55 protein-coding genes (2 of these 55 running past the window's edge) are annotated in these 56,818 nt (G+C 55.6%); 16 read left to right on the top strand and 39 right to left on the bottom strand.

Annotation, left to right across the window (positions count from 1 at the left end; translation table 11 throughout):
- The 7 genes from L6439_RS11605 to L6439_RS11575 all read right to left on the bottom strand — a co-directional run.
- Positions 1–508: the beginning of a glycoside hydrolase family 88 protein gene (locus tag L6439_RS11605; RefSeq protein ID WP_213471489.1), read on the bottom strand. The gene continues 689 nt to the left of window position 1, outside the view; 508 of the gene's 1,197 nt are visible here — the first part of the coding sequence; the start codon lies at positions 506–508; its stop codon lies off the left edge, out of view.
- The gene (locus tag L6439_RS11600; protein ID WP_168177960.1) at positions 505–2,895 is read right to left on the bottom strand and encodes a helix-turn-helix domain-containing protein; all 2,391 of its coding nucleotides are present in this window, start codon (positions 2,893–2,895) and stop codon (positions 505–507) included. Before L6439_RS11600 ends, L6439_RS11605 begins: the two co-directional genes overlap by 4 nt.
- A gap of 174 nt (positions 2,896–3,069) precedes the next feature.
- The gene (locus tag L6439_RS11595) at positions 3,070–3,894 is read right to left on the bottom strand and encodes a carbohydrate ABC transporter permease (RefSeq protein WP_213471529.1); all 825 of its coding nucleotides are present in this window, start codon (positions 3,892–3,894) and stop codon (positions 3,070–3,072) included.
- A 66-nt stretch (positions 3,895–3,960) separates the two neighbouring features.
- A complete protein-coding gene (locus L6439_RS11590; RefSeq protein WP_213471488.1) occupies positions 3,961–4,932 on the bottom strand; it encodes an ABC transporter permease in 972 nt (323 codons plus the stop codon).
- 63 nt (positions 4,933–4,995) lie between these two features.
- Positions 4,996–6,711: an extracellular solute-binding protein gene (locus L6439_RS11585; protein WP_237096829.1), complete on the bottom strand. Its 1,716-nt coding sequence runs from the start codon at positions 6,709–6,711 to the stop codon at positions 4,996–4,998.
- 129 nt (positions 6,712–6,840) lie between these two features.
- Positions 6,841–10,263, bottom strand: a complete 3,423-nt coding sequence (locus L6439_RS11580; protein WP_237096828.1) for a M60 family metallopeptidase — start codon at positions 10,261–10,263, stop codon at positions 6,841–6,843.
- A gap of 594 nt (positions 10,264–10,857) precedes the next feature.
- Complete coding sequence (locus tag L6439_RS11575; protein ID WP_213471487.1) at positions 10,858–11,568, bottom strand: alanyl-tRNA editing protein; 711 nt, start codon at positions 11,566–11,568, stop codon at positions 10,858–10,860.
- A gap of 348 nt (positions 11,569–11,916) precedes the next feature.
- On the opposite strand from L6439_RS11575, the gene L6439_RS11570 reads away from it, so the two are divergent.
- A complete protein-coding gene (locus tag L6439_RS11570; protein WP_213471486.1) occupies positions 11,917–13,134 on the top strand; it encodes a cytochrome P450 family protein in 1,218 nt (405 codons plus the stop codon).
- 380 nt (positions 13,135–13,514) lie between these two features.
- Here L6439_RS11570 and L6439_RS11565 read toward each other — a convergent pair whose 3' ends face one another.
- The 4 genes from L6439_RS11565 to L6439_RS11550 all read right to left on the bottom strand — a co-directional run bounded on the left by L6439_RS11565 (position 13,515) and on the right by L6439_RS11550 (position 18,560).
- Complete coding sequence (locus L6439_RS11565; RefSeq protein ID WP_213471485.1) at positions 13,515–16,037, bottom strand: ABC transporter permease; 2,523 nt, start codon at positions 16,035–16,037, stop codon at positions 13,515–13,517.
- Between the two features lie 6 nt (positions 16,038–16,043).
- Positions 16,044–16,730, bottom strand: a complete 687-nt coding sequence (locus L6439_RS11560) for an ABC transporter ATP-binding protein (RefSeq protein ID WP_168177965.1) — start codon at positions 16,728–16,730, stop codon at positions 16,044–16,046.
- A gap of 107 nt (positions 16,731–16,837) precedes the next feature.
- Positions 16,838–17,878 carry a sensor histidine kinase gene (locus L6439_RS11555; protein ID WP_168177966.1) on the bottom strand — a complete coding sequence of 347 codons (1,041 nt, stop codon included), beginning with the start codon at positions 17,876–17,878 and terminating at the stop codon, positions 16,838–16,840.
- Positions 17,871–18,560 carry a response regulator transcription factor gene (locus L6439_RS11550; RefSeq protein ID WP_213471484.1) on the bottom strand — a complete coding sequence of 230 codons (690 nt, stop codon included), beginning with the start codon at positions 18,558–18,560 and terminating at the stop codon, positions 17,871–17,873. The genes L6439_RS11555 and L6439_RS11550 overlap by 8 nt, the downstream gene beginning before the upstream one ends.
- A gap of 518 nt (positions 18,561–19,078) precedes the next feature.
- On the opposite strand from L6439_RS11550, the gene L6439_RS11545 reads away from it, so the two are divergent.
- A complete protein-coding gene (locus L6439_RS11545; RefSeq protein WP_172879205.1) occupies positions 19,079–19,399 on the top strand; it encodes a transposase in 321 nt (106 codons plus the stop codon).
- Positions 19,396–20,331 (top strand): IS3 family transposase, encoded by a 936-nt coding sequence (locus tag L6439_RS11540; RefSeq protein WP_213471791.1) that lies wholly within the window; start codon positions 19,396–19,398, stop codon positions 20,329–20,331. The genes L6439_RS11545 and L6439_RS11540 overlap by 4 nt, the downstream gene beginning before the upstream one ends.
- A 253-nt stretch (positions 20,332–20,584) precedes the next feature.
- Here L6439_RS11540 and L6439_RS11535 read toward each other — a convergent pair whose 3' ends face one another.
- The 7 genes from L6439_RS11535 to L6439_RS11505 form a co-directional block, all read right to left on the bottom strand.
- A complete protein-coding gene (locus L6439_RS11535; RefSeq protein ID WP_213469765.1) occupies positions 20,585–20,977 on the bottom strand; it encodes a GIY-YIG nuclease family protein in 393 nt (130 codons plus the stop codon).
- A gap of 54 nt (positions 20,978–21,031) precedes the next feature.
- Positions 21,032–21,511, bottom strand: a complete 480-nt coding sequence (locus tag L6439_RS11530) for a DUF6530 family protein (protein ID WP_168177969.1) — start codon at positions 21,509–21,511, stop codon at positions 21,032–21,034.
- Positions 21,512–21,983: 472 nt separating this feature from the next.
- A complete protein-coding gene (gene vanT / locus L6439_RS11525; RefSeq protein WP_213469764.1) occupies positions 21,984–23,462 on the bottom strand; it encodes a serine racemase VanT catalytic subunit in 1,479 nt (492 codons plus the stop codon).
- On the bottom strand, positions 23,452–24,306 hold the full coding sequence (locus tag L6439_RS11520; RefSeq protein WP_237096827.1) for a D-alanyl-D-alanine carboxypeptidase family protein: 855 nt from the start codon (positions 24,304–24,306) through the stop codon (positions 23,452–23,454). Before L6439_RS11520 ends, vanT begins: the two co-directional genes overlap by 11 nt.
- Positions 24,303–25,364 (bottom strand): D-alanine--D-serine ligase VanG, encoded by a 1,062-nt coding sequence (gene vanG, locus L6439_RS11515; RefSeq protein WP_168177999.1) that lies wholly within the window; start codon positions 25,362–25,364, stop codon positions 24,303–24,305. Before vanG ends, L6439_RS11520 begins: the two co-directional genes overlap by 4 nt.
- Before the next feature lie 657 nt (positions 25,365–26,021).
- Positions 26,022–26,390, bottom strand: a complete 369-nt coding sequence (locus tag L6439_RS11510; RefSeq protein WP_168177971.1) for an ArsR/SmtB family transcription factor — start codon at positions 26,388–26,390, stop codon at positions 26,022–26,024.
- Positions 26,391–26,825 (bottom strand): SRPBCC family protein, encoded by a 435-nt coding sequence (locus L6439_RS11505; RefSeq protein WP_168177972.1) that lies wholly within the window; start codon positions 26,823–26,825, stop codon positions 26,391–26,393.
- Between the two features lie 285 nt (positions 26,826–27,110).
- On the opposite strand from L6439_RS11505, the gene L6439_RS11500 reads away from it, so the two are divergent.
- Positions 27,111–27,818, top strand: a complete 708-nt coding sequence (locus L6439_RS11500; RefSeq protein WP_168177973.1) for a CPBP family intramembrane glutamic endopeptidase — start codon at positions 27,111–27,113, stop codon at positions 27,816–27,818.
- A 115-nt stretch (positions 27,819–27,933) separates the two neighbouring features.
- On the top strand, positions 27,934–28,368 hold the full coding sequence (locus L6439_RS11495) for a VOC family protein (protein WP_168177974.1): 435 nt from the start codon (positions 27,934–27,936) through the stop codon (positions 28,366–28,368).
- Between the two features lie 78 nt (positions 28,369–28,446).
- Here the strand turns inward: L6439_RS11495 and L6439_RS11490 are convergent, their stop codons facing one another.
- Entirely contained in the window at positions 28,447–28,614 is a 168-nt protein-coding gene (locus tag L6439_RS11490) for a thioredoxin family protein (protein ID WP_237096826.1), read from the bottom strand.
- 70 nt (positions 28,615–28,684) lie between these two features.
- Here L6439_RS11490 and L6439_RS29295 point away from each other — a divergent pair, with 70 nt between their 5' ends.
- A complete protein-coding gene (locus L6439_RS29295; RefSeq protein WP_269155984.1) occupies positions 28,685–28,813 on the top strand; it encodes a hypothetical protein in 129 nt (42 codons plus the stop codon).
- Here the strand turns inward: L6439_RS29295 and L6439_RS11485 are convergent.
- Both L6439_RS11485 and L6439_RS11480 read right to left on the bottom strand, forming a co-directional pair.
- Complete coding sequence (locus L6439_RS11485; protein ID WP_168178000.1) at positions 28,804–29,706, bottom strand: NAD(P)/FAD-dependent oxidoreductase; 903 nt, start codon at positions 29,704–29,706, stop codon at positions 28,804–28,806. The genes L6439_RS29295 and L6439_RS11485 overlap by 10 nt on opposite strands.
- Positions 29,707–29,825: 119 nt before the next feature.
- A complete protein-coding gene (locus L6439_RS11480) occupies positions 29,826–30,224 on the bottom strand; it encodes an Rrf2 family transcriptional regulator (RefSeq protein ID WP_168177976.1) in 399 nt (132 codons plus the stop codon).
- A 246-nt stretch (positions 30,225–30,470) separates the two neighbouring features.
- Here L6439_RS11480 and L6439_RS11475 point away from each other — a divergent pair, with 246 nt between their 5' ends.
- On the top strand, positions 30,471–31,082 hold the full coding sequence (locus L6439_RS11475; protein WP_168177977.1) for a C40 family peptidase: 612 nt from the start codon (positions 30,471–30,473) through the stop codon (positions 31,080–31,082).
- Positions 31,083–31,293: 211 nt separating this feature from the next.
- On the opposite strand, the gene L6439_RS11470 is transcribed toward L6439_RS11475, so the two are convergent.
- Positions 31,294–31,410, bottom strand: coding sequence for a YjcZ family sporulation protein (locus L6439_RS11470; RefSeq protein WP_210429263.1), 117 nt, complete (start codon positions 31,408–31,410; stop codon positions 31,294–31,296).
- Positions 31,411–31,623: 213 nt separating this feature from the next.
- Complete coding sequence (locus tag L6439_RS11465) at positions 31,624–32,007, bottom strand: DUF2642 domain-containing protein (protein ID WP_168177978.1); 384 nt, start codon at positions 32,005–32,007, stop codon at positions 31,624–31,626.
- 147 nt (positions 32,008–32,154) lie between these two features.
- Between L6439_RS11465 and L6439_RS11460 the strand changes: the two genes are divergently transcribed.
- A complete protein-coding gene (locus L6439_RS11460) occupies positions 32,155–33,708 on the top strand; it encodes an FAD-dependent oxidoreductase (protein WP_168177979.1) in 1,554 nt (517 codons plus the stop codon).
- Positions 33,709–33,867: 159 nt separating this feature from the next.
- Here L6439_RS11460 and L6439_RS11455 read toward each other — a convergent pair whose 3' ends face one another.
- Entirely contained in the window at positions 33,868–35,061 is a 1,194-nt protein-coding gene (locus tag L6439_RS11455; RefSeq protein ID WP_213469763.1) for an MFS transporter, read from the bottom strand.
- 15 nt (positions 35,062–35,076) lie between these two features.
- Positions 35,077–35,526 carry a MarR family winged helix-turn-helix transcriptional regulator gene (locus L6439_RS11450; protein WP_237096825.1) on the bottom strand — a complete coding sequence of 150 codons (450 nt, stop codon included), beginning with the start codon at positions 35,524–35,526 and terminating at the stop codon, positions 35,077–35,079.
- 186 nt (positions 35,527–35,712) lie between these two features.
- Here L6439_RS11450 and L6439_RS11445 point away from each other — a divergent pair, with 186 nt between their 5' ends.
- A complete protein-coding gene (locus L6439_RS11445) occupies positions 35,713–36,486 on the top strand; it encodes a MerR family transcriptional regulator (RefSeq protein WP_213469762.1) in 774 nt (257 codons plus the stop codon).
- Between the two features lie 49 nt (positions 36,487–36,535).
- Here the strand turns inward: L6439_RS11445 and L6439_RS11440 are convergent, their stop codons facing one another.
- From L6439_RS11440 to L6439_RS11420, 5 genes are all read right to left on the bottom strand, one after another.
- On the bottom strand, positions 36,536–36,859 hold the full coding sequence (locus tag L6439_RS11440) for an AzlD domain-containing protein (protein ID WP_168177982.1): 324 nt from the start codon (positions 36,857–36,859) through the stop codon (positions 36,536–36,538).
- Positions 36,850–37,572 (bottom strand): AzlC family ABC transporter permease, encoded by a 723-nt coding sequence (locus L6439_RS11435; protein ID WP_168177983.1) that lies wholly within the window; start codon positions 37,570–37,572, stop codon positions 36,850–36,852. The genes L6439_RS11440 and L6439_RS11435 overlap by 10 nt, the downstream gene beginning before the upstream one ends.
- The gene (locus tag L6439_RS11430; RefSeq protein WP_168177984.1) at positions 37,569–38,405 is read right to left on the bottom strand and encodes a TrmB family transcriptional regulator; all 837 of its coding nucleotides are present in this window, start codon (positions 38,403–38,405) and stop codon (positions 37,569–37,571) included. The genes L6439_RS11435 and L6439_RS11430 overlap by 4 nt, the downstream gene beginning before the upstream one ends.
- Positions 38,406–38,580: 175 nt before the next feature.
- A complete protein-coding gene (locus L6439_RS11425) occupies positions 38,581–39,087 on the bottom strand; it encodes a ferritin-like domain-containing protein (RefSeq protein WP_213469761.1) in 507 nt (168 codons plus the stop codon).
- Positions 39,088–39,304: 217 nt separating this feature from the next.
- Positions 39,305–40,060, bottom strand: coding sequence for a DUF1836 domain-containing protein (locus L6439_RS11420; RefSeq protein ID WP_168177986.1), 756 nt, complete (start codon positions 40,058–40,060; stop codon positions 39,305–39,307).
- A 235-nt stretch (positions 40,061–40,295) separates the two neighbouring features.
- Between L6439_RS11420 and L6439_RS11415 the strand changes: the two genes are divergently transcribed.
- Positions 40,296–41,615 (top strand): hemolysin family protein, encoded by a 1,320-nt coding sequence (locus L6439_RS11415; protein WP_168177987.1) that lies wholly within the window; start codon positions 40,296–40,298, stop codon positions 41,613–41,615.
- Between the two features lie 156 nt (positions 41,616–41,771).
- A complete protein-coding gene (locus tag L6439_RS11410) occupies positions 41,772–42,422 on the top strand; it encodes a TetR/AcrR family transcriptional regulator (RefSeq protein WP_213469760.1) in 651 nt (216 codons plus the stop codon).
- Between the two features lie 52 nt (positions 42,423–42,474).
- Here the strand turns inward: L6439_RS11410 and L6439_RS11405 are convergent, their stop codons facing one another.
- The 4 genes from L6439_RS11405 to L6439_RS11390 all read right to left on the bottom strand — a co-directional run bounded on the left by L6439_RS11405 (position 42,475) and on the right by L6439_RS11390 (position 47,174).
- Positions 42,475–43,575, bottom strand: coding sequence for an ABC transporter permease (locus tag L6439_RS11405; protein WP_213469759.1), 1,101 nt, complete (start codon positions 43,573–43,575; stop codon positions 42,475–42,477).
- A complete protein-coding gene (locus tag L6439_RS11400) occupies positions 43,572–44,294 on the bottom strand; it encodes an ABC transporter ATP-binding protein (RefSeq protein ID WP_168177990.1) in 723 nt (240 codons plus the stop codon). The genes L6439_RS11405 and L6439_RS11400 overlap by 4 nt, the downstream gene beginning before the upstream one ends.
- Positions 44,295–44,461: 167 nt before the next feature.
- Positions 44,462–45,946: an oligosaccharide flippase family protein gene (locus tag L6439_RS11395; RefSeq protein ID WP_213469758.1), complete on the bottom strand. Its 1,485-nt coding sequence runs from the start codon at positions 45,944–45,946 to the stop codon at positions 44,462–44,464.
- An 82-nt stretch (positions 45,947–46,028) separates the two neighbouring features.
- Positions 46,029–47,174 (bottom strand): amidase domain-containing protein, encoded by a 1,146-nt coding sequence (locus L6439_RS11390; RefSeq protein WP_168177992.1) that lies wholly within the window; start codon positions 47,172–47,174, stop codon positions 46,029–46,031.
- Between the two features lie 165 nt (positions 47,175–47,339).
- Here L6439_RS11390 and L6439_RS29470 point away from each other — a divergent pair, with 165 nt between their 5' ends.
- Together L6439_RS29470 and L6439_RS11385 are read left to right on the top strand one after the other, a co-directional pair.
- The gene (locus L6439_RS29470; RefSeq protein ID WP_306434360.1) at positions 47,340–47,543 is read left to right on the top strand and encodes a divergent polysaccharide deacetylase family protein; all 204 of its coding nucleotides are present in this window, start codon (positions 47,340–47,342) and stop codon (positions 47,541–47,543) included.
- Positions 47,540–48,133 (top strand): divergent polysaccharide deacetylase family protein, encoded by a 594-nt coding sequence (locus tag L6439_RS11385; protein WP_306434359.1) that lies wholly within the window; start codon positions 47,540–47,542, stop codon positions 48,131–48,133. The genes L6439_RS29470 and L6439_RS11385 overlap by 4 nt, the downstream gene beginning before the upstream one ends.
- Positions 48,134–48,229: 96 nt before the next feature.
- On the opposite strand, the gene L6439_RS11380 is transcribed toward L6439_RS11385, so the two are convergent.
- Positions 48,230–49,396, bottom strand: a complete 1,167-nt coding sequence (locus L6439_RS11380; RefSeq protein ID WP_213469757.1) for an AI-2E family transporter — start codon at positions 49,394–49,396, stop codon at positions 48,230–48,232.
- Positions 49,397–49,671: 275 nt separating this feature from the next.
- On the opposite strand from L6439_RS11380, the gene L6439_RS11375 reads away from it, so the two are divergent.
- A complete protein-coding gene (locus tag L6439_RS11375; protein WP_213469775.1) occupies positions 49,672–50,355 on the top strand; it encodes a response regulator transcription factor in 684 nt (227 codons plus the stop codon).
- Between the two features lie 57 nt (positions 50,356–50,412).
- Positions 50,413–51,837, top strand: coding sequence for a sensor histidine kinase (locus L6439_RS11370; protein WP_213469756.1), 1,425 nt, complete (start codon positions 50,413–50,415; stop codon positions 51,835–51,837).
- A 57-nt stretch (positions 51,838–51,894) separates the two neighbouring features.
- Here L6439_RS11370 and L6439_RS11365 read toward each other — a convergent pair whose 3' ends face one another.
- The 3 genes from L6439_RS11365 to L6439_RS11355 form a co-directional block, all read right to left on the bottom strand.
- Positions 51,895–52,317, bottom strand: coding sequence for a C40 family peptidase (locus L6439_RS11365; protein ID WP_237096906.1), 423 nt, complete (start codon positions 52,315–52,317; stop codon positions 51,895–51,897).
- Positions 52,318–52,936: 619 nt separating this feature from the next.
- Positions 52,937–53,512, bottom strand: a complete 576-nt coding sequence (gene clpP, locus L6439_RS11360) for an ATP-dependent Clp endopeptidase proteolytic subunit ClpP (protein ID WP_168180153.1) — start codon at positions 53,510–53,512, stop codon at positions 52,937–52,939.
- 16 nt (positions 53,513–53,528) lie between these two features.
- Positions 53,529–54,269, bottom strand: coding sequence for an RNA polymerase sigma factor (locus L6439_RS11355; RefSeq protein WP_213469754.1), 741 nt, complete (start codon positions 54,267–54,269; stop codon positions 53,529–53,531).
- A 226-nt stretch (positions 54,270–54,495) separates the two neighbouring features.
- Between L6439_RS11355 and cdaS the strand changes: the two genes are divergently transcribed.
- A complete protein-coding gene (cdaS, locus tag L6439_RS11350; RefSeq protein WP_168180151.1) occupies positions 54,496–55,128 on the top strand; it encodes a sporulation-specific diadenylate cyclase CdaS in 633 nt (210 codons plus the stop codon).
- Positions 55,129–56,399: 1,271 nt separating this feature from the next.
- On the opposite strand, the gene L6439_RS11345 is transcribed toward cdaS, so the two are convergent.
- On the bottom strand, positions 56,400–56,818 hold the 3' portion of the coding sequence (locus L6439_RS11345) for an alpha/beta hydrolase (RefSeq protein WP_168180150.1). 193 nt of this gene lie beyond the right edge of the window; 419 of the gene's 612 nt are visible here — the last part of the coding sequence; its start codon lies off the right edge, out of view — the gene reads right to left on this strand; the stop codon is at positions 56,400–56,402.

The raw sequence follows: 56,818 nt of genomic DNA, 5'->3' as shown, positions 1-56,818 counted from the left end.
GCTGGCCCGGATGATTCAGATTGCCCCATGCCTGAATGATGCCCGCCTTCTCGAAATAGCGCTCCATCAGCAGGTTCGCGGCCTCCAGCGCGAGCGCCTTCGCTTCCGTATTGCCGGTGAGCTTGTAAGCGGCGATGCAGGACAGCGTATAGAGGAAGCCGAGATCATGCGTCCCGGTCGCGATCCGCTGCTCGATCCGCTCCTTGTAGCTCTCCAACTGCTGCTCGGCCGTGTTCCGGTACTTCGCCTCGCCGGTCACTTCATAAGCCAACCAGAGCATCCCCGTCCAGAAGGACGAGGTCCACTCGGTGTTCCCGATGGCCGGATAGATGAGCTTGACGCTGGCCGGCGCCGGGAACCGGCGGGCGAACGGCTCCAGATTGCGATCGATTTGGCGAAGCACATATTCAATCGCCTGATCGCATTTTTCTGTGCTCCATACCGCTTGCCCGCTCACCCCGAAGCGAAGCGGATCCGCGATCGCTTCCCGAACGATATTCGTGGTCATAGATTAGCCTCCTTATCGCGTTCGCCAGAGGAACGCTGAATGCTGATGCGGTACTTGCCCGGCGTCACCCCCTCCAGCTTCTTGAAGGCCCGAATGAACACGACGTCATTCGTATACCCGACCAGCTGAGCGAGCTGCGCATTGGTGAGAACGGACTGCGCCATATGCGCCTTCGCCAGATCAATCCGGGCGCGGGTAATGTAATCGGTCAGATTCTGATTGCTCGCCTTCTTGAAGAAGCTGGACACATACTGGGGCGTCATGCCGAAATGATCCGCGATCATGGCAAGTCCCAGATTCTGATCAGACAGATGAAGATCGATCATCTGCATGATGTCCGCCAGGAGCTGCTTGCCGTGATCGCTCCGAGCGGTCTGGAAAGAGGCCGTAAGCCGGGCGAACAAGCGCTTCGTCTCGGCGTGCATCTCTTCCACGGTTTTATAATTGAACAGATTTTTGATCGGATCGATATTCGGACCCAGCAGCGCTGTATGATCCGTATTGGTTGAATTCGTAATCTTCAGGAAGGTGCTCATAATATTGAAAAACAGGCACATCCCCAGCTCGAATGTCGTCTTGGCCGCGTTGAAGTTCATCTCGTAAATATTGTCGAGCAGCTTCCCGACATTGTCGGTATCCCCGCTCTTCACGTGGTTGACCAGTTGCGCCTCGAACTCAAGCGGATAATAATAATGGGGGGTCACATCCTGTAACTCGCCGAAATGGATGACCGCATTCCGCCCCCGGAACATGCGGTAATCGAAGGCCGCCATCGCTTCCAGATAGGCATGGCCAATCTGGGCGGGACCCTCATGAATGCCGCTGACCGCGATCGTCAAGGAGATGCGGAACCGGCGGTGCATCATGTCCAGCAATTGCTCGGCGATCTCGTGCAGATCCTGCTCATGAACCTCCGTCAGCGCAGGATCGAAATTGCAGAGAAACCCTATCCGATCCCGCTCCAGCTCGACGGCATAACCGATATGGCGGGCCTGAATCAGATCGGTTCCGATGTTCGAGATAATGAAGCGAATCTGCGTCCACTTCGCCTCCGTTTCCTCGCTCGCATACCCCGCAATATCTTCCGCCTGCACGATAAAGACGGCGAAGCGATCGGACAGGAACTCCATATTCAAGAAGTCGAACTGAGACTCGAGCGGCTCCCGATCAAGATCCACATACCCCCGGATAAGGCGCGAGAGAAAATTGCTCCGGATGACCGGAGCCTGCTGCAGCAGACGGCTGCGCAGATGCTTCCCTTCGAGCAGCGTCCCCTCGATTGATTCGCGGATGAACTCATACTCATTTCCCGGCCGCCTCCGCTCCGGCTTGCCTTGGATCAGGGCGTCGACCATTCGTTTGACGGGACTATAATGGCGGTAAGCGAGCCAGTAAGCCGTCGCCCCTCCGCAGGCCAGCGCCGCGATCAAGACGAAGAGCGCGATCCGCTTCATGCTCTCGACCCGCTGCAGGAACCGATCCTTCGGCATCACCGACACATAATGCCAGCCGGCCTCCGCGGATGAAGCGTAAGAGACGATGCTATCGGTACCATTCCAGGCGTAATCGAATAACCCGGAGCCCTTCGCCAACCGCTCCGCCATCTCGTCAGGCACCGCAAGGCCGGGATCGGTAGCCGCGATAATCTCCCGGTTAGGGTTCACGATGAAGATGGTGCTGTCGTTCGCCAGCTCGATCTGCTTGAACATTTCCTGCACCTTCTGCTCGTCGATCAAGACGACCAGCGAGCCGCGCGTCCCGCTCACTTCATAGATTGGAAGCGATTGCACATACGTGATCACCTGAGCCGGGCTCCCGCCATTGACGGGATCCTGCAGCAGCGCAGCCGAAGGCAGGTAGGCCATGCTGTGATAGCCATCCAGCATCCCGGAGCGCCATGCTTCCTCGTCCATATCCGCATACGCATAATACTTTTCATAGAAGGTGCTCGCGTCGGTGCGCAGGCCCGGCTTCAGAATCAGGTCTCCCGCCTGCAGATGGACGTAGAAATCCTTCACGAAGCCGCTGGCGAAGCTCTGGTAGCGATTGAGATAGTCACGCACGAACTCGACCTGCTTATACGACTCCTCGATTGCCGTTCCGCTGGAGCTGAGCAGGGCGGTCAGCTTCGGATTCAAGGCAACCTGCTTCGCGAGAATATCCAGCTCCTTCAGCTTATGATCCATCGATAGCCGAAGCTGCTCCAGCATGGCCGAATTGGAGCGTCTCGCATTATTTTCGAGCACATCCTCCACCATTGCATAGAGGAACAAGCCCATGGTGACCGGAATCAGCAGCAAGCACAGATTCGACACAATCATCGCCGTCAAGACGCGGCTTAAGCTGCGTTTGCGAAGCTTCAGAAGAAGGTTCACTATCGATCGCATGATGATCCCTCCGCTTGTTGAATTTGGAATGAATCATGTATCCTTCGTGATCGATCCCCCATTCCCTTCCTCTCCCTTTTGATTTGGGACCGCCAATCCTCGAAGCCGCCGGGCTTGCATCCTTGGCACCAGGACTGAGATGCGTCAATCGCGCCGCTCGGCCCCACTGCTGAACTACTCTTTAATCGCCCCGATCAATACGCCTTTGACAAAATATTTTTGCAGAAAAGGATAGAGCACCAGAATCGGCAGCGTCGAGACAATGATCGTCGCATACTTGATCGTCTCCGCGATCGCAATCCGATCGCCAGCCCCGGAATCGGTCATCATGCTGTCCGTCGAATTCGTAATCAGAATCTCGCGCAGCACAAGCTGCAGCGGGAACAATTCCCGATCGCGCATATAGATCAGGGCGCTGAAGTAGGAGTTCCAATGCCCGACGGCATACCATAGAATCATGACCGCGATGACCGGCATCGATAACGGAATGATGATGCGGAACAGAATGACGAGATCATTGGCCCCGTCGATGCGCGCCGATTCCTCCAGGCTGATCGGAACGGACTGGAACCCGGTCCGCATAATGATCATGTTGAAGGTGCTGATCGCCCCCGGTATAAGCAGGGCCCAGACCGTATTCAGCATGCCGAGCTTGTTGATGAGCAGGTACGCCGGAATCAGTCCCCCGCCGAAGAACATCGTAATGACAATCAGCAGCATGAGAATATTTTTGAAATACAGATTGCGCCGCGACAGCACATAAGCCCCGATAGCCGTCAGGAGCAGGTTGATCGCCGTGCCGCAGGTGACATAGAACAGCGTATTCCGGTATCCCGTCGTAATCATCGGATTGTCGAATACGGCCTTATACGCGCTGAAGTTCAGCTCCAGCGGCGCCAGCAGCAGCCCGCGATGCTGAGCGAGCGAGGCCGGACTGCTCAAGGAAGCGAAGCCGACATAGATGAACGGATACAGGGTTACGAAGCAGAGCAGGAGCATCACTATCGTATTGAATCCGGTAAACACTTTCTCCCCCAGCGAGGTTTTCAATGGCCCGCCTCCTCTCTACCATAGTTTGTGCTCGCTGACCCGCTTGCTGATCGTATTGGAGACGACCAGCAATATAAAGCTGACCACCGAGTTGAACAAGCCGACCGCCGTCGTGAATCCATAATCCGAATCGAGCACCCCTCTGCGGTAGACGAAGGTGGAGATGACATCCGCCGTCTCGTACGTAAGCGGACTGTACATGAGCAGCACCTTCTCGCTGCCGACGCTCATCATCGATCCCATGTTCAGGATGAACATAATGACGATGGTCGGCATCATGCCCGGAAGCGTAATATGGAGCACCTGCTTGAAGCGCCCGGCCCCGTCGATCTTGGCCGCTTCATATAAGGTCGGATCGATCGTGGCGATCGCGGCCAGGTAGATAATGGATCCCCAGCCCAGCCCCTGCCAGATGCCGGAGCCCACATACAGCGTCCGGAACCAGCCCGGCTCCGACATGAACGGAATGCTGTCCACTCCGAACAAGCCAAGCAATTGATTAATCAGCCCGTCCCGCGCCAGAAAATCGAACATCATCCCCACCACGACGACAATCGAGATGAAATGCGGCAGATAAGAGATCGTCTGCACCGTGCGCTTGAAAATCCGGCCCCGAATCTCATTCAGCAGCAAGGCCAAAAGAATCGGTGCGGGAAAGGCAAACAACAGCTCGTAAATATTGATCAGGATCGTATTGCGAAGCAGGCGGCCGAAGTAATAGCTGTTAAAAAAGTTCTTAAAATGATCGAAGCCGATCCACTTGCTGCCCCAGATGCCGTCCGCGACGCTGTAATCTTTGAAAGCCATCAGCAGGCCGTACATCGGTCCGTAGTGGAAAATGGCGTAATAAGCGATAACCGGAAGCGCCAGCAAATAAATATACTTATTCCGCTTCAAGTCCTTCTTGATAAGGCTCCGCTTGTCGGACTTGCGGCCGCGTTTCTTGGCCTTCTTGTCGGGCTGAACCGCCGGTGGTGAAGCTGCCATCCGTGTCCCCACTTTCCTCGTTGTTATGGAAGAAGCGAGAGAGAATCTCCCGCTTCCCGCCGGTTAACGTTGGTTGTAACGCTCCAGCGCGTTCTGCTGAATCCCGATCGCTTCCTGAAGCCCCATGCCCTCGATGGTCTTGACATATTTGTCGAAGTTATCAAGCGGCTCCTGCCCCATAATGAACTTCAAGTACATCTCATCCTTATAGGTGTTGATATCGTTCATAATGGAAGCATAGCGGCTGCTCTCTTCGCTGTTCGGGGTCGTGCGCGGCAGCTTCAGCTCCAGCGTCGGCTCCGCCCAGATCTCCTTCGACTTGAGCTGGTCCGGAGAGGTGGTATATTGCTCGTCGAAGCGGATATCGAGCATGAACGGTCCGCTGAACGTCGCGCGGTTATGCTGGGACATCGACTGGATCAGCGGAAGCCCGTTAGGATTGTTCAGCACCTCCCGCTTGAATGCCGGCTTGCCGTTCTCCATCGTGTAGCTGACGCCTTCCTTGCCGAAGTTGAACAGCAGGGTGCCCTCCTCCGAATAAGCATAATCAAGCCATTTTACCGTCTCGACGGGATTTTTGTTGCTCGTCGTAATCGCGGCCCCAATCCCCGTATACGCGAAGTCCTTATATCCCCAAATCTGCTTGTCGCCCTTCTTCATGACGGGATACGGAGCGGCGACGAGATGGAAATTCGGATCCTTTTCCTTCATGAGCGTATTGTAGTTCCCGATCCCGCTGCCCGTATACAGTACGGCCGCGCCGATCTGCCCGCCGGTGATCTTCGCTTCCAGCAGCTTCGCATCCGTGGTGGCGAAGTCGCGGTCCAGCAGCCCTTCCCGGTACCATTTGTTCATCAGCGTCAGGAACTCCTTGAACCTCGGATCCGTCGGTCCATACTTGACGGTGCCGCCCTCCTGATAGAATCCGGCATTGATGCCGAAGGCGCCCAGGAAGGCCGTCGAAGCGTCCACATCGCCTTTGGCCAGATAGAGCGGAATCTCGTCGGCCTTGCCGTTGCCGTTCATATCATTCTCTTTGAACGCCTTGAGCACGGTGTACCATTCATCAATCGTCGTCGGCATGTCCAGGTTCAGCTTATCGAGCCAGTCCTGCCGGATCGTCGGCCCGAGAAATACTTTCAACCGATCATGCGAACGAATGAACGGGAACGCGTAGATGCTGCCTTCATCCGTCATAATCTCCTTCTTCCAATCCGGATGCTCTTCCAGCACCTTCTTCAGGTTCGGAGCATGCTGATCAATTAGGTCGTTCAGGCGGATGATTTTGCCGTCCTTGATCGCTTTTTCGGGGCCCCCCGGATAACTGGTCCATGAATATTCGATGACATCCGGCAGCTTATCCGAGGTCAGCATCAGATTGAACTGCTCCTTCGCTTGTTGTCCTTCCGGCGGATGCTGGAAGTCCACCTTGACCCCCGTGACCCTTTCCAATTCCTTGTAAGCCTCGATTTCATTGTAGCTTTTGAGCGTGGCGGAGACTTGGCTGACCATCTGAACCCAATACGTCAGATTCGTCAGCTTCTCGGGCGGCTGAGCGCCGTTCGCCTCTTGCGCGTTCGATCCGGAACCGCCGCTGCAGGCGGCCAGCGTTAGCGCCAATAGGGCAGCCAGAATCGCGATGCCTGCGCGTTTTGCGCGATGCCGATTCACGCGACGCCACGGATGAACCCGCTCTGAGACCTTACATACCTTCGCTGGATTCATTTGCTGTAATTCCTCCAATACCTTCGGCACCTTCAGTTCCTTCGGTTCCTTCATTCACATGCCCCCTTCACCTGAAATGTTCTCCTCTCTTGCCTTACTCTTTTTACGATACCGGAATGCTCCGGTCCTTGAATACTCCCGACTTTACCGCCGGGACCGTATGAATTTAAGATCGGGGACTGCTTATTTTAAAAATGGGCTGACGATTTTTAAGGTAATCCGGCGTTCTTCCCTATACTGGCGCGGGTTGCTCCTCTGCTTCCAGAAGCAGAGAAGCCATCCTTCCCTGCGGAAGAATGGCTTCCAATATGAATGTCGATTCTGCGCATCTTGCAGTTGCGCAATAAGGCGAAGCAGTTCCCCGGCTGTCTGCTCGTCGATATGCTTGCCGGACTGGGCCTGAATGAACTGCTCCAGCGCCCGATATGTGTCCAGGTCGTTCAAGTCCCCCTTCTCCACCTTCGCATGACTTTTCAACGCCTGAACGATGCCGCGATTCGTAATCCGCCCCTCGGCCTCCGCCCGATCCATCGCCTCATACAGATCCTGCACCGAGACCGCCTTCACTACTGTGAAGGCAAGAGTTGCTTCACGAATATTCCCTGCATGATCAGACGCCGTAATCTTCAATTCATGACGTCCTGCCGCTAGCTCCGACGGAACGATGATATAAGGAGCCTCCAGCGGAACGCCATCCAGCAACACCGTAATCGCCTGCATGCCGCTCAAGGCGTCAGTCGCCGCAATCGGCAGCGTGACCGGGGCGCTGCCATAGACGGTCTCTGTAACCGAGGCTTCAATGACAGGAGCCGTGCGGTCGATCTTGACGCTCGCCATCACCTCGTCGCTCGTTACTCCGGAGAGCTGTCTCACCCTGGCATAGACGTTCGTCACGCCCTCGGCGTCGATCGTGAACGGCTCCCGGTATTCGATCCATGTGCCGTCCTCCCCGATCTTGTACTGATTTCTCAAGCCGGAGCCTTCCTCTATCGGAGCGGGGTTAGCCACCTTTACCTCCACCTTCTCCTTGGTCCACTCCTGATCAGGCGCAAGCTCAATGACCGGCGCCTCGATGCCTTCGCTCTCGCGCAGCTCCCAGATCGGCTGCGAAGGCTTCGGCAGGTTCAGGGCCGCGATCTGGGCCTTCACGGTGCCGGGCGTATATTTGACGAACCATTTATCGAAAAATTCGGTCAAGTCCTCCCCCGCCGTCTTCGAGGCCATGACGACAAACAGGTCAATCTTGGCCTGATTGTCCGCCGGAAGCTGATTCGCCGGCATTTCGCGATAAGCGCGGTGCAGCTCGCGATAGAAATCCCAGCCGTAAGCCAGCGACAATTGGCGGAACAGGACCAGGTTGACGAACAGATCCTGGCCGGACTTGCCGTATACGGTCGCGGCCGGATCGCTCTGCTCCAAATAATCCCGGGCGCGATCATAGAAATCCTGGCCTTCATGATTGCGGGTGAGCAGATTGCTTGGATTGCCAAACTTCTGCTGCACGTACAGGGAGTAAATATTGACCGTCACTTCCCCGGTGACGTCCCAATTCCACGGGCCCTGCTGATATTCATGCCCGGTCTCATGCCAGAAGCCCCAGCCATTGCGCGTGACCCGCTCGATATCGACCGCATGCGCCGCCGACGGATCGATCTGGAACATAATCGGGTAGCCCGCATGCATGAAGCCGGCGCTGATCTGACGGTCCGCCACGTAGCGGAACGGAAGATTCACGCTGCGATGAGGCAGCGGCGCATCCGGAGACAAGCCGGCGGCTTCATCCGTGTAGTCCACGATCCGATCCCATTGCTCCAGCAATGGCTTCGGAGTGCCGAGATTCCGCACATATTCGGAAGGCAGCGTCAAGATGACCCGGCGGCCTTGCAGCTCGGCCCACGGCGCCGGGCGCTGGCTGATGGCCGATCTCCACTCTTCCTCCATCGTCTCGCCGAGCACATAATAAGGAGCCTCGACCCCGCCCTCAATCGCAATCTCCTTCCGCACGCCTGCCTGCGGCTTCGTCGGAATGAGATAGAGAAGTCCGCCGTACGGGCTGCGAATCCGATTCTCGCCCGGCGCCAGCGTCTTCCGCTGGGTGACGACCGGAATGCGCTTCCATACGTTTTGGCTCGTCAAATTATCCGTATGCGCCCCCGCCTGCACATCCAGCCCGGAAGTTCCTTCGGGAGCATGAATCGTCAGCCATTCCCCTGCCGGCGCATATAATCCGGTGCTGATCCAATTTTTCGGCACCGTGCCTTGGCGCAAATCATCGAAGGTCGAGTAGTCAAAATCAACGGTGACCGTCTTCTGCCGCACTCTCGGCGCATCGGCGGGAACGGGGCCCGGGAAGTTGTCGGCATACGGGGATTTGGGAGCGTCAAGCTGATTGCCGACGAGACTTAACTTATACGCGAGCAGGGCGCTGGAATAAGGAGCGAGGGAGCGGTCGAGCGGGAAGCTCAGATCCGTGTCCAGATGCTCGGCATCCTGCTGAATCCGCGCATACATCGGACTCTCAGGGGTCAGGCCGCCGAAGGTGCCCCCGGTGATGGCTGCCAGCACCTGCAGCTTCTTCTTCGCATCGGCTCCCGCCGGGCCTATCCCGAGCTGATTGGGATCCAACTGCCCGGCTTCTACGAGCTTCGCTTGATCGACGAGAGCAGCCGCGTGATAATGGTTTGCCGCCTCTTCCGTCAGCCTGGGGAGCGTCTCCGTCTTCGTGGTGGCTGTATTGTTCATCAGGCCGAGCCCCATCCGGTTCAGCAGCCGCTGCAGAGGATAATCCTCGCTCAGCTTGGCCGCGCGTCCCTGGTACGTCTCCCCGAGGAACACATTCGGATATTGCTCCATGACCCATCCCTTCATCGCCACGACGATGCTGCCCCCACGCTCCACGTAGGAAGCCAGCGCATCGATCTCGTCCTGCTTCATCGTCGCGTCCACATAGGCCACCGGGTAGCGGGCGGGATCCAGATCGAACGCAAGGAAGGAATCACTTCTCACCACTTCAATCGGATAGCGGGAATCTGCGGAAAAGTTCTTGCTTGTCGCCGTGAGCAGAGGCAGCGTGCCTGCGCCGTCGAGCGCATCCTGGTACGTGAGCGGCTCCGCTTGCTCGGTGGCCCAGATGAGGAGATTGCGAGCGACCGTGCGGCGTTCATCGGTCATATCGGAGGTGAATTTGAAGTAAGAATCGTCCCCGGCGACGACGACCCGGCCGGCGCCGTAACGGGCAGCCGCCAGAATCGGCGTCGTATCCGGATTGGCGGCCAGCACGAAGGCGTTGTCCCCGATGGCGGCGACGCCTCCATTGTAGGTGGCCGATACGGAAGGATATCCCCCCAGGTCACGGTAGATCACATCCAGATCATGCTGCGAAGCTGTGCGCGCCCCGATCCCGCTCCCGGGGTCGGTTTGCGTCCGCGACTTGGCGGCGGAGCCGTTGTCTGCAGCATATGCGTCTGCGGCGGCGGAGCCCTTGTCTGCGGCATATGCGTCTGCGGCGCCGGCCCCTGTTACAGGCTGCCCCATCAGCATGAACAACGCCAGCGCGCATGCCGCGATCCGCATCCGTACGCCTCGATTTCTTTTACTCAACATCATCCATCCCCTTTGCCTCGTAGATTCTCCTTACGAGATGAACATACATGAAGGAGGCGCGGCATGAACACCAACGATAGTAAAGATATCACTGTACTTTTTTAACAGGCGGTAGTGATAGAAAAAGAGGGCTCCCCTGGACGAGGGCCCTCGGTTCCGCGGGCGAGGGGGGCCCCGGCTGGAAGGTTCTTCATCGGCGATGAATTCCCCCGGCTGCAATGACGCCGCAATAGGACGGAAGCGCCCCTGTGGGGCACCGCGGCTGCTCCCTTGTCCCGCTAAGCCTGACCGGATGCGTGAATAAGACCAGCATCCGATACACTGAAGCTCCAAAAATGCAGGATTTACCTCACAGCCGCTTAACGCTCACTGGAATCCTGCAAATATACATCATTTTCAACCCGTTACGGCTCCAATTCGGCTGCAACGGCCGAATTCCTGCAGCCACGCAGGAATTGCAACGAATTCCCCCATCATCGCGATAAAAAGCTGTAATTTTGCAGGATTTCCACGTTTGTTGCCATGTTGCTGCCATGAACCGCAAAAGAATGGCGACCTGGCCCTGGAAAACCGGTCGTCCAACTGAAAATTGCCGGCTTATACCACTCTTACCTCCAGCCGTTTATTGTTTTTTCCCTTGCTTTTCATATCGGTTATCTCCATCCCGCCAATTTCTCCGGTGCTTCGGACGTGGGTGCCCCCGCAGGCTTGTTCGTCGACCGATCCGATGGCTACGAGACGGACGGCGCGGACAGAAGGCGGCAGCAGGCTGGCGACCGTCTTAATCATGCCCGGAATATTCTCCGCCTCTTCCCTGCTGACGGTCCGGTATGAGATCGGGAAATCCGCCGCAATGATGCGATTCGCTTCCAACACGATCTCATCCCGCTGCTCCGGCGTCAGGTCCTGAAGCTGGTTGAAGTCGATGCGCGCCCGATCTGGGTAAATCTGATTCCCCGTGCACAAAGCGCCGTACTTTTGGTAGACGACCGCGCCAAGCACATGCAGCAGGGTGTGATGGCGCATCAGCCCCAAGCGGCGCTCCCAATTCACTCGCACGCGAACCGGCCCAAGCGTCAAGTCCGCTCCGCTCCTCACATAGTGGACAATGCGGCCGCCCTCCCGCTTTACGCTGTAGACCTCGTACGTCCGCCCATCCTGCTCCAGGATGCCGGTGTCATGCTCCTGCCCTCCTCCTGCGGGATACAGTACGGTCTGATCCAGGATAATCTTGTCCTCCTCCGCTTCCATCACAGCCGCCTCGCATTCCTGCAGATAACAATCTTCCAAAAACAATTCTTTCGTCATTGATCCTCTCTCCTTTTTTAGACGTTATTAGACCAACTACTTAAAAAGAATGGCAGAAAAACGGCTCACGACGAAGCGAACCGTTCTCCTGGATCCGGGCGAAATCCGGCAAACCCATTTCTAGTAGTTATATTACTGATTACTATAATTTCGATATGGCGGGAAGTCAAGTATTTCCAATGAATATTCCGTTTCCGCCGCCCTGGATTCATCATTTCCCCAATCGGCTGAGCATCAAAAAAGAGAAATATATGTACATGATGGTATATATAACTATTTATAGTATAATTATTAAGTGTGGGTATACCTGTCCGGTAACCATGAAAAATGAATGAAGGAGGCGCTCGAATGGCCACAAGCCCAACCGTCCCGACGATCAATCCTTTTTCATCCGATTTTAAGGATCATGCCTATGCGCTGTATGAGAAGCTCAGAGAACATGATCCGCTTCACCGGATTACCCTGCCCAACGGCAGGACAGCCTGGATCGTGACACGCTATAAGGACGCCGCAGCCGCCCTGAAAGCCGATCATTTGAAGAAAAATCTGTTCCAATTCGTCACGCCCGATGAAATGGGGCTCCCCCCCTCGCAAATGGACCTGATGACCAGACATATGCTCAATTCGGATCCGCCGGATCATACCCGTCTCCGCGGCCTCGTGCAAAAGGCATTTACCCCTCGCATGATTGAGAGGCTAAAGGATCGGATTCAGGGCATAGCGGATGGGCTGCTGGATCAAGTGGAGGATCAGGCCTCGATGGATCTGATTCAAGATTATGCCTATCCCCTTCCGATTATTGTCATATGCGAGATGCTGGGTCTGCCCGCCGAAGAGAGGGATCAGTTCCGCCAATGGTCCCATGCGCTCGTCTCGGCCATCAATGTGCCGGAGAAATATCAGCAAATCGGATCGGAGATAGATGCTTTTACGGACTATATCACGGCCCTGATCGAGAAGCGCCGTCGAGATCCGAAGGAAGATCTGCTATCCTTGTTGGTGCAAGCGGAATCCGAAGGGGACGCCTTGTCGGAAAAGGAACTGATATCGACGATTCTCCTGCTGATCATAGCCGGCCATGAAACGACCGTAAACCTGATTGGCAATGGCATATTCACCTTATTGACTCATCCGGATGAACTGGAGGCGCTGCGGAACGCCCCTTCCTTAATGGAGTCCGCCATCGAAGAATTGCTCCGGTTCATGGGCCCGGTCGAATTCGCCACGAACCGCTGGATTGGAGAAGATTATGAATGGAACGGCAAGCTCATCTCGAAGGGGGACATGGTGCTTGTCGCGCTTGCCTCGGCCAACCGCGATCCCGAGTACTTCAAGCAGCCGGATCGGCTGATCTTGTCCCGGGAGCGGAACCATCATATCGCGTTCGGACTGGGGATCCATCATTGCCTGGGGGCTCCGCTCGCCCGCCTGGAAGGACGGATTGCAATCGGCACGCTCTTGCAACGCCGAAGCCGCATGAAGCTGGCCGTGCCGCCCGAGCGGCTCGAATGGCAGCCCACTTATCTGATGCGCGGATTCGCCTCCTTGCCGCTGCAATTCCAGTAACGGCGTGCACGTGCCGAGTTGACACGGATATCCGCTTCCCGCCTCCTGATCCGCTTCGTGCGGTTCGGGAGGCTTTTGGATCCGCAAGCGGGATGCTCGGGCCGTCACTTGCCTGCATCGGTCCTCAAGGCGGGGAAGCCATCAATAGTCTGCGTCCGGAATGATATCCCTTCTGATACTATTCCGGTACGATATGCCCCTCTTTCACGACAACCAGGGCATAGATCGGCTCGTCGGCGAGCGAGGCGGCCGCTTGTTCGAGCCTGTCCCTGTCCATGCCGACATCCTCCGGCGATGCCGCAGGCCCGTCCTGGACCTCGGCATTGCCTGATCGATGGAACGGCTTCCGCTCACGGATTTATTCGTTCCCGCGATCCTAGCTATTCCACGGCCTTGAGCCGTTCCGCGATAGTCGATGTGGACAGCGCTTGATAAGCGGCAAGCGTTACGACCAAGGAGATCATGACCAGCAGCGGAATGAGGGACGCGATGGGCCATATGTTCATGGTGAACTCCGTAAAGGCCAGACTTTCCGATATCCCTTTCCCAACCCGGTAGATGATGTACATGCCCGCCGTTCCCGCAATTGCGCTTGTGAACAACACACTGTATAGCCCTTCATACACAAGCATTTTCTTCAGCTGCTTTTTGGTCATGCCGATGCTTTCCAGCATGGCGAATTCATTCCGCCGCGAGAGTACCCCGGTAATGACCGTATTGATATAGTTCAAGATGCCAATCATGGCGATGACCGAGCTTAATCCATAACCGACCGTTTGGAAAATGCGGATGAACCCATGCATCTCCTTGGTGTAATCTTCCCTCGATATCATCATCAGCTCTGGAGAGGAGTCAATTACGGCCTTCGCATCGCGCGCCACCTGATCCCGCTTGTCAGGAGCGGCGTGAAGTGTAACGGAGAGAATCGCAGGGTTGTCGAGCGAATGGACGAGCTCATGCGCCGGGAAATACACATTGAAGCCCCCGCTGCGATAAGACTGCGTCCCTGCCGCATAGAGCGCATCCGGCTTCATCACCGCCAGCACCGCATAGCTTTTTTCCATGCCGTCCAGCTTGATACGGTCGCCCGGTTGATAATAACTTGCATATTGATCTTCTTCTAATGCCGTTTCCGTAATCAATACGTAGTCCCCGGAGTCGAATTTTTCCCTGTCAAATGCGCCGGCTGCAATATCGCTCTTCTGAATCACGTCGATCCAACCGCTATCGATCCCATGAAGCTGCACCCATACCGCTCCATTTTCCAAAACAGATGTAAAAACAGGCATGCCGGGATCTTCAGCCGCCGCCACAGGCTCCAGCAGGGATCGGACCGCTTCATCGAGCTTGAACTGAACTTCCTTGTAATACACCTTATCCAGACTCTTCACGCCAGCAATTGCCCCTAGCGCCTTGGCAATGTCCTCCGTCAGCGCATAGCCGGCCTTATCGATAGCCCTTCTGCCGCCTGCGGAAGCTTCTTTGACAACGAAGTCCCCCGAGATGAAGGAATTCAAGTATTTGTTCATATTGAACGATGAGATTACGGTGTAGACCGTGCCGAACAGAATAATGCTCAGTGACAGCGAGGCCAGCATCAGGAACAGCTTTTTCTTGTGCCGAAGCAGATTCGCCAGGGACATTCTCGATAGCCTTGCTCCATGAACGGTTCTCCTGGTTTTCCTTCTGCTGCTTCCCCTGATCCCGGCAAACTTCACCGCCTCGACGGGCGCAATCCTTGCCGCCATCCTGCCCGGCTTATTTGCAGCAATCCGGACCGTCATATAGGAGAACAGCGCCGCCCCCGCGAAAATGAACGGACTGGCCGAATGCGAGGTCTCTATCTTTTCAGAAGACAGGCCTGTTATCATCGGCGTTACCCAGCGTCCGATCCCGTAACCTAAGGCAAGGCCGAGGGGCAGAGCGACCACATATAATAGATTGGCCTGAATGGAGATGATCTTCCTAAGCTGCCTGGGTGTGGTTCCAATCGTCTTCAATAGACCGTAAAAGGTAATATCCTTGACCACCGAAATATGAAAAATATTGTAGATCAGCAGATAACCGCTCAGCATAATGATGAGCACCAGCCCGGCATAGGGCAGTGCATGGGCGATATTTTCAGAAAAGGATACACTCGTATAGGCCCAGTTCACCCCGTAAGACGCGTCTACCCCGGTCTCGGATAGAACGTTCTTGATCTTCTTCTCGATATCCCAAGCGTTGTTGAACATGACCTCCAGTCTTATTGTATTGGCATAACTGCCCGTCCGCCTGGACGCTTCCGGATCGATGTGCGCCATGTTTTTCTGTACGAAAGACTCCGATACAAACACCAGCCCCGCCATCGCCACATACCGATCCGTCTCGTAATAACCCGATAAGATGAAGTCTTTGGACATGTGCTGACCGTTGATGTCCATATCCAGCCGGACCTTTGCCCCTATTTCATAAGGAACGCCGAGCAGATCCAGTGTCCAGGTGTTCATCGCAATTTCATTTTCTCGGGAAGGAAGGCCCCCCTCCTTGAATGTGATAAAGCTATGTTCTGCCGTACTTTCGTCAATATGATGGATTTCCACCGTCGTTCCTTTGAATGCTGCGTTTGCGGCACGGCCAACCAACACGGATTTTCCATATTGCTTGACCGACGGATGCCGCATCAGCTTCTCCGCCTCATCCGGCTTGAGGTATTTGAAGCTGCCGTGGAAATCACTTCCCGCCGTTTTCATTTGCGCAAGTTCCATAGACCTATTGAGACTGAATCCCATGGTAAAAACGGAGGTGATCAGCAGCGTGGTCAAGACTGCCGCACACACGATGATCAGGTTGCGCAGCCGGTTCGCCTGCAAGCTTCTCTTCGCGATATGGAATACGGTTCTCCCATTGTTCGTACGGATCATGCGTTCTCACCTCCGGCCGGCTTCGGATCGGCTTGCGATTCGGCCGTCCTCGATCCGGATCACCCTGTCGGCGGTCTGCGCGATCTCTTCGTTATGGGTAATCATCACCATGGTCTGATTGAACTTCTCGCTCATCTGCTTCATCAGGATCAGCACCTCTTGACTTGTCTTGCTGTCCAGATTCCCGGTAGGCTCGTCCGCCAATAAGATAGATGGCTTGGTCGCCAGCGCCCTTGCAATCGCCACTCTTTGCTGCTGCCCGCCGGACAGGTTGGACGGCAGCATATGAATTTTCTCCTTCAGTCCGAGCGCCCCTATGACCTGATCTACATGCGGCTTATCCACGCGGGCTCCATCCAGTTCAATCGGCAGCACGATATTTTCGTATACGTTAAGAATCGGAATCAGATTATAGCTCTGAAACACAAACCCGACCGACCTGCGCCGGAACACGGTCAGATTCTCATCGTTCATGCCGAAAATATCGTTCCCGTCCACGTAAACCTTGCCTTCCGTCGCCCGGTCCAGCCCGCCGATCATATGAAGCAGCGTGCTTTTGCCGCTGCCGCTCGTGCCGACGATAGCCACGAACTCGCCCTTCTCTACGGTCAGGGAGATACCGTCGAGCGCTTTTACGATCGGTTCCCCTTTGCCGTAATATTTCTTCAGATTGTCAACTTCCAGGATTGGCAAGACAGTCATCTCCCAAAATAAATAGTCTGTATCCTAGGTACAGACTAAATGTAGCACACGAATCTAACATTCCCGTGTCTAAAATATATCAGTGTTGACACAATCGCCTACACCGCAGGCAAGAACACCGAGAACGCCGTCCCCTCCCCCGGTGTCGAAGCAGCCCGGATATACCCGCCCTGGGAGGTGATGATTTCCCTGGCCAGATACAGGCCAATGCCCACGCCTTCATATTCCGCCGCCTTTTGGCATCGGTAAAAACGCTGGAAAATGAGGTTCAGTTCGCTCTCTTCGATGCCGATGCCCTGATCGGCGATGTCGATGCGGCAGAACATTTCTCCGGGATGGACTGCAATATGTATTCGTCCCCCAGGCTCACTATACTTCACCGCATTTTCCAAAATGTTAAACAGTGCCTCGCCTGTCCATTTCCGATCATGACTGGCTGCCGTTTCTGGATCGCAGCATATCGCGATCTCGATATGCTTTTGTTCCGCTTCGGCGTAAATCTGCGATACGGCTCCGGTTATCGTCTGCAGCACCGGGTGGACAGAAGCTCTTATCGCGATGATCCCCGTTTCCAGGCGGGACATCTTGATCAGCGATTGGATCAGCCAATTCAGCTTTTCGGATTGACCTCTGATCTGAGCCACGAGGTGGCGGATCTCCTCTCCGTCCTCGCCCGGCTGATGGCTCTCCTCAAGCAGCTGACTGTATAGAACGATGTTGGACAACGGTGTTTTCGTTTGATGGGAAATGTCGGAGATAAGCGCCTTGATATTATTTTTCTCCTCTTTATTTGCCTTTTCATGAGCCTTCGACATATCGATATACCGGATTAACGTGTGCTCCAGGGCTGACAGACTCGTGTCCGCATAACCCGTGATCCGTTCCCGCCCGCTCATCGCCCCGTCTACGATATCATGGACCGTATGGATCGCGGCCGCAACCTTCGATTGAAGCATCCGGATCCAGGTTCCTCCCGTTACGAGCATGGCAGCGGCGAACCAAAAGCTAAGCCATCCGGCCGCCCCGTCAAATCCGGTCATATACAGCATCCCGGCCACATAGCCGAGGACCAGCAGGAGGAATATCGAGGAGAAAATGACATAAATCCGTTTGAATTCGATCTCTAGGCGCTTATTCATAACCGGTCCCCTCAGCCCATACATAGCCTAGGCCGTAGACGGTTTTAATGAATTTGGGCGCAGATGGCTCGTCTTCGATCTTCGCCCGCAAGCGTTTCACGGTCACCGTTAAGGCGTTCTCGTCTACGAACTCCGCCTCATTCGCCCATACCCGATCCATGAGCTGCTCTCGGGTAAGAATCGTCCCCCGGTTCGCGACCAATGCCTTGAGCAGCTTCTGCTCGGTTCGGCTTAGCGTCAAAGACCGGCCCCGTTTGCGAAACTCCATGTTCCCGAAATCGAATACCAGATCGCCGATCGTCAACTTGTCTTCTTGCTGCGGGTCCATCCTTCTCAACACGGCCATAACTCGCGCGCGCAGCACCATCAGGCTGAACGGCTTCGTAATATAGTCATCCCCGCCCAGCTCCAACCCAGTCACAATGTCCGACTCCAGATCGTTAGCCGTCAAAAATACGATCGGAACCCGGGATGTCAGGCGTATCCGCTCACAGAAATCCAGGCCGCTGCCGTCAGGCAGGTTCACGTCGAGGATAATCAAATTGATAGAACCGTTCGAAAACAGTTTATCCGCCGTGGCCAAATCGTAAGCCTGTCGAATCGTAACCCCGTCCCGGGCAAGCGTAAGGGCAATGCCCTTATTCAAGCTAATATCGTCCTCCACTACGAGCAGTGTAGTCATGGCAAATGGCCGCCCCTCTTCCTCACTCCATGATCCTTCTCATTCACCCGATCGTGAGCACGTTCTTCAACGGCAAATGACAGGCATGGAACATGATTGCTACCCTCCGAAATGATCATATCACCATCAATCTACCACGCGTACGTTCGCTAGTTCAATAGACTATCTCCGGCTATATCAACTCCTCTTCACCCTCTATCGACACCCTTGCTTTTTGCCAGCATTGCAGCCTGCCACATAGCACTCTGTCAGCATTGCACTCGGCCAGCATTGCAGCCTGCCAGGATTGCAGTCTCCCACATAGCACTCTACCAGCATCGAAAGCTGCAGAAACGCAGGAATTTCCTCAGGGGCGATTAACGCTGCATGGAATCCTGCAAATATACATCAATTTCGGCCCGCTACGGCTCCAATCCCGCGAAAACGTGTAAATTCCTGCACTTTCTCCTAGGCCCCCTAATTAAACTGGAGCTTCCGGCTCCAATATTATAAGCTGTTATCAGAGGGGGACAACTAGTATGGGAAAGCACTTTAGCAAGGAAAAACGCCTGCAAATTGTAAAGGAAGCAATGGCCGGCATTAAGGTGGGAACACTTGCCCGAATGTACGGTGTCCATCCGGAGACGGTACGTGTTTGGGTTAGAGACCACCGTGACGAAATTAGCCAAGAGGAGATACCCGCAGCAGACGAGCATCTGCAAGAACTCCGTCGACTTCAAGAGGTAGAGGCAAAGTTCGAGCAGGCAAAAAAGCTCCTGGGTGAAAAAGAGCTTGAGATCGAGATCCTACGAGAAGTCGTAAAAAAGAAGAACCCCGCTTATCTGAAAGACTTGAAATAGCAGAACCGTTTATTAAGCGGGGGCATGCAGCAGCTAAAGTTCTGCGTATCCTGAAAGTTCGCGAATCGACGTACTATGGCCGGAAGAAACGAGAGGCATCCAGTACCGAAGAACAGGCTTCATGCGCTCTAAAAGGGCGTCCTGTGCCTGGATTTTCCTCTACGAATACGGGCCGGAAAGTTTCAGATGAACAGATTAAAGAATGGATGCTCGAACTCCTGGAAGGAGAAGAGCACATTTATGGGTATAAGAATTTGGCGCTGTGCCTCCGCAGACAACGTGGATTGATTCTAAACAAGAAAAAGGCGTACCGCATTTGCAAAGAGTTAGGAATTCTTCAGAAACAACGGAAGAAAACAAGCAAACATCCTCGAAGAGTACCGAGAAACCGGACGGTAACCGGGGTGAACCAGCTATGGCAAATTGATATTAAATATGGGTACGTGATTGGGCGCCAGCGTTTCTTTTTCGTGCTCAGTATCATCGATGTATTTGACCGCGTCGTCGTCGGACAATACCGGGGTTCCGTGTGTGAGGCCAAGCACGTCGTACAGACACTATGCCGGGCGCTACAAGAACGGCTGAATCCCGGCGATGAGTTGCCCACCGTCCGCACCGACAACGGGCCTCAGTTTGTCAGCAAGTTGTTTGGTGATACGTGCGAGAGTCTGGAGATCGTCCATGAACGCATCCCGCCACGCAGTCCGAATATGAATGCCTACATTGAGTCATTTCATAGCTTACTCGAACGTGATCTGTTCAGCCTGACGGAATTTATGACATTTGAAGAGGCCTATGAAGCACTTGATCGTTACATGGATTTCTACAACAACCGCAGAATGCATGGTAGCCTAAAGAGCATGTCACCATCGGAATACTCAAAGTGGGTCATGACGCTGGAGGACCGATCAAAATATCATCGGGCCGTGTAACCACGCGAAATAGGAAGCAATTCTAAGAACGCATCTTTTTTGGTGGACATGACTCCAGATATAGGGGGCCTAGCCGCTTTTGCAGGATTTATAGTAAAAACACCCTCTAATGCAATAAAATACTGTATATTAGCAGGATTCACACGTATTGACTCGCCCAGCCGGGAACCGCCACTCAAGTAGACACGCCGTAATCCCTCCCCCTAGGATCCCATGCACAGCAAAAAACCGGCCCTCCGGCCGGTTCCTGAGCTTAAGGCTTGCGCTTCGGTTTATTATATCCTGCATCTCCAAACGGCTGCAGCTTCTCGATCCACAGTTCCAGCAGCGCGCCCACCTCGTCCCGGTACTTCTTCAATTCGGAACGGTCGGCGACGCTCTCTTCCCGGGGCTTAACCCGATCAAGCTCCTCGAATACGAAGCAATCCCCGCCATACTGCTCCCAATCCTGCTTCAGCTCCGGGATGTTGTTCAACTTCGTCTGCTTCATGAATTCGAGCCGATTTTTGGCTCCGTCCAGATCCATCGTGCCCTCCACAAGGATTTTCCCGTTCTTCACATTGCGAATCTGGTAGACGCCCATCGGCCGGAACGAATTCTGGTAGGCCGAGGCCAGCTCTTTCTTTCTCTGCTTATCCAGTGTCATGACGGCTTCTCCTTTCTCACGCGGCTCTCATGCGGCCTGGTTGCTTTATCCGTATCAGTAGCCCATCTCCTTCAACAAGGCGGACAATGTCCGCAGGCGCTCGCCATTCAGTTCGTCGTCGTCGCTGAGCGCCTGGCTGAACAGCTTGATATCTTCCTTAATCTTCTCGTTGTCGGTGCATACCGCCACCGTCATCGCATCTCCTTGCAATCCGATGCGGTCCAGCACCGGATTGTCCGGATCGTACAAGTCCTCATAACGATACGCTTCGCGAAAATGAACCATGCTCCGGCAGACGAGGATCGCCAGGTCGAGCACGCGGTGAAGCGGCAGCTCCTCCGACTGTCGGGACCATTTCTCCCCGGTATACCGCCATACTTTGGCCGAGATATCGACCTTGCCGCGGTCATTCCATTGTGCGAGGCCGAGGGAAAGCCCCTTCGCATCGGAATGTCCCGAATAACGTCCGTCCACGTTCTCGTAATTTTCCGAGACAATGACAGGTTTATGCTTTAGATTTGTAGGAATTTTCATCTTCTATATCCTCCATCCGAATCTGAACTATATCGAAATAAGTTATTTACTAGATTACTAAATTACTAACTCACAAACTAATCATAGCTCCCCTCGCCACGAAAGTCAAGACATCGCAAAAGGACGCGCCCGGACCACCGATCGTCTTCGCGATCGGCAGCACCGGCACGCGTCCCGCAACGAGATCGGCATGCTGCTTGCTCTATGTCGTTGTTACTGGCACCCTTCCATCAGCGCCGCGCCCCGCTAGGCCGCCCCATTCCTCGATGCCTCACCGCTCCTTGCCCGGCATTGACCTTCCCCATAACCTGGCTCCCTGACCTAACTCCTCATCGAAATCACGGGATCGACTTGAATCTGATGCTGCGAGATGCCCATATCGGCCTCTTGGCGCAGCTTGCGCTTCGCCTTGTTGTTGACCCTCCCGGAGATGCCCTCACAGTCTCTTCCTCCAGAGATAAATTCGCTCGTGTCAGAGATAGATTCTCTCCACTCGCGGTCCGATGCGGCTCACGATCTCGTTCGTAATCGTTCCGCAGCGGCGCGCCATCTCGCCCGCCGTAATGGAGGCGTGCCCGTCTCGCCCGATCAGCGTTACCGTATCCCCTTCCTGAACACCCTCGATATGCGTCACATCCACCATGAATTGATCCATGCAAATTTTGCCCGCAATCGGCGCTCTTTGCCCCCGGATGAGAACCGCACCCCCTTGCTCCGCGAGAACTCTCGGCACGCCGTCCGCATAGCCGATCGACACCGTCGCAATGACGCTGCCCGCTCTAGTCATGTAACTGCGACCATACCCGACAGGCTCGTCTGCCTCCATCTGCTTGACCAAGGTCACCCTGGCCCTCCACGACAGCGCCGGACGCAGCTCAATGGGCGCTTGATCGCGTTCCGTGCCGAGCAGGCCGAACAGGGCAATGCCCGGACGGGCCAGACCGCAGGGCAGCTCAGGGTAATTGACGATCCCGTAGCTGCTCTGCATATGCAGCGTGCCCGGGTCCAACCCGGCCGCCTTGATCTGATCGATCGTCTCTAGAAATCGCTTGATCTGGGCATTCGTGAACGCGATATCCGCTTCCGCCGGGCTATCGGAGGAAGAGAAATGAGTGAACGTTCCGGTGACCCGCACCTTGCGGAGCCGATACATCGAGCAAATCTCGTCCGTATGGCTCCAACGTTCGCCCAGCCGGCCCATGCCGGTGTCGATCTTAATATGAACATTCACATATTTTCCGAACGCGTCCAATGCTTTGCCGTAATCGGCGCTGACGACCGTCTGCGACAGCCGGTAACGCGCCAGATCGCCGAACCGTTCGGGAGAGGTATAGCCGAGCACCAATATTTCTCCCTTGATCCCTCTCCGGCGCAGCGCTATTCCTTCCTCCACGTCCGCCACCGCGAAATGACGCACGCCAATGCGGCTCAAATGCTTCGCCACCGCAACACTGCCATGCCCGTAAGCATCCGCCTTGACGACGGCCATCAGCCCGCAATCGGGCGGCAGCAGGCCGCGAAGCTCCCGCACGTTATGCGTCACGTCATCCAGCCGTATCTCCGCCCATGCCCGGCGACGCGGGTTCGGAGCCTCCCGGCGGTAACGGCCAAGGAAGCGCATCACGGCAAAAGACATCATTACCGGCAGCGGCGCGACCGCCGCATAATGAACGAGACTGTCCCCGACCAGAAACGGAGCGAGGCCGATTCGGCGCATGAAGCGATACAGGAGGCTCTGATCCCAAGCCTTCTCCCCCGTCAGCCTGCGGAAGAGCAAGAACCCCGAGGCCACAAAGAAAAACGGCACGGCCACGCGCGCCGCAATCCCGCTCAGCACAACATCGGCATCGGGGCTGTACGGCATCAACGGGCCGGTATGAATAGCGATGACCAGCAGGGCGGCCGCGATTTCGAAGCGGTCGAGCCCGGTAAATCGAAGGTTAGCCGTCACGGCGCGCACCGCCTTTGCGGTGAAGCACGGTCACGATGAAGCCGTCTTGGTTATTGCCGGATAACCGGCAGGGCGTGCCGTGAACGACCGGCACCGCAGTCAGGCCCTTGGCAGACGCCGGGACATAATACACTTCATCCACGCCGTCCCGTCCCTCGACGATCAGATGGGGCCCGTCCCAGGCAAATTGCTTCACAAGATCGATATATTCCTCCAGACACAGCCCGCGCTGCGCCATAATCCGCGAATGCGGGAAGCCGACATAGCGAAAATGCCACGGCTCGCAAGCGATCCCGGTGATCGGCTCCTTGCCCTCCTCGTATCTCTGAATAAAGCCGTAATCGGCGGCAATTCGCCTGAAGTCCCGGCAGACCCCGCGATCGGGGAACGGCGGGCAGAGATAGTCGATCGCAGCGGCATATTCGCCGACATCCACCGCGAGCCCGGTCTGATGCTCGCTCTCGTTAGGGCGCGCGACATAGCTCGCCGTGAAGGCGGCGCCGTGGTCCCGCAGCGATGCCTCAAAGATGCGCGCTTGCGCTTCCTTCGAACGATAGCCGCTGACAGCGACGATGCGCCCTCCGGCACGGCAGGCTTGGAGCAGCTTGTTCAACTGGCGCAAGCATGTCCGCTCCAGCCGAATCTCCTGCTCCTCGCCATGACCAGCCGCCGGAATCTGTCCTGCCGGAAGCAGCTCTCCCGGAGCCGGCGGCCGCTTCACCGGGTGGTTGCGGTTCACGAGCACCACATGCCCCGCATGAATCTGCTCCTGGCTGACAGCCATTTCCGTGTATTTCCCCATAAGCGATCGGCGTCTGGCGGCATACATTCTGACCTGATTCATGCGCTCCGTCCCTCCGCCAGGGCAAGCTGAATCAACCGGTCCAGGATGTCCGGGAAGGACAGGCCGATCCCGCGCAGCATATTCGGATATCGGCTCGCCGACGTAAATCCGGGCATCGTGTTCACCTCATTGAACACGATCTTTCCTTCGTCCGTCAGGAACAGATCGACGCGGGCGAGCCCGCGGCAGCCGAGCGTCCGGTAGATCGCGAGCGCCGCTTCTTTGACTCTCGCGGCGGTCTCGGCATCGATGCGGGCAGGCATATGAATGACGGACGTCTCAAGCGTATATTTTTCATGATAGTTGAAAAAGCCGCCCCGCAGCTCAATCTCGTCGACCTCCCCCACGAACGGATCGGCATCGCCCAGCACGGCGCATCCCACCTCGAAGCCGCTCACCTGCTGCTCGATCACGATCTTATGGTCATGGGAAAAAGCGAGAATCGCCCCATCCATCAGCTCTTGCTTATTGGAAGCCTTCGTAATGCCCAGGGATGATCCCGATCTGGCCGGCTTGACATACAGCGGAAATCCGAGTCTTGCCGCGGCGTCCACCGCCTTGTCCAACGGTTCGTCATCGTAAATCGTCATCGACTCCGCCGTCTCGATGCCGGCCTCTCGCGCTAACGCATGCGCGATCGCCTTGTCCATGCCGATGGCGGACGACAGCGTCCCGCAGCCGACGAACGGAACGCCCGACAGCTCCAACAGCCCCTGAACGGTGCCGTCCTCGCCGTTTTTGCCATGCAGGACAGGGAAGACGGCATCGACGGGAGTTATATGATATTCCGTGCCGACAAGCACAATGAGCCCTCTAATGTCGCGGCTGGGCGAGAGACAGGCGGGCAAGCAGGCGGGATGGGCATGCCAGCGGTCCTGCCGGATATCCTCGGTGCTGCCGTGATATTTCAGCCATCTGCCCTCGCGCGTAATGCCGACCATGACGACATGATAGCGATCCCGGTTCAAATGATCGATGACCGAGGCGGCCGACTTCAAGGATACCTCATACTCGGTGGAGCAGCCGCCGAACAAGACGGCAATCGACTTCTTTTTCATCAATAACAAGCCTCCATGAAGATAGTTTTCTGCTATGCTTCATCGTAGCCTGTTTATCTTGTTTATCTTTAAATAGAGTGTTAATGTTTCTAAAGATTCTGCTAGACGATTATGAAGAATTATGAAGTTTTGTTAAGAAAGGAGCGGCCCGCATTGATCCATTCGCAGGATATCGGATAATTCGAGAGGCTGCCCGACCGGGCGAGGCAGATCGTGGAAGCCATGTTCCCGCGCTCCGCGAAGCGATCGACCAGGGCTGTGATATCGAGGAAGAGATTGCGCTTAGCAAGCACACGTCACTCCGTCCCTTACATATCGTGTTCCTCCCGGAGCAGCTTCCGCTCGTCGAACCACGGAGTCAGCCTCCAAGATAAGCAGACTCCGCCCTTTCATGTCCGCGCGCTACTGCGCCGCTTGGGGGAATTGCCGGAGCCCAAGGACTGAAGCTGTTGGGTAAAAAAAGGACATGAGGCGCCATTTTCCATTTCCCGCTTCCGCGGCTCTTCCTCATCGTGAGCGCCATCGTGGCCTGCCTTGCTTGGATCTGTCCACAAGCGCCTTTCGAACGGGCAAGTGAGCCAGGCGTAAGCTGCCGCCGCTTGAAGGAGAGATCGGCAGCCCCCTGTCCTCCAATATGAACAGGCACTGACGCAAATGTCAGTGCCTGTCCTTCTCCTCCGCAGCCGCGGCATGCAAGCCGGGATTCGCCTCCTGCTCCACGACATGCTTCAGGATCGACAGCTTGTTGCTCCAGAAGCGCTCGTAGAAGGAAAGCCAATCCTTCAGCTCCGTCAGCGGCTCCGGATGCAGCCGGTAGATTTTCTCACGGCCCGCCTTCCGCCCGCTGACCAGCTCGGCTTCGGCCAGAATATGAAGATGCTTGGCAATGGCGGTGCGGCTGACGGGGAAATGGCGCGCAATCTGGGAGATGGGCAATTCCTTGTCCGCCAGCAAGCGGAGAACCTCCCTGCGGGTCGGGTCGGCGATAGCCTGAAAGACATCGTATTTCGCCGCGGACGATGACACTTAGCCCTCGACCGCCTGACGAAGCCGTTGATGCACGATCGCATCCCAGCCCTGGTTCATCCGCTCGCGAATAACGGCGCTTTTCTCGTTCGCCTTCCCGATAATCGCTTCCGCTTCCTTCCACCCTCCGTGAATCAGCGTGAACTCGGTCTTGTCCCCCATCTCCTTCAGCAGGAACGTGACGACCCAGCCTTCCGTATCCCACGAGAAGGACAGCCGGCGCGGCGCCTCGATCTCGAGGACTTGGCACGGGGAAGGACCGAACGGGGATTGAATATGGAATTCATGTCCCGTCTTCGGCTCGAAATCATTGTCCATGAACCAGGAGGCAATGCCTTCCGCCGTCGAGACGACATCCCACACCTTTTGAATCGGCGCATTCAATACGATGGTTTGCTTGATATCGGGAACTTGCTTTTTGTTGTTGGTCTCCATCCTCATTCTCCTTTGAATTCGAAAATATGAAACCGAATGGTTTCGCTTTTTCGATTATATGAAACCATTTGGTGTTATGTCAATCATTCCGTTCTCTTCTATCTGCCAAGCAATATGATCCAATTTTCCCCTGCTTGCCGCTTACCCATACCGAAGTTCACCGTTTGTTCATTGAAAGCGCCGCAACGGAACCGGATATAATGGCCAATATTCGAAAAATTGCGCTGGAAAACACACCGATGGCCTACCCGCGCGAATACGAACGAATCGAAAGGAGAATCCCTTATGCGCAACAACCCCATCCGCCCTCCTGGCGCCAACGAACGAGGCAACGTGCCATGGAAGGGAACCGACGTGCTGATCATCCTGATCATATGGAGGCTGCTGCTGTCGGCTCCCGTCATGAACGCGTTCGCCATCCCGCTGGAGTATCTGGGGCTCCTGCCCGCCTATGCCCGCTACACAGCGGCCTTCCTGGTCCACATCATTCAACTCGCCGTTATCGGCCTCGTCATCATCCGCAAGTATCAATTAACCTGGACATCCTTCGGATTCCGCAGGCCAACGAGGAAGGACTGGCTGCAATTGCTGCCCTGGGCGCTCCTTGCCAATCTCATTTCCGTGCTCGTGCTATGGGTTACATTTACGTTTCTGTGGTCGGAAGGCTCTTCCAAGGCGGAGGCGGCAGAATCGGTCGGCTTCATCCTAACATTACTTATGGGAGCCGTCGTTGCTCCCTTCGTGGAAGAGGTCGTCAATCGAGGCGTCATTTACGGCTATTTGCGGAGCCGCTTCGGCGTCTTGGCCGGCGTCATCGTGAGCGCGCTTATTTTCGGGGTCGGCCATGCCCCCGAGCTGATGCTGAATGCGTTCGTAACCGGCAGCGTGTTCGCGCTTTTTTATGAAAAAAGGGGCACCCTGTGGATGCCCGTCATGCTGCACGGCATCATGAATGCCACGGTTATTTTCATTTTTTACCTCTTGTCGCCCTGACGAGCGAAATCGAATTAGAATTATTAAAATTTCAATTATTTTTTAGAGCATAATTGATTTCCTGCCGCCCAATAATATACGATGAAGATCCAATCGAACGAAGGAGTTGAAGCCCATGTCCGTAGATGCATATCTGAATTTTAACGGGAACTGCCGGGAAGCCGTCGAGTTCTACGCTGATGCGTTCGGAACAGACAAGCCGCAGATCATGACTTTTGACGACGCGCCGCCCCACCCGGACTTTACGCTTCCGGAGGAAGCCAAGCATCTGGTGATGCATGCCCGCCTCAACATTTTGGGAAGCAACGTCATGTTCTCGGACGTATTCCCCGGAATGCCTTTCACGGTCGGCAATAATGTCAGCCTGGCCGCGATTTGCGAGAGCGAGGACCAGCTCCAATCGATCTATGACAAGCTGAAGGCCGGCGGCAAGGTCGTCATGGAGCTCCAGGAGACATTCTGGAGCAAACGCTACGGACAAGTGGAAGATCGGTTCGGAATTTTGTGGCAGCTTAACCTCGGCGACGGCGGGGATATGGGAGCCTGCTAGCGGGAAATAAGTGAAGGAGCAGCCCCGCTGCTCCTTTTTCATATGCCTAATTCGGTGTGATCAGACAATAATTCACTTTTACTGATGCTTGGATATGAACGCCTTCAGTCCCTCCAAGGACATAACCCCGACTTTTTTGTCGGCCGCTTCGCCGTTTTTGAACAGAAGCGTAGCCGGAATGCCCATAATCCCGAAATGAGCGGCCGTGTTCCCATTTTCGTCCACATTGACTTTGATCACCTTCACTTCGCCGCTTCCTGCTGCGTCATACGCTTCAAGTATGGGGGCGAACATCCGGCACGGGCGGATTGACTTGATGGACGATCATTCTGAATTCCATTCCGCCTTCCTCCCTACCCATCGGATTAAAATATGCGGCTTGCAAACGGCGCCGGCCGGAGCGAACAAGCCAATCATGATCGAGATCACCACCTCCTATCCATAATCCTCCTCAGTCAAATCCATATTGACGCTTATCGCGGTTCGGCTGCCGTCCGCGGCCGCAAAGACGACCTGGGAAGGCGCGAAGTAAGAAGCATCCCCCGCGGCATAGAAGCCGGGTATCGAGGTTCTTCCCCCTTGATCGGTCTTGATCCCGCCCGATTCGGTTCTTGCGCAGCCCAACTGTTCGCCGAACGGAGCGCTTTCCACGAATCGAGGCGTCACGAAACCGCCGGCCCGCGGGATCAGAGATCCATCCGCAAAGCGAACCTGCTCAAGCCGTCCATGCCGGCCGATGAAAGCCGCTACAGGCTCGTCCATGACGGCGATGCCGAGTGCATGGAGCCGCTCTCTATCCGGCTCCGGCAACGGAGCCTTGCCATTCGTGCACACGATCAGATCCTTGCTCCAATTGAGAAGCAGCTTCGCCATATGATACACGCTTGAATATTCGGACACCAGGACAAGCGGCCGATCCTGGAGCTCCCAGCCGTCGCAATACGGGCAACTGAACAAGCTTTTGCCGTATAGCGGATAGAAGCCTTCGATCTCCGGAAATATTTCTTTCACCCCCGTCGCCAGGATGACTTTGCGCGCTTGAAGGCGAAGACCTGACGAATCGGCCACTTCAAATCCGGAATCAGTCCGGTTCACCTCCACCGCCTCCGATGACCAATACTCCACGGACGGATAACGCCGCACCTCCTCATAAGCAATCCGGCGAAATTCGGCCGGAGATACCCCGTCCCTTGTAATGAAGCCGTGTGAGGCATGAGTGACGGCATTTCGGGGGCGGTTGCTGTCGAGCAAAGCCACCCTTCTTCTGGCCCTTCCCAGGACGAGGGCGGCATTCAAGCCGGCGGGGCCTCCGCCAATAATGACGCAATCGTAAATCATGCTGATCATCCTTTCAAATGTAGACATCAAAGACTCCTTATATCTATGACAAAACAAAAAAAATCCTTTTCCGCTCCGAAATGAGGCCTCTCTCCCGCCGCGCGAAGCGGCGGATCTCGTCAGACCTGCGTTGGCTTATGAGCCAGATCCGCCAATTTCGCATTTTTCAGATGCTGCTCCATCTTCTCTTCCGCTTCCTTCATAACCGCCTGAATCAAGCATTCGGATCCGTGGACAAATCCGCATTCAAACAAAGAAGCGCTCCCCTCGATGGCGTGGATGATATCCAAAAACGTAATATCGTCGGCATTGCCGATCAGCCGATAACCGCCATTGGCCCCGGATACCGATTCAATCATCCCTGCTTTCACGAGTCTCGTTAAAATTTTGGAGAGATACGTCGGCGACACGCCTTGAGCTTCCGCCAGCGGCTGGACGCCAATCGGCTTCACCGAAGAAGCTTCGACGAGCATAAGCATCGTATGAAGAGCATAATTCGTCGCTTTCGAAAATTTCATGACCGCACCCCATTCAAGGACTTATTGTATCTATAATATCCTTGATCCTGGCTCCCTGTCAAGCCGGGTCGTTTTTGGCATTTTGCTTGTGACGAAATCGTTAATATTTTCTCATCGAATTCTAATAAAGCCGGGAATTCATTGATGTTACAGCGTTTTCATGACTTCCGTAAAATACTGGATGCGAATCGTATGTTATGTTGGTTATAGGCCTTACCCCAACTTTTCAACACAAGGAGGAAGACCATGAACAATATGAAGAATCAGCGCATCGTAAAAACAGTAATGGGAATCAGCCTTAGCTTCTGTATAGCATTGTCCGGCACGGCGATGGCGGCCCCTCAACAAGCCCATGCGGCCTCCGCGTCCGCTTCGGCGGTCGCGAATGATATTATTGCGACAGGGAAATCCTTTCTCGGCGTCCCTTATCGCTTCGGAGCCGAGTCCGGCCGAACCGATCAATTCGACTGCTCTTCGTTCACGCAGTATGTGTTCAAGAAGCATGGCATCGAGCTGCCGCGCTCTTCCCGAGAGCAAGCGACGGCCGGCGTTAAAGTGTCCAAGAACGAACTGCAGCCTGGAGATCTCGTCTTTTCCGACACGAACCGGGACGGGAAAATTAACCACGTATCCATCTACATGGGCGAGGACAAGCTTCTTCACACCTATAAAGTCGGTGTCGGCGTAACGATTACCGATTTTTCCGGGAGCGCCTGGGACAAGACGTTTGTGACCGCGCGCCGCGTCATCTCCTCCTCGAAATCCGAAGCTTCTGCCCCAACTCAAGATCGCAAGGCGCAAAATGGCGGCGATCAGCAAACTCCTTCCCAGGAAGACCGATGGAATTGGCTGATGTAACCTACGCGTTTGAAAGCAGGGGTCCGTCCGGAAGCCCTGCTTTTTCGTTGTCTGCTCCTTCATTCAGGTGCTGTTCCTGCAATTCTCGTGTATGATTCCCCGGCGGCTTCGGCATCATGCGCTTACCGCGGCGGTTCTGCTTCGCCGCAACGAAAGAGCCCTGCTGCTCAAGCCAGGGCCCAAACCAGTTAGCTATGCAGAAACGCCGTTTTTAATAAATACAAGCACGCGATACGATGACCAACAGAATGAACAGAACCAGGATAACGCCTGTTGAAGTAAAAAGACCACCGACACCTTTGCATCCAATTCCGCCAACTTCACTCATCTCATCCAGCCTCCTTTCTCTCGGTACATTCTCATTTTATTAGGATTGCATCCCGATTGCCTTGGCGATGCCCCATCTCGCAATAATTGGGCTGTGCGGCGGGGGCTTGTCCGAAGGAGGGAATGGCCATACATCTGCCTATGCATGACAAAAGGCTCCTCAAGGAGCCTTTGTATCCTTCTTATGCCGCGTCGACCGGATAAGCCGCGCTCCTCATAAATACGAGATCGGCAGCCCCTCGAAGTAGACAATCTGAGCGGTCCGGATATGGTACGCCTTGTCATGCCGGTTCAACTGAATATGATCGACCGCGACGGCGGCCAGTACCCCTTCCAGCGTCTCTGCAGTCGTCCGAACGGTAATGTGCTGGCCCTGATGCCGGCTCAGATGATCAAGGAATACCGGATCCAGACAAGTCACGTAATCGGTTGGCTGCGGCACGGCCGGCGTCGTGCATATCGGAGTGCACGCGGCTGGATGATGATTGACATAGGCAGGCTGCAAGATCGGGTGAAGGCAAGTCTGAACATGATGCGGCTTGGCAGGCGGTTTTTCTTTTTCGGCAGGCGGCTTGTGTGCGGGCTTCTTCTCCGTCATGGGCGGTTCCCTCCTTTTCCGTCTCATTGTAATTATATATGTTCCGCCTTCGGGAATATTCCGGCCGGCGTTGAATCCGGCGCATGTATGCGATGATTCCGTTCCGGCAATGGTGATAACATATCGCCAAGAATCAGGAGGGTTAGCATGACCGAGAAGCGCCCCGACTATGAAGAGCTGCCCGCTCTCCCCCAGTCGTACTGGAGGGATTCGTGTTCCGTTCCCGCCTTCCCGAAGCTGGAGGAGCCTTCGGTGCAGGCCGAGGTGGCCGTCGTCGGAGGCGGAATCACCGGCATCACGGCGGCCTATCTGCTGGCGAGCGAAGGCTACCGGACCGTTCTGCTCGAAGCCGGCCGATTGTTCAATGGCACGACCGGGCATACGACCGCCAAAATTACGGCGCAGCATGATCTGATTTATCATGAATTGATCGGTACGATCGGCCTGGAGAAGGCCAAGCTCTATTATCAAGCCAATGCGGAGGCGGCACAGTTCATCCGGCGGATGGTGGAGCAACACCGCATCGCATGCGGCTACCGCGAGCAGGACGCTTATATCTATACGGAGACGGATGAGAGCCTCCGCCGGATCGAAGATGAGGCGACCGCCTATCATAAGCTCGGCATCCCCGGCGATTGGACCGATGATTGCCCGCTCCCTCTGCCGGTTAAGGGAGCCGTACTGATGAAGGGCCAGGCTCAGTTCCATCCTCTGCATTATGTGAAGGCGCTGACGGAGCAGTTTCTTCAAGCGGGAGGCCTAATTTTCGAGAATACGATGGCCCAGACCGTGGAGGAAGGAGCGGCACCGACCGTGGTCACGAAGGATGGCTGCCGCGTTACCGCGAAGCGGGTCATCTCCTGCACCCACTTCCCGTTTTTCGATGGCAAAGGGTATTACTTCACTCGCCTTCATGCGGAACGCTCGTATGTATTGGGAATACCGATCGGGGACGAGGCCGAATTCGCAGGGATGTATTTGAGCGCCGACGATCCGAAGCGGTCGGTGCGGACCGCGGGGGCCCCGGACGGAGAACGTCTGCTCCTGATCGGCGGCGAGAGCCACAAAACCGGCCAAGGCATCTGCACGATAAAGCATTATGAGGCGCTGCAGGCCTTCGCCGGGCGGCTGGTCCAGGCTCCGCATGTTGCGTACCGCTGGTCGGCCCAGGACCTAATTACGTTGGATAAGGTTCCTTATATCGGCCCGGTCTCGTCGGGTATCGGCAACGTGCTCGTAGCCGCCGGATTCCGGAAATGGGGCATGACGAACAGCGCGGCCGCGGGTCTGCTGCTGCGCGATATCGTGCAGGGGCGGGATAACCCGTACCGCGAACTGTATACCCCGTCCAGATTCCAGGGAGCCTCGGATGTCAAGAACTTCGTCGTCCTCAATGCCGATGTCGCGAAGCATCTTGTCAGCGGGAAGCTGGAATCCGTGCCGCGGACGCCGGAGGATCTCGCCGCCGGGGAAGGCGCCGCCGTCACCGTCGCCGGCCGCCGAGCCGGCGCTTACCGCGATGAGGACGGCACGCTCCATATCGTCGGTACGACCTGCACACATATGGGATGCGAGCTGGAATGGAACAGCGGCGAGCGGAGCTGGGATTGCCCTTGTCACGGTTCCCGCTTCTCGGTTATCGGCAAAGTGCTGGAAGGACCGGCCAAGAAGCCGCTTAAGCGGCTGGACAAGGAGGATTGACGGGCCCGCCGCTCCTAAATCTTGAGACCGGACACAGCGGCATGCGGACTCTTAAGCCGGCCATCCGGACATGTTCCCCCGATAGCGCCAAAACGCCGCTCCGGAAAAGCGGTTTGTCATCCGGAACGGCTTCGTTGGCTGAGATGTCAGGTTATGCGGTTACGCCGACAGATTCGCTTTGCTCCGCTGCCTCAACGCTGCCGCCTGAGCCATCGCGTAGACCAGCAGGAACAAGACCATGAAGCCGGCGGCATACCGGTACATGACAGCATAGCCCGTCGCCGCCGAGATCGCTCCCAGGAGAAGCGCTCCGGCGGCGACCCCAAGATCGGTCGAGTTGTAGAACATGCTGTTCGCCATGCCGTATTGCTCCTTCGGCACGAGCCGGATCATCCAGGCCTGTATCGTCGGCTGAATCGCCCCGAATCCTAGCCCGTACAGCAGAGCGGATACGATTAGCAGCGGGATCGTAGCCGTATACGATAATATCGTCAAGCTGGCGATAACGCAGACGGCCGCCGGGATCAGCACGGCCGCATGTCCTCTGCTGTCGAATACGCGGCCGGATATCGGCCGGATAATAATAATCGTGACGGCGTTGAACAAGAAGAACAGACCGACCTGTTCCAGATGCACGGCTTCCCCGAACAGGGCAATGAAGCCGAGCAGACCGCTGTAGGTAACGGACAGAATCACATTGAGCAGGGCCGGGAACAGCAGCTTCGGGTTGAACGGCTGCTTCTTCCGCGCTTCCGCCGCGGCGCGGGAACCCCGGCGTTCGGGCGGGATCGAGCGGGTGAGCAGCAGGATCGGAAAAATGAGCGCCACGGTGGCCGTTCCGATGACGGTCAGCGTGCCAAAGCCGGCTTGCTTCATCACATTGAGCCCGATCATCGGCCCGATCGACATGGCAAGGCTGGTTGACAAGCCGAAATACCCAATCCCTTCGCCCATCCGGGGAAGCGGAATGATCTGCGACACCATCGTCGGAATAATGGTGCTGCCCATACCGAACCCGATGCCGTATCCGACCCGCATCAGCAGGAGGGAGCCGACGGAATCGGCCGCGACATAGATGGTGGTCGTCACCGCGGCGGCGGCAAGGCCGATGTACAAGATGACGCTGCGCTTCATCCTGCGCATGAGCGCGGCGGTAATGAAGCGGGTCGCGATCGCGGAAGCCGCAAATACGCTGGTGACTAAGCTGACGGTGACATCCCCGGCCTGGAATTCATTTTTCACATACGCGGGAAAGGAAGACAGCAGCATCTGCAAATTCAAAAACAATAAAAACGAACAAATCGTTAACGAGAGGAACGATTTCGTCCAAAGCGGTGTTGATGGTTCCTTCATCAAGCGTCTCTCTCCTTATTCTCTGTTAAATAGTTCATTCACATGGCTGTTGACGCGGAGAAGAAGCCCGATGAGCAGTTCATATTCGTCTTCCGACATACATTGCTTGATGTCATGAATCATTTGCTGCTCGATTGGCGATGTGAGCTCGATCAGCGCCTTCCCCCGCTCGGTAATGCGGACGAGGAAGGAACGGCGATCATGCTCTCCCGGTGTCTTGAACACGAATCCCTTCGCTTCCAGATGATCGAGAATCCGCGTCGTCGTCGGCTTATCCTTGCCCGAGCGCTCGGCAATATCTCTTTGAATCAAGCCGTCGGCCCGGCTAATCTGATACAGGATGGTCCATTGCTCGGGCGTAATGTCGAACTCCTTCAAGCGATGCTGGAACAGGTTCGACACCTTGCGGTAAGTCATGCCCATCACGAAGCCAATGGAACGGAACAGACGATTCTCTTCTGTCACGCCGGCAGTCCCCTTTCGATAACGAAATTTATTATAGTTGTCTAAACAACTATATGTCTAACAACTACAAATGTCAATGGAAATCCCGCGGCCCCTGCCGCCGATATGTCATAAACGGGGCTTGAAAGTGACGTAGCGTCATCTTGTATAATGGAAAGATATCATCCAAGGTAAGGTGGGGTAATCGTGATTCCGATTCAAGAGGTGACCAAGGCGACCGGCATGACCGTCCGGACGCTCCGCTATTATGACCAAATCGGGCTCTTGAACCCGGCAGGCAAGACGCCCGGCGGGCATCGGCTCTATTCGGACGAGGACTTGATGAGATTGAAGCATATCCAATTTTTGAAGCAGATGGGCTTCCGCTTGCAGGAGATTGATGAGATGCTCGCCACCCATGACCTGGATTGGTCGGCCAGCCTGAACAGTCAGTTGGCCTATGTGCTGGAGGAGCAAGAGAAGCTGAAGCAGATGGAAATTTATTTGCGCGAGCTTATTCACAGTATGGCTGTCGAAGGAGACGCGAAGAACAAGGCGGTTCAGAAGCTGATTCAGCTGTCCGGACGCAGTCAGGAGACGCGCCGGAAATATCGCAAGCTCCTCTTCCAGGAGCATGAGCAGAAGCTGATGGCACGCTTGCCGAGAGTGGATGGCAGCGATCCCGATTCGCTGGAATGGCTCGGTCTGATCGCCCAGTTCCGCAAACATATGGATAAGGGACCGGCTTCGCCTGAGGTCCAGCGCATTATTCGACGCATTGCCGAGAAGTGCGAGGAGGCGTTTCCGGGAGAAGCGGAATTTCTCGATAAACTCTGGGAAATCCGGAAATGCCCGGAGCAGTCCGCCCAAGTCGGGATGTATCCCTTGGAGCCTGAGCTGCTGGAGATGTTCGAGCAGGCGTATCACCACTATCTCGCCAGCGAAGTCCTCCGGCAGCCGAAGCGGGAGGCCGGCGCATAAGCCGCAAGCCGGCCTCCTTGGCTCGCCTTGCCCCGCTGCCTTCCTCGGGTCACAGCAAGGAGACGGCATACCGGAGCAAGGCGATGGCCGCCATCCCGGTCATAACGGTAATGAGCAGGCTCCGGGTGAAGTAGGCGGCGGCGAATGCCGCCGCGGCCGCAATGAGCGGCAGCAGAGAGCCGCCTTCGCTGCCGACGAACAGCTCCTGAGCCAGTAGGGCCGACATGACCGCGATCGGGATATGGCTCAGCCACTTCTGCCCCCATTCCGGCAGCGGCTTCTTGCTCAATACGATCAGCGGCAGCACCCTCGGTATGACCGTGACGAGCGCCGCTCCCGCGAGCATCAACAGAAAGCTCCATCTTACTTCCATTTTTCTATCCACACCCCTACGCTGGCCGCGATAATAATTGCGATTAAGACCCCGGCGCTCTTGGACAGGAACATCGTTCCGGCGATGGCTGCCGCCACGGCGCAGCCCGCGACCGCCAGATCGACCCGGTACTTGGACCGTTCCAGCCATTGCAGCATGAACAGTCCGATGAACATGGCCGGCAGGGCAAAATCCAAGCCGTACTTCTCCGGCGCGGCGATCCAGTGTCCGAATATGCCGCCGGCGAGATTGGCCACGAGCCAATTCAGATAGGCGGTGACATTGAGCCCGAGCATCCACGAGAAGCTTCCCTGCGCCCGCCCCGTCAGCTTCGTCACGGCGACGCCGAAGGTCTCATCGGTCAATTGGGAACCGATCAAAATATTTTTCCAGGCCGGCAAATGGCGGAAATAGGGCGACATCGCCGCGCTCATTAACAGATGGCGCAAATTCACGAAAAACACCGTAAAAATGATGGCAAACGCCGGGCTGCCCGAGGCAAGCATCCCGGCCACGATGAATTGGGCGGAGCCCGCATACAAAAAGATCGACAGCAGCGCAATCTCGGCCAGAGACATGCCTGCCGTCTTCTCCACCACTCCCGCCGCGAAGCCGATGCTCAAATAACCCAATACCGTGGGAAGGCAGTCCTTCACTCCCAGCAGAAACGGTCCGCTCCTCGTGACAGGCGCATTCACATATTGCCGGTTCATCGATCTTCCTCCGTCCTCTCTTGAGCCTCATATCGTTGTCCGGTAACGACATGATATAGCGCTGGTTCATTCCGCCACAGCGCATCCAGCTTCTCCGGGCCGAAGACGGCCGTGATCTCTTCAATCATGATGTCATGCCGGATGTATTCGGTCGCCACCAAGACAAGCACCGGATCATGCGTCCGGACCGCCCAGGAGGCGGCGTCGCCGGAGAAATTCGCGATGAGCACCTCTTCACCGTCGCGAGAGACGATGGTCAAGCGCCCTCCTGCCCGATCCTTGACCACTTCCGGCGGCATATAATCGTGATGAAAGGTCGTCCCGATGCGGGCTTCCGGCGCTCCGAAGAGTACGGAAAACACCTGGACTCCCTCCCGCAGATGCGCATTCACCGCTTCCTGGATAACGGGGACCTGCGGCTCCCAGACGGATAGCCACAGCTCGTCCTCCGCCCTCCCGATCATGTCGGCCATCTCCTTCAGCACCAGCTCATCGCTGCGGATATGCCAGATGACATCCATGTCGCGCTCCCGCTGCAGCAGCGGCAGCTTTTGCTCCAAAAATGAAAAAGATTGCTCAAATTGGTTCCGCAGCCGGTCGATCAGTTCACCCGAAGGGACCGGCGAATATTTGACCGGATCGGAAGGCACGAGATGAACGGCCCCCTTGTCCATCAATTTCCCCAGCACCTCGTATATCATCGAGCGGGGCACGCCGGATCGCTTGCTGATCTCATAGCCCGTAACCGGGTGAACCTTCAACAGCCCGATATAAGCTTTGCATTCATACGGAGAAAAACCGAGCTTCTGCAGCTCCTTGAATACCTCTTCCATGCGGCACATCCCTTCTGTCAGATTTAAGTTCTTTTCACGGAGTTATGTATCTAACTACTAGGAATCGCGTAAAGAAAAACGGCTCAGCGCAGAGCGAACCGTCATCGGCCATCCCGGCCGCGTCGTTAGATTACTACTTACTATAATGCCGCTTTCTCATCCTGTCAATGGTTCTTCACCTGGAATTGAGGGTGAACAAATAATTGTACTTCGCAGAATGCTTCAACTCGTCCGTAATAATCTCGAACAGCATATCTCTATATCTGCCATGCGTCAGACAGCGCCGAATCTTGCGATATTTCTCGACTGCTCTCAGCTCGCCGAACAAAGCTTGCTTCAGTCCTTCCGTATACGACCCCGGCCTTGCGAACGGCGCGCCGCCTCCACTCTCCAACTCCCGCCCCGTGAAGTCGCGGTAAATCTGACGGAACATGCGGTTATGCTTCCGCTCGTCATCCCGGATCGAAGCGATGATCTCTTGCTCCTCCCGCGATGAGGCGACAGAAATGAGGTATTGATAGAACAGCTCATCCTCCCTCTCCCCCTGAACCGCTCCCTTGATCAGCTCCAGCGCCTCTTGCGCGCAGGAAGGTTCTAATCCCGCCGGCACGGGAGCATGGATCGGTGAATACTCGCGATACACATCATAATACGGGCTGTTCGGGCTATACGGGCTGTACATTCGCTAATCTCCTTTGCGTCTCAGTTACTGCAAGTCTATGCAATGAGCCCGAACCGGGTGAATGTCCTGGCCCCGGAAGCCCATCCCGGCCTCGTCACGCCAAAATTATGGTTGTGCTCCGGGCGGTAATGACAAAAGCGGCCCCCCTATCCTGACGGATACGATCGCCGCTTTTCCGGTTCTTATGGACAATTGGCCGTTGCTTGCAACGGGATGATTACGTTTCGAATGGCAGGAACACGTTGGCGGTATAGTACCGCTTCGCGATATCCTGCAAGTAGGAGGCCTGGACGGACAGAACCGCGATGACCAGGCAGTTGCTGACTGCCTTCCGGCAGGCGCCGGACAGCGTCCATCCTTGGGCCTTGCGGTCGGCCGTCGTCTTGACGATCTGCTCCAGCAGCGCATCCGGCGCGCCCGCGGCCGAAGCATGTCCGGCCACATCGAATAACTGGTCATTGTTCGCATCCAATTCCTCGAACATGCCGGCATAAGCATGATAGATCTGAATCGGATCAATCCCTGTGTGCCGATCGCGGAACAGGGATTCGAACAGGGTGCGAATCGAGACGAAATCAAGCGTGCACTTCAGATCGTCGATCATGAACATGAGCGCCGCTTGATTCACCGAGTATTTGCGCCCCTCCTTCAGGCTCGCGAACAGCTCCTTGAAATCGCGCTTTACCCAATTTTGAATCGATGTAATGGAGATGTTCGAATGCTCTATCAAATGGCCCAGATCCGCGATTTCCTGCAGCGAGAAGCCGGCAAACGGCTGGCCCTGAATCAATTTCTTGATGATATGCGGCATATCCAGCGACAGAATCGCCTGCATCGAATCCGCCGCTCCCGCATTGCCGTGGCTATGCGACCATGCGGCCTGGAGAATGGCCAACGGCGACGGGCGCCGCGTCCCTTGCAGCGAGAGCAACAGAGACGACATTTCTTTGCGGGTCAGCGTGAAAGACTCCATCTGCTCCCCTCCTTGCCTTGCAAAAGTTCATATGAACTTAATATAGCACTGTTCAAAATTGCTTGTAAAGAGCCGAAAAACGAAGGGAATCGTATCCCACATCGTCCTCAATGGGCCAAAACCGGTCCGATTCCCCCAAATTGAGCCCTGCGGCCAGTTGTAGATCCAAGGTAAAGTTCGTAAAATTAGTTCATAAGAACTTAAATCTGATGATAAAGGGATGAGACAACATTATATGGGTATAGGATTGAATCTATTCATGATTGCCGTATTGATTATGCTGACCGCGTTCTTCGTGGCGACCGAGTTCGCTATCGTGAAGCTGCGCTCGAGCAGAGTGGATCAGCTGGTGCTGGAAGGCCATAAGAAGGCTCTCGCCGTTCAGCAGGTCACAAGCAACATGGATGGATATCTGTCAGCCTGTCAGTTGGGAATTACGATTACGGCGCTAGGACTCGGGATGCTGGGCGAGCCGACCGTGGAAGCGATGCTGCTCCCATGGCTGACGGACATGAATATTAGCGGCAACGTCAGCCACATTCTGTCCTATGCCATCGCATTTGTGTCCGTTACCTTTCTCCACGTGGTCGTCGGGGAACTCGCGCCGAAGACGCTGGCCATTCAGAAGGCCGAAGCGATCACCTTGCTGGCGGCGAAGCCGATTATATTTTTTTACAAATTGATGTACCCATTCATCTGGCTGCTTAACGGGTCTGCGAACCTGCTGGTCCGGACATTCGGTCTCAAAGCAGCCGGTGAGCACGAGGAAGCCCATACCCAGGAAGAGATTCAGATTATCCTCTCCGAGAGTCTGCAAAGCGGGAAGATCAACAATGCCGAATACGGTTATGTGAACCGCATCTTCGCATTCGATGAGCTGCTGGCGAAGGAGATTATGGTTCCGCGCACGGATATGGCCTGCGTGTATACCAACTATTCCTTGGAGCAGAACCTGGAGATTATACGCAAGGAGCAGTACACCCGCTTCCCGGTCGCGACCGGCTCGAAAGACAACATCATCGGCATGATCAACACGAAGCAGCTGTTCCTGGAGTATGACCGGGAAAAAGCATTTGAGTTCAAATCATTGATACACCCGATTCTTACCGTGCCCGAGGCGATACCGGTCAAGACCTTGCTGACCCGGATGCAGCAGGAAAATATGCATATGGCCCTGCTCGTGGATGAGTATGGCGGGACATCGGGTATTATTACGATAGAGGATATATTGGAAGAAATCGTCGGCGAGATTCGGGATGAGTTCGATACCGATGAACGCCGGGAAATCGAAGTATTGGATGAAGGATGCTACCTGCTTGACGGCCTTGTTCCGCTTCACGAGTTCTGCCATCTGACCGGACTTGAGATCGAGAACGCCGAAGTGGACACGTTCGGGGGCTGGGTATTCAATCATTTCACGGAGCTGCACCGGGGCAAGGAATTGCGTTATGAGCATGTCCGCATGATTATCCGCGAGATGAGCAAGAACCGCATTCGCCGGATTGAAGTCATTGTCGAGGATAAAGCGGAAGCACCCGCACCAGTACCGGAATAACAGGCGCCATTGGCCCACATTATGGAACATGTGCCGGCATCGCGCCCTCTCCCGAACGGAAGAGGGCGCTTCTGCATTTAACAATCCTATTTCTTTGTGATAAGCTAACGGTAACGGCACACGGAACGAAGGATACAAGGAGTTGCCAACAAACCTATGACCGAGCCATGGATTGAAGAACTGCTGCACGCCGATGCCAATCCGAAGATGACCGAGAAGCAGGAACGGATTGTGAAGGCGGCTATTGAAGTGTTTGCGCAAAAGGGCTTTGCCGCCTCCTCGACCAGCGAGATTGCGCAGCGCGCCGGCGTGGCGGAAGGCACTATCTTCCGTCATTACAAGACGAAGAAGGATCTGCTCCTCTCCATCGTGGCCCCTTCCATCGTCAAGCTCATTGCCCCGTTCGTCCTGCGCGAGTTCAAGGACGTGCTCGATACGGAATATGAGAGCTACGATCAGTTTCTGCGGGCCGTCATCGAGAACCGCATCGATTTTTTGCATCACAATATGAGTCTGGTTCGCATTGTCCTGCAGGAGCTTCCCTTCCACCCTGACCTGCAGGCCCAATTGCAGGAGATTGTCGTCTCCCAAGTGAAGGAACGGTTTGAGAAGATCATCCGCCGCTTCCAGGCCGAGGGGAAGCTTGTCGAGCTGCCGACCGGCACGGTGATCCGGCTGACCGCCTCGGTCATTATCGGGTATGTGCTTGCGAGATCCCTCTTTCTCGAGAAGGAGCATGCCGAGTGGAATGACGAGCAGGAACGGGAAGCCACGATTTCCTTTCTTATGAAGGGGCTTGCCCCATGATTTCATAAGCCAGCCGCCGCAGATAGCAATCCGCGGCGGCTTTTCGCTGCGCTTATATATTGCGGTACTTCCGCAGCACGGCAATATTAAGCAAGATGAAGACGAGGGCGAAGCCGACCAGCGCGACGAGATCAGCGTATATATCAGACAGTCCCATCCCTTTATACATGACGGCTTGCAGCGCATCCCCTCCATAATACATCGGCATGATCCGCGCAACCGCCTGTAGCCAATCCGCCATGCCGTCCACCGGAAAAATGCCCGCGAAGAAAACTTGGGGAACGACGACAAGCGGGATGAACTGCACCATCTGGAATTCCGAGTTGGCGAAGGCCGACAGCAATATCCCCAGCGATAAAGCGACCAGCGCGAGCAGCAAATTAATGAGAATAACGATCCCCAGGCTGCCCGCCATCACAATCCCGAGCACCTTGACCGAATAAAAGACGACGATAAGCGTCTGAATCACGGCAAACAGTCCGTAGCCCAACAAGTAGCCGAATACAATCTCGCTGCGGCGAACCGGCGTCGACATCAGCCGGTCCAGCGTGCCGGTCGTCCGTTCCCGCAGCAGGGCGATTCCCGAGATGAGGAAGACAAAGAAGAAGACGAAGAAACCGACAAGAATCGGACTCAACACATCAAAGAACGAGGTGTCGGCATCGCCGTACAAATACTCGATCGCAAGCTTCGGCTCCCCCGTCCCGAGAGGATTCCCCGCCGGAAGCTCAACCTTGCCGTGCAGCAGATGAGCCAGCCCTTCCGCCTGCTGCTTCGCCGCCTGCGCCGCTAGCGTCTGCATCACCTTCATCTGCAGCGCTTTGGCGGAGGCCGGATCCTCATTCCGCAGCGTAAGGCCGGCCTCCTCCCCTTGCCACTGCAGCACGCCGTCGAGCTCCTCCTCGGCCAGCAGTTTTTTCGCTTCGGCTTCGCCAGAATAGACAATCGGTTCGATCTCCATCTCCCGCAGCGCCTCCACCGCCGCTTCATCCGCGCCGATGACCGCAAGCTTCGGATTCGCGCCGGAATCGCCGGTGAACAAGAAGTGAACGAGCGTCAAAATCAGCAGGGGCGCCGCCATCATGAGCGCCAATGTCCGTTTGTCGCGCATCATCTGCCGGCCAATCCGTCTAACCAGGGCTCCCGTTCTCATGCGTCCCTTCCCCCTGCCTTAATAAATATTTCCTCCAGGCTGTGAATGCCGAAGCGGCTTTTCAATTCAGGAGGCGAGCCGCAGGTCAGCATGCGCCCTTCCCTCATCATCGCCAGCCGGTCGCATTTTTCCGCCTCGTCCATGACATGCGTCGTCACCAGTATCGATTTGCCTTGCTCCTTCAGGCGGTACAGCTCATTCCAGATCGATAATCGGAGCTCCGGATCGATGCCGACCGTCGGTTCATCGAGCACGAGCACCTGCGGATCGTGAACGAGCGCAATCGCCAGCGACAGCCGGCGCTTCATGCCGCCGGAATAGGCCATCACTTTTTTGGTCAAATGGGGAGTGAGTTGAACCAGATCAGCCGCATAGGCAATCCGTTCTGCCCTCTTCTTTTTGGACAGGCCGAACAGGGATGCGAAAAAATCCAGATTCTCCTTCCCTGTCAGCTCCGGGTAGAGGGCGTCCGACTGGGCCATATATCCGATTCGCTGCAGCATCCCGAGATTCGGAATCCGGATGCCCTCTACCTCGATCTCCCCCTCCGAAGCCGAATCCATGCCGACGATCAGCTTCACCAGAGTGGTCTTTCCTGCCCCGGACGGACCGATCAACCCATAGATCTCCCCTTCGGCTACGGTCATATCCACGTCAGAGACAATGACCTTCTTGCCATATCGCTTGCTTACATGATGGACGGCAATTACGTTTTTCACAGGGTTCACCATCCCCTCAAAAATGTGAGTGAGTGTTTACTCATTTTTATTATACTCGCTTTTTCCATTATGTAAATCCATGAATTCCGACTACGCCGGCACCCCGGAACAAAACAAAAAAGCGTCCACCTTTCCCCCGGAAAGGAAGACGCTCAAAAGGTATATATTCAGTGCATGAAGGATCTCGCGCGCACGAGGAGGACGCTCCCCGCTCCAAGCCAATAGATCACCATATGGCCAACCGCTGGCCACCACGAGGCCGCTCCTGTGCCCGATGAAAGAATGAATAAGAAAAAGACCAGACTGAAGAGGCAAAATAGCACTTCCCACCCGATCCATCTCCAAGCGAACAGATTGGCCCGCATCCGATGAAGCGCATATAGATTGCACCACACCGCGACGCCTTCCAGCGCCAAAATGCCAATTGACGCTGCCTCGTACCCGAATCCAGGTATAGCCAACAGGAAGAACAGCAAGGCTGTGGAGAAGGCGATTCCGTTCAGCAAGCCTACGAATGGGACGTTTTTGCGCTCTTGGGTCCACAGGATGCTCGTCGTCAGCTCGCGAATCCCCACGATAAGCGGAAGAACCGCGAAGTAGCGAATCGGAGCCCCCGCCTCGGGGGTATGGAACAACAGATAAGCCAGCGGATCCGCGAACAAAAACAAGAACATCCCGCTTAACAAGCCCCATGTCCAACAGAGCCGAAGCATCCTCTGAATTATGACTTGGTAAGACTTCAGCTTGCCTTGCTGGTAATGAGAGGCCAGCTTCATCGTCATCGTATACGAGATGGCGGCCGTTACGATCGTCGGCATATAAGCGACGATGACCGCCATTCCCGTAATGACGCCGTAAATCGATGTCGCTTCCGAGAGGGTGTATCCGGCGGCCTGAAGCCGGCGCGGGATGAGCAGCGAATCGATGAAATCCGATGCGGGCATCAGCAGTCTTGTGAAGCCGATCGCCATGGAAGCTTGGACAATCGATCGCACTTCGCTTCGGACCGGCTGATGGAACTCGAGAGAGCCCTCGGCCAGGGAGCGCCTGGTGACGAGAAAGACCGTTAGCATCAGAAAGGCGGACAGCGCGCCAATCGTCGTCCCCGTCAACCCGGCTCCCAAAGCGACGGACGTTCCCTCGGATGCGAACAGACAGACGAGGAGAATCATGGTACCGACGCGAACGGCCTGCTCGGCGAGTTCCGAGCAGGAGATGGCTCCGTACCGCTCCGCTCCCTGCATATACCCGCGCAGGAGTTGCAGAAGCGGAACGGCCAGCAAGGCAGGAGCCAGACAGCGGATGCCGGCTTCCACCTCCGGATTCCCGAGCAGCAGCGCTATCCGTTCGGACTGCATGTACATCAGGAGGCTGGCGGCGGCTCCGGCCAGAGCCAGGAGCGCCGACAGCGTGCGAAATGCGCTCCAGCCTCTTCCCGGTTGCTTGGCGGTAAATAACGCCAAAGCCGTCGGCAGCCCTCCGGTAATGATCATGAGGAAAATACCATAGCATGAATAAGCGATCTGGTATAAGCCGACGCCCTCGGCGCCAAGAATGCGGGTAAGCGTCGCTCTCCCCGCCAAGCCAATGACCTTGCTGACGAGGATAGCTCCCGCGCGCAGGGCGGCTGGATTCGTGACTGGCAGCTTCATTTCCATCACCCGACCAATCCAATCTTGTCCTCTCATTGTATGATTGGACGGGCCGGGTTATGTTTATCATTCGGCGGGGCGGTTAATCACGGATATGGATCAGCCAATAGCTGGTATGCCGATCCCAGCCCAAGTCGAAGGGAACGCGGTACCGATCGGCGGTATGCGAGTTGACCAGCGGATAGCCGTAATCATCGAAACCGACGACGACCGAGAAATGATCCACATCGCCTTTCATCTCGTAGCCGATTAGATCTCCGGGCTGCAGCTTCGCAATCGCCCCTGCCGGATGCTTCTGGGAGGGCTTAACGACATCGGGGAATTTGCCTTTGGCGATCAATTGGCCATATCCGCTGTGCAGCAGGAAATTTTTAAAGGCATCGGTTTGGACCCATGTCTGAGATCCCCCGTTGAACATAAAATAATGCCAGCCGCCTCTCATTTTCAAGCCCCCGCCTTCCTCCGCATCGCCGATGCATTGCGAAGCGAAGTTGGTGCAGTCGCCGCCCAAGCCGGTATAGTCGCGGTACTTCGGGTTATAACGGTGCTTATTGCCCGCCCCCCAAGCGGCCCCGGCGTATTTATTGGCGTATTCGACGGCCTTCTGGCGGTTATATCTTGGCTTCCGCTTCGTGTCCGAATGCGTGGAGGGCCGATCGGCATCGTTGGAGGACGGCTTCGGCTTCGGTTGCGGCCGCAGCATCATATCGTCGGATTCGGGAATCAGCTTCGGGTTTTCCTCCAGCGGGTCAAGGTACCATTCCCGCAACACCTTCCATTTGCCGTCCTCCTTCGTGAGCGTGAGCGCATGGCGGGTGCCGATTCCGAATGACTGCGGACGAACGACGCTGTGGCTATAGATATAATCCAGCCGCAGAGATTCGACGACAGAGGCGGTTGCCTTATTTCCTCTGAGCTTCGCCCGAATCACCCGGACATCGCTGTCGGCGTGAGTGAATTCCACGCCTCTTCGTTCGGCCCAGGCATGAATATACGCGGCTCGCTCCACTTCATGCCGAAGCGCGTGCCGGCTGCTGCTGGAATCGGCATAATGATGGCGAATCGCCTGTTCCTGCTGATGTATCAAAAATTTCGTCCTGTCCTTGAAAAGCTGTTTGATGTAGTCTGTCACTTCTTCATCCTTCTCAACGGAGGAAGCAGCCTCCGCGGCGGCCGCAACCCATATGCAGCATAGCGACAGCAATATGAACAACGTTTTCCTTACCATTTCGCATCTCCTTGGCAGTATTTCCATATCATTGAGGAAGAACGCAGCTTGTACTGCCTTTAAGTTCTCCATACCTGTTGTTTTGATGCTGTGAAAAAATTACAGACTGAAATTTGCCCGCCTACGCAACCTAAAAAGGAATGTATAGATAGGATGTGTGAGCAAATGATACGACACCCAATGATTAACGCAAGCTGCCGCTACATGATCATGCTGGCCCTCCTCGCCTGCCTCCTGCCCGGAACGGCAGCGGCCGAACCGCAGAAAACGGCCGTCATCGTCATCGATGATTTCGGCAATAACGGGCGCGGAACACAGGAGATTATGGAGCTGCCCTTCAAGGTAACCGTGGCGGTGATGCCGTTTTGAAATATACCAAGAGTGACGCCGAACGGGCTCATGCAGCCGGGCACGAAGTCATCGTGCACATGCCGATGGAAGCGCTGGGAGGCAAAAAAATGGGGCTGGGACCTGGGGCGATTACGACGAATCTGAGCGAGGATGAGATTCGGAAGCGGGTGCATGCGGCTATCGATGATGTGCCCCATGCGGTGGGAATGAACAATCATATGGGTTCCAAGGTGACGGTTAATCCGAGAGTGATGCGGGTTATATTGGAAGTGTGCAAGGAACGGGGCATTTATTTCTTGGATAGCCATACCAACTACCGCAGCATTGTGGGCAAAGTGGCGGAGGAAGTAAAAATCCCGTCGCTAGAGAACCATATCTTCCTTGACGACATTCATAAAGCGTCGGCCATAAAGAAGCAGTTCAAGCTGATGCGGACGCATCTGAAGGATCATAATATATGCATTGCCATCGGGCATGTCGGAAGCGCCGGACATGTTACGGCAGCTGTCGTGAAGGAGCAGATGGAGGAGATGAGCCGGGATCGGATCGCCTTCAAAAAAGTATCAGAGGTCCTGCCTCCCTTCCTTCCCTTAATCCCGCATTCATGAGCCTTCGCCCCGGCCCCCGGGTCATAGACCAGCTGCAGGGAGGGATGCCAGCTGGTCTATGTCTGCCGTTAGGGATGCGGAGCTTCAGGGTGGCGGCTATCCCCTGACCGTCGGATCCGGTCCCGCAGGCGGCCCGTCGTACAGATGCGACCGGGCTTGGAACCATCGGAACAGATGCGTGGCCACGACCTTCAGCACCGCATATCCGGGCACGGCCAGGATGATGCCGATGACGCCGAACAGATTGCCGGCCGTCAAAATGACGAAGATAATCGTGATCGGATGAATCCGCAGCGTCTTGCCCATAATTTGCGGGGAAATGAACTTGCCTTCGATTAACTGAACGACCGTCCAGACGACGATCATCTTCAACAGCATTATCGGCGAAGTGACGAGCGCCACGATAAGCGCCGGCGTAATCGCGATCGCGGGCCCCAGATAAGGAACGATGCTCGTGCAGGCCGCGATAATGGCCAGAATAAGCGAATAGTCAAGGCCGATAATCAGGTATCCGATATAGAGAAGCATGCCGATGCAGCAGCTGATGATAATCTGTCCCCGGATATAGGAACTGATCTGATGGTTCATCTCCGTCATCACTTGATCGGTCTGCTTGCGCAGCGCCGTCGGCACAAACCCCAGAATATAAGCTGGCAGCTTCTTCCCGTCCTTCAGAAGGTAGAACAGGATGAACGGCACGGTCACCAAGGCGAGAATCGTCTCTGTCACCGCCCCGACGAATCCGCCGATGCTTGACCATGTATTATTTAACAGGCTGGTGGCACGCTCCGTTACCGTATTGATCAGCTTCGACGTATCCCAGTCGACGGTCTGCTGGAAGCGCTGAATATAATCGCTGCCAATCAGGTCCGTAAGCAGGTTCTCGATATGGGCCGAAAAGGCGGGGAAGTTCGAGACCATCTCCATCACCTGATGGCGTATGACCGGAATGACGGCCAAGACCACGATCGTAAGCAGTCCCAAGATGATGAGGTAGAGCAGCAGGATCGTAAAGACCCGCTTCACGCCTTTTTCCTGAAAATAATCTACGATCGGGTTCAGTAAATAATATAATACGCCCGCCAGAATGACAGGCAGCAGGACGGTCTTGATCAAGACCAGCACCGGACGGAAGACGAACGATATCTTGGTCAGCAGGAAGATGTTGAGCCCGATCAACAGCAGAATCAGCAAAAACAGAACGAAGCGGTTGTTTAGAAAAAACAGTTTGAACTTGCTCATCCTCGATTGAGGTTGATCCATATGCATTCCCCCTTTTCCACTCCATCTCATTGGTTCAGCATCGCTTTTTTCTCATTGTAGCATACTGATTTCCCGAATCCTAACTCTGCTCCGGACCCGGGAAAGCCCCCCCTTTTTCTATGTTTCTCCCACCCCGCCGTCCGCTTTTCCGCTATGTCCCCCATCCGTCATTTCCCTAGGCCTGATCGATCATCTGCTTCCCGGCCCGGCTCGGCATGAATGGCGGAGCTCCGGACATAATAAGGGCAAACAGGGGAAAAGCGGTGATTGATGCCATGACAACGATTCTGCTCGTGGAAGATGAGCATAATGTATCCGAGTTCCTTCAGTTGGAGCTTCAGCATGAGGGCTACGATGTGACGGTTGCGGAAGACGGCGAGCAGGCGCTCGACTATTTCAAGCGGCAGGAGTGGAATCTGATTCTTCTGGATTGGATGATTCCCCGCCTGAACGGCTTGGAAGTGTGCCGCCGCATCCGGAAGACGAGCGACGTGCCGATCATATTGTTGACGGCCCGGGATTATATCGGCGACAAAATCGCCGGCCTCGATACCGGCGCTGATGATTACATCACGAAGCCTTTCGAGATCGAGGAGCTGCTGGCGCGCATCCGGACCGTACTCCGCCGGCATAATCCGTCATGGCCAGCCGCGTCGCCGGAATTGTATCGAGTCGACAGCTTGACGATCGATGTGAAAAAAAGATTGGTGAGGCGCGAGGGCGAACAGATCGAGCTGACGCAGCGGGAATTTGATCTGCTGCTCTATTTAACCGAGCATCAAGGCGAAGTGATCAGCCGGGAGCAGCTTCTGTCCGATGTCTGGGGCTATGACTTCGCCGGCGAGACGAACGTGGTCGACGTCTATATCCGCTACCTTCGCAACAAGCTGGATCGAACCTACAAGCCGAAGCTCATTCATACGGTGCGCGGGGTCGGGTATGTGCTGCGTTCGTCTTAGCCGGAATCTCTGCCGATTCACCAAAGGCACATGTCGCTCCAATGGGAGGTCGTTCTGATGAAGTCCTTTTTTTCCCGCCTCATCAAGCCCTTCTCTTTTTTGCCGGATACGTTAATGTTCCGAACCACCATGCTATATGTACTCAGCTTGCTTGGGGTTATCGTCTGGATCGGCCTGTTCATTATGGGAACCGTCAGCCATACCGTCATTCAGGATACGCGCCGGGAACTGACTGCGGTCGAACTCAAATTAATCGATACGCTGGAGACCCCCGCCGACAAGCAGTACCAGGAGATTTTGGATGAGATGCTCTATCCCGATCACGCAAACTATTACGTTCAAGTTATCGATGCATCCGGCCGTATCGTGGCCCAGTCCCGGGGATGGTATGAGGCCTATGATACCAATCAGCAGGAAGCGAAGCTGAACTGGGTGGTCGATACGTTGAAGTGGAACGCCAAGAGCGGGCTGTTCTTCCGGGATCAGCTCGTGTGGAATCCGCTGAGCGGCGGAGAAGGGACGATCCATATTCGCGTGCAATTGAACAATGTCGAACGCCTCCTTCAGATTATGGTGCAAGTGCTGTTTATTACCGGACTGATCAGCTCCACCGTCGGATCGCTCCTGCTCTACCATGTGACGCAGCGGAATCTCTCCCCGTTATTCGCCATCACGAACGCCGTCCGGCGGATTCAGGAGCATCCGGATCTGAAGCATCGGATTCCGGTGCCCGATACGCCGCGGGAGCTGAATGATCTGGCCCGCACGCTCAATCACATGCTTGTGCAGCTGGGAGAGCAGGTCGAACGGGAGAAAAACTTCGTCTCGGATGCTTCCCACGAGCTTCGCACGCCTCTGACCGCCTTCCGGGGCTACGTCAAGCTGCTGAAGCGCTGGGGCACGAGCAACCCGGATGTCCTGAACCGCTCGCTCGAAGCGCTGGATCAGGAGAGTCAGCGTATGCAGCGCCTTATTGCGCAATTGCTCACGCTGGCCCGGACAGGCAGCATCACGCCGAGCCGGGAGCGCATCGATCTCTCCGATACGATCCATCAGGCCATCCATCAGCTCTGGACCGAGGAGCGGGGCATCACGCTCCGCGTCAATCTGGACAAGGATGCCTTCGTGCTCGGCGACGAGGACCAGCTCCGTCAGGTCGCCATCATCCTGATCGAGAATGCCATCCGCTACACGAACCCGGGAGGTTGGATTCGGGTAGAGGTCGCGCGGAGCCAAGAGCACGTATGCTTCTCCGTCGCCGATTCCGGCATCGGGATTCCGGCCGACGAGATCGGCAGCGTATTCGATCGGTTCTACCGGGTGGACAAAGCCCGTTCCCGCGCGACCGGCGGCACCGGGCTCGGCTTGTCTATCGCCAAGCAGCTGGTGAACAATCACCAGGGCCGCATCGAGGTGGAGAGCCGCCTCGGCGAAGGAAGCACCTTCACGGTATGCCTCCCTGCCGCTCCGGCAACGCAATAAGGCCTCCTAAAGACACGAGCTTCGTATCTTCAGGAGGCCTTATCATAGCTTGTCCGGTTACAGGACGCGGCGAATCCCTGTTATGCGCTTGCCCCATTTTCCGTCCAGGCTGGAGATCGTTACGCCTGGTTTACCGTAAGTATGCAGTATTTTCCCATCCCCAATATAGATGGCGACATGGTGAACCGGAGAGTAGAAGAAGACCAGATCTCCCGGCTTCATCTGGCTCTTGCTTACCTTCTGGCCGACCTTCGATTGCTGCTTCGAAGTCCGGGGAAGCTTGATGCCATGCTTCTTGTATACATATTGGACGAATGAAGAGCAGTCGAACGCGCTCGTAATGCCGGACTTAGCTCCGAACTTATAAGGAACGCCCATATATTTTTTGCCGGTGGCAATGATGCTCTTCGCTTTGGCGCTGCTCGCGGTAGCGGAGGCCGCACTCGCTGGCTGCAGCGGCATCATGACGCTTGCTGACATCAGGAATGAGACGCTCAAGCTTACGCTAATCAGGATTTTACCGAACTTGGCTGGTTTCAATGTAGTACATCCTCCTTCAAATCGGGTTAGGAAATCACCTGAAACCACCATAACATATAAATTTTTCCCAGAATTTTCTTAAACGTGAAATGGAATCGGTGCCCGTTGCGTTTGCGGCGTCCGATGAGAAAGCGATTAGACTTTTCTCATAAAACTCCTCTTGACATCTCATCCTGCTCCCAGACATGACAAAACCGCCAGATGCTTCTGGCAGCCAACATAAGCGTGCTGCGGCATTGCCGCGCCCGCAAATCCAGTCATCGTGGCCCGGCAGGCCGGGCGCGTGACGGGCAAGCGGGCTCTCTCATTTTTCCCTCATAATTACTCACCATGAGGCGCCGCGCCGCTGCCTTGCAGATGACAAGTTTGCACCGCTGAACTCCACTCCCATGAACCGTCAATGCGAGATCGAAGTCCTTGCCAATCGTCTCCAGCATACGTCCTTGCCGCTGCTTCCGCAAAGCCGGCTCATCGACGCGAGACAACAAGAAGCCCCCGGCGTCCGGCCAGGAGACTGCCGTCTCGTTGCCGTTCCAGGGGCTTCGCGGCCTGCATTCCGCTAGGCGATAATCTTGTCGATAATCCCGTACGCGAGGGCTTCCTTCGGATCCATGAAGCGATCGCGATCCGTATCCTGCTCGATCCGCTCGATCGGCTGGCCGGTATGCTCCGACAAAATCCGGTTCACCTTCCGCCGGGTGCTCAGTATCCACTCGGCATGGATCTGGATATCGGACGCCTGCCCACGCACTCCGCCAAGAGGCTGGTGAATCATTACTTCGCTGTTGGCGAGCGACATCCGCTTCCCCTTCGCGCCTCCGGTCAGCAGCATAGCCCCGAAGCTGGCGGCCATGCCGATGCAGATGGTGGACACGTCCGGCTTGATGAACTGCATCGTGTCGTAAATCGAGAATCCGGCCGTCACCGAACCGCCCGGGCTATTGATATACATCTGAATGTCCTTCTCCGGATCCTCCGCTGCCAGGAACAGCAGCTGCGCCACAACCGAATTGGCCATCTGATCCTCAATCTCCCCGGATACCATCACGATCCGGTCCTTCAGCAAACGGGAATAAATATCGTAGCTCCGTTCTCCCGCCTTGGTCTGCTCGACCACATACGGTATGAAATTCATGCGAATGCTCCTCTCGTCAGGCCGCCATCCTCCAAGAAGATGAACGGATACAGTTGGTAAGCATTCCCTGAACGCGGCAGGCACGGCCTCCCAGGACGGCATGCAGGGAGACGACAGGCTCGATGGCGCCCTGCAGTCCCAGCTCGACGAGGCGGGCGGCGTCTCCGCCGCGGAAAGCGGACAGATAGTCCTTCAGCAGGCGCTCATCCACCCCCTCGGGAATGGGAAGCCGCCGCTCCTCCTCCGCCGGCAGTTCGGTCCGCAGGACGGTACGGGCGCGATGCAGCGCGGACTTGACCGCCCCCTCCGTCGTATGGAGCAGAGCGGCCGTCTCCGCCGCCGAGTAGCCAAGACCTTCTCTCAGCAGCAGCACGGTCCGCTGCAGCGGCGACAAATACGTCAGCAGCCAAGACATGGCCGCTTCCATCTCCATCCCGGCATCGGGGTCCGGGACATCGATCAGATCCTGCGGCATCTGGAGACGGTGCAGACGCTGAGCGGTTCTATCTTTACGAATGCGATCGATCCAGGCATGCTTCGCCGTCCGCAGCAAGTACGCTTCCGTCTGAAGCGGCTTGCCGCCTGGCCGCCGGAATACGGGGATCGCCTTGAGGCAGGCATCCTGCACCAGATCCTCCGCATCCCATGGCGAGCCGGTCAGGGACATGCAATATTTCCGCAGCGAAGGCAGCGCCTCCAGCAGCGCATCATGCGCCTCGCTCGCAGAAGAGGTCAGATCGGATTTCACAAAGGCCATGGAATGGGGCCCTCCTTTGCTAGTTCCTTTCGTTTACACTACGTAAACGGCCGAACGGCCAAAAAGGATACGCTTCATTTGAAATAAAATTAACACATCCTGAGCTTATATGGAAAGCCGCGGGCAGGCGTCACGGGTTGGATAAAATAAACTTTGCTGTATAAGGACCTTCCCGAAGGTTTACATTATCAATAAGAAGAAAATCGGCACGACAAGGAGCAGGAGCATGGAGACGGGTAATTGCGATCTATCCATCGTCAAGCAGCAGTTGAAGGAGCGGCTGAAGCAGCTCTCCGATGATATCCGGCGAAGTCTGGAAGTGTTCGATGAGTCAGACAATTGCATGCTCGGCCAGTTCGAGCAGTTCCGCCAAAGCATTATCGCGCTTGAATCGACGGCGGCCTCCTTTTATTTGAACTGTTATCTATCCCCCTACACCGACAAATACGCCGAGCTGACGCTGAGCATTCATCATTTGTCGCAGCGAAGACTCGGAGCGCTGATCGTCGTGCAGCGGCAGGACCCCCTCGACCATCTCATCCAGCCCGGGACGCCGATCGGCGCGACCTTGACCCATTCGCTGCTCGAATCGATTTTCATCTCGGGCAGCCCGCTTCATGACGGCGCCGTCATTATCCGCTCGAACGAGATTCTGTCGGCAGGCAATATACTGCCGCTCTCCCGTTCGATCCCTCCCGGTTCCAAATTCGGCACGCGCCACCGGGCCGCGGCGGGCTTGAGCGAGCGCAGCGATGCGCTCGTCCTTGTCGTCTCCGAAGAATCGGGCACCGCTTCTTTCGCGTTGGGCGGCCGGCTGTATCCTATCTCCACGCTTATCCCCGCGGGGGATACGAAATAACGCAAGGGACTTTCCCATAGGCTTCTTAATAAAGGAACTGCCAATCGGACACTTCCTGAAGGACTGCTCATAGGAGAGTTACAAATGTCAAAGGGCAGAACCGAAGGGCAACCAATATGGAAGCGGAGAAATCGGTGGGGGACAATCGGAAGCGGCGATGAGGCGCCGGGCGGACATGCTGTGAACGCGGACGATGCTGCGGACGCGGACGATGCTGCGGTCAATGAGCGACGGCGGCGAAATCCTGCGTAAACGCAGGATTTTTCGCTTTTTGATGTGCTCTTTGATAAAATTCCTGCAAAAACGCATCAATTTCTCCGATTATTGCGTTTTATCCTTTGGCATGGCTGAAATTCCTGCAGTTTTGCAGGAATGACTTGAGCGGAGTTCAAATCATAAGAAAATGCTGCATTTTCGCAGTATTTCGGCAAGTTGAGCGGCGAGAAGAGTAAAGCGCCAGGTATAAAATGGAAATAAATGGTATCATCACGGAAGCAGTACAGAAGCAGTATGTAAGCAGTACGTTAGAAGTACGGTGGCAGTATGGAAGTAGTATTGAAGTAGTATTGAAGTAGTATTTACGTAGTGTGTATGCAGAATGGAAGCAGTACGGAAGCAGTACGGCAGCAGTACGGTAGCAGTTCAGAAGGAGTTCAGAAGCAGTGTCGAACCAGAATCGAAATAGATTCGAAGTAAAGTCACAAGTAGAACTGAAGTAGTATCGCAGCAGAATCGTCGTAGAATCCAAATATAGTTATAGAATTTAAGTATAATCGCAGAACTAAGTACAGTCGCAGAATCCAAGTACAGTCGTAAAACTCAAGTATAGTCCGCAGAATCCAAGCACAGTCGAAAACTCAAGTGTAGTCCGCAGAATCCAAGCACAGTCGTAAAAATCAAGCATAGTCGCAGAATCCAAGAGCACAGTCGAAAACTCAAGTACAGTCGCAGAATCCAAGCACAGTCGTAAAACTCAAGTATAGTCGCAGAATCCAAGTGAATTTGAAGCAGGATCGAACTAGGTACGGACTAGCCGTGAACCAGCCTCGAAGGGAAGCCGAAGCAGGCTTGAACCGGGTTCGAAGCAAAGCGGAATCTGACAGCGCGATAGCAGCCGCACAAATAAGAGGGAACGAGCCGTCACCTCGAATAATCCGGGCATGTCCAGAGAAGCCGCAGGCCGCCGTGTTCACAGACTGGGGCTGTCTCACGGCTGCTTCACACTGCGTGGGAGACAGCCCCAGTTGCTCATTCATCGATATGCCGTTCCCTTACTGCAAAAACTTGCCGCGGAACCAGTCCGCCGCCGCCTCCGCCTCGGAGGAGGTCAACTGATGCCCGTACCGCTCCCAATGAACGGATACGTCGGCGCCCGCTCCGCGCAGCAGCCCCTCCAGTTCTTCCGTCTCCTGCGGCGGGCATATCGGGTCATTCTTGCCCGCCCCGATAAAGACGGGGACACCGCTCAGGTCAGGCAGGACGACGCCGCGGCGCGGAACCATCGGATGATGGAGAATGGCGCCGGCCCATGCCGCTTGAATATGGAACAGCAGGCTGGCGGCGATATTCGCGCCGTTGGAATAGCCGACGGCCACAAGATTGCGCCGATCGAACCCGTACTGTTCCGCCGCTTGGTCCAGGAAGTCGTTCACTTCTCCCGTCCGGAACAGCAGATCCTCTTCATCGAAGA

The sequence above is a fragment of the Paenibacillus dendritiformis genome (assembly GCF_021654795.1).
Classification (GTDB): domain Bacteria; phylum Bacillota; class Bacilli; order Paenibacillales; family Paenibacillaceae; genus Paenibacillus_B.
Note: the sequence above shows the minus strand (reverse complement) of the source record. Positions and strands in the feature narration are given on the sequence as shown.

What these genes read in the sequence shown, in the direction of transcription:
- L6439_RS11600 (WP_168177960.1), bottom strand. Translation starts at nt 2,895, where the DNA reads ATGCGATCGATAGTGAACCTTCTTCTGAAGCTTCGCAAACGCAGCTTA.
- L6439_RS11595 (WP_213471529.1), bottom strand. Translation starts at nt 3,894, where the DNA reads ATGCTCCTGCTCTGCTTCGTAACCCTGTATCCGTTCATCTATGTCGGC.
- L6439_RS11590 (WP_213471488.1), bottom strand. Translation starts at nt 4,932, where the DNA reads ATGGCAGCTTCACCACCGGCGGTTCAGCCCGACAAGAAGGCCAAGAAA.
- L6439_RS11585 (WP_237096829.1), bottom strand. Translation starts at nt 6,711, where the DNA reads ATGAAGGAACCGAAGGAACTGAAGGTGCCGAAGGTATTGGAGGAATTA.
- L6439_RS11580 (WP_237096828.1), bottom strand. Translation starts at nt 10,263, where the DNA reads ATGATGTTGAGTAAAAGAAATCGAGGCGTACGGATGCGGATCGCGGCA.
- L6439_RS11575 (WP_213471487.1), bottom strand. Translation starts at nt 11,568, where the DNA reads ATGACGAAAGAATTGTTTTTGGAAGATTGTTATCTGCAGGAATGCGAG.
- L6439_RS11570 (WP_213471486.1), top strand. Translation starts at nt 11,917, where the DNA reads ATGGCCACAAGCCCAACCGTCCCGACGATCAATCCTTTTTCATCCGAT.
- L6439_RS11565 (WP_213471485.1), bottom strand. Translation starts at nt 16,037, where the DNA reads ATGATCCGTACGAACAATGGGAGAACCGTATTCCATATCGCGAAGAGA.
- L6439_RS11555 (WP_168177966.1), bottom strand. Translation starts at nt 17,878, where the DNA reads ATGAATAAGCGCCTAGAGATCGAATTCAAACGGATTTATGTCATTTTC.
- L6439_RS11550 (WP_213471484.1), bottom strand. Translation starts at nt 18,560, where the DNA reads ATGACTACACTGCTCGTAGTGGAGGACGATATTAGCTTGAATAAGGGC.
- L6439_RS11545 (WP_172879205.1), top strand. Translation starts at nt 19,079, where the DNA reads ATGGGAAAGCACTTTAGCAAGGAAAAACGCCTGCAAATTGTAAAGGAA.
- L6439_RS11535 (WP_213469765.1), bottom strand. Translation starts at nt 20,977, where the DNA reads ATGACACTGGATAAGCAGAGAAAGAAAGAGCTGGCCTCGGCCTACCAG.
- L6439_RS11530 (WP_168177969.1), bottom strand. Translation starts at nt 21,511, where the DNA reads ATGAAAATTCCTACAAATCTAAAGCATAAACCTGTCATTGTCTCGGAA.
- L6439_RS11520 (WP_237096827.1), bottom strand. Translation starts at nt 24,306, where the DNA reads ATGAATCAGGTCAGAATGTATGCCGCCAGACGCCGATCGCTTATGGGG.
- vanG (WP_168177999.1), bottom strand. Translation starts at nt 25,364, where the DNA reads ATGAAAAAGAAGTCGATTGCCGTCTTGTTCGGCGGCTGCTCCACCGAG.
- L6439_RS11505 (WP_168177972.1), bottom strand. Translation starts at nt 26,825, where the DNA reads ATGGAGACCAACAACAAAAAGCAAGTTCCCGATATCAAGCAAACCATC.
- L6439_RS11500 (WP_168177973.1), top strand. Translation starts at nt 27,111, where the DNA reads ATGCGCAACAACCCCATCCGCCCTCCTGGCGCCAACGAACGAGGCAAC.
- L6439_RS11495 (WP_168177974.1), top strand. Translation starts at nt 27,934, where the DNA reads ATGTCCGTAGATGCATATCTGAATTTTAACGGGAACTGCCGGGAAGCC.
- L6439_RS29295 (WP_269155984.1), top strand. Translation starts at nt 28,685, where the DNA reads ATGGACGATCATTCTGAATTCCATTCCGCCTTCCTCCCTACCCATCGG.
- L6439_RS11485 (WP_168178000.1), bottom strand. Translation starts at nt 29,706, where the DNA reads ATGATTTACGATTGCGTCATTATTGGCGGAGGCCCCGCCGGCTTGAAT.
- L6439_RS11480 (WP_168177976.1), bottom strand. Translation starts at nt 30,224, where the DNA reads ATGAAATTTTCGAAAGCGACGAATTATGCTCTTCATACGATGCTTATG.
- L6439_RS11475 (WP_168177977.1), top strand. Translation starts at nt 30,471, where the DNA reads ATGAACAATATGAAGAATCAGCGCATCGTAAAAACAGTAATGGGAATC.
- L6439_RS11470 (WP_210429263.1), bottom strand. Translation starts at nt 31,410, where the DNA reads ATGAGTGAAGTTGGCGGAATTGGATGCAAAGGTGTCGGTGGTCTTTTT.
- L6439_RS11465 (WP_168177978.1), bottom strand. Translation starts at nt 32,007, where the DNA reads ATGACGGAGAAGAAGCCCGCACACAAGCCGCCTGCCGAAAAAGAAAAA.
- L6439_RS11460 (WP_168177979.1), top strand. Translation starts at nt 32,155, where the DNA reads ATGACCGAGAAGCGCCCCGACTATGAAGAGCTGCCCGCTCTCCCCCAG.
- L6439_RS11455 (WP_213469763.1), bottom strand. Translation starts at nt 35,061, where the DNA reads ATGAAGGAACCATCAACACCGCTTTGGACGAAATCGTTCCTCTCGTTA.
- L6439_RS11440 (WP_168177982.1), bottom strand. Translation starts at nt 36,859, where the DNA reads ATGGAAGTAAGATGGAGCTTTCTGTTGATGCTCGCGGGAGCGGCGCTC.
- L6439_RS11435 (WP_168177983.1), bottom strand. Translation starts at nt 37,572, where the DNA reads ATGAACCGGCAATATGTGAATGCGCCTGTCACGAGGAGCGGACCGTTT.
- L6439_RS11430 (WP_168177984.1), bottom strand. Translation starts at nt 38,405, where the DNA reads ATGGAAGAGGTATTCAAGGAGCTGCAGAAGCTCGGTTTTTCTCCGTAT.
- L6439_RS11425 (WP_213469761.1), bottom strand. Translation starts at nt 39,087, where the DNA reads ATGTACAGCCCGTATAGCCCGAACAGCCCGTATTATGATGTGTATCGC.
- L6439_RS11420 (WP_168177986.1), bottom strand. Translation starts at nt 40,060, where the DNA reads ATGGAGTCTTTCACGCTGACCCGCAAAGAAATGTCGTCTCTGTTGCTC.
- L6439_RS11415 (WP_168177987.1), top strand. Translation starts at nt 40,296, where the DNA reads ATGGGTATAGGATTGAATCTATTCATGATTGCCGTATTGATTATGCTG.
- L6439_RS11410 (WP_213469760.1), top strand. Translation starts at nt 41,772, where the DNA reads ATGACCGAGCCATGGATTGAAGAACTGCTGCACGCCGATGCCAATCCG.
- L6439_RS11405 (WP_213469759.1), bottom strand. Translation starts at nt 43,575, where the DNA reads ATGAGAACGGGAGCCCTGGTTAGACGGATTGGCCGGCAGATGATGCGC.
- L6439_RS11395 (WP_213469758.1), bottom strand. Translation starts at nt 45,946, where the DNA reads ATGAAGCTGCCAGTCACGAATCCAGCCGCCCTGCGCGCGGGAGCTATC.
- L6439_RS11390 (WP_168177992.1), bottom strand. Translation starts at nt 47,174, where the DNA reads ATGGTAAGGAAAACGTTGTTCATATTGCTGTCGCTATGCTGCATATGG.
- L6439_RS29470 (WP_306434360.1), top strand. Translation starts at nt 47,340, where the DNA reads ATGATACGACACCCAATGATTAACGCAAGCTGCCGCTACATGATCATG.
- L6439_RS11380 (WP_213469757.1), bottom strand. Translation starts at nt 49,396, where the DNA reads ATGGATCAACCTCAATCGAGGATGAGCAAGTTCAAACTGTTTTTTCTA.
- L6439_RS11375 (WP_213469775.1), top strand. Translation starts at nt 49,672, where the DNA reads ATGACAACGATTCTGCTCGTGGAAGATGAGCATAATGTATCCGAGTTC.
- L6439_RS11370 (WP_213469756.1), top strand. Translation starts at nt 50,413, where the DNA reads ATGAAGTCCTTTTTTTCCCGCCTCATCAAGCCCTTCTCTTTTTTGCCG.
- L6439_RS11365 (WP_237096906.1), bottom strand. Translation starts at nt 52,317, where the DNA reads ATGTCAGCAAGCGTCATGATGCCGCTGCAGCCAGCGAGTGCGGCCTCC.
- clpP (WP_168180153.1), bottom strand. Translation starts at nt 53,512, where the DNA reads ATGAATTTCATACCGTATGTGGTCGAGCAGACCAAGGCGGGAGAACGG.
- L6439_RS11355 (WP_213469754.1), bottom strand. Translation starts at nt 54,269, where the DNA reads ATGGCCTTTGTGAAATCCGATCTGACCTCTTCTGCGAGCGAGGCGCAT.
- cdaS (WP_168180151.1), top strand. Translation starts at nt 54,496, where the DNA reads ATGGAGACGGGTAATTGCGATCTATCCATCGTCAAGCAGCAGTTGAAG.